This is a genomic window from Ottowia pentelensis (genome assembly GCF_964341695.1).
Genome location: NZ_OZ224513.1, coordinates 3,935,330 through 3,989,002, shown reverse-complemented (window position 1 = coordinate 3,989,002; position 53,673 = coordinate 3,935,330). Strand labels below are relative to the sequence as shown.

Sequence of the window (53,673 nt, the reverse complement as noted above, 5' to 3'; positions counted from 1 at the left end):
GTGCTGTGGACATTCCGCCCTCGAGCCTCTGGGCCGGCCCCGAGGTCGTGGTGCCGCCGCCGGCCACCGTGGCCCCCGTGCCGACCCTGGGCAACCTGGCGCTGCTGGGCCTGAGCTTGCTGCTGGGTCTGATGGTGTTTATGCGCCGCGGCCGCATGCACTGAGACGCGCCATTTTGAGCGCCGAGCCCGCCCGAACGTAGCGGGCTTTTTTGTGCTTGACTGGCCCGGCGGTGGTCGCATCCATCACCCCGCCAGCGCCGCCTCCAGCACCGGCTTGGCCCAGTCGGGCGTACGGGCCAGCCGGGCGGCGTCGTCGGCCGCCGGCCACGCCAGCCAGCCCTTTTGAATGACGGCCACCGGCCGCGGGTCGGGCACGGGCTGGCCGGGCGCCACGCTGGCGCTGTTGTCGAACAGACGCACCTCGGCCAGCTGCGGCAGCAGGGCGATCAGGTTGGCGATGGCGGCGTGCCAGCGCTCGCGCACCTTGGCTTCGGGGATGTCGTGGCCGCCGGCGGCCACGCGCTGGCGCACGCGCGCCAGGTGCAGCTCGGGCGACGCCAGGCCGCAAAACCACACCAGCACCTCGTGCGTGCGGCTGGCCGCCCGCAGCCGCGCCGGCACGCTGCGCCCGCCCAGGGTGGTTTCGAAGGCGAAGCTGCGCCGGTGCGCGACGGCTTCGTCCAGCCGGCGCATGCCCTCGGTCCAGGCGGCGGCGTTGGCGGCGGCCTGTGCGCAGCCGGTGGCGTCCACCAACTCACGGGCAAAGCTGTCGGGGTTGAACCAGGGCAGGCCGGCGCGCGTCAGCAGATGGCCGCCGACCGAGCTTTTGCCGGCGCCGTTGACGCCGGCCAGCACGTAGAGCACGGGGCGGGGCATTCAAGCCAAATCGGGGTGTATCGCTTGCTGGACAAGCGCGAGCAGCTATCAATAACGCAGCAAACCAGGGCCGGTCAATGCGTCTGGCCCGCCAACACCTGCCCGTCCAGCGTGGCCGGCTGGGCGAAGGCCGCGCGCAGGCGGGCGCCGGCGTCGTCGGCGGCCAGCGCGGTCAGGCGCTCGTCGAAGCGCTGGCGCAGCGCCTGCAGCGCGTCCTGCTGGCGCGCCTGGGCGCTTTCGGCGGCCTGCACCAGGCGCTGGTATTCGTCGGTGGACAGGATGACGGCCTCGGGCTGGTCGTGGTTGGTGACCAGCACGCGGCCCTCGCGCCCGACGGTGCGCATGACGCCGCGCCAGCCCAGCTTCTTGACGTCGGACGCGGGGGTGCGCGGCAGGCTTTGCACGGCGGGCGGGGATGCGGCCAGGGCGGCGGTCATGTCAAGCTCCAGAAGACCCAATGAGGGCAATATACCCTATTTACCCATTTTGGGTCACGTCGCTCGGCCCACGGGCCGGCGAGCGTGCGTACCGGTGCGCCGTCGCTGTCGCGCTCAGCAGGCGCCGCCGGGTGCGGCCGCCGCGTCGGGCGTGAAAGGCACGGTCGGCATGAAGTCGCGTCGGCCGCGCACTTCGTCGTCGGGCCGCAGGACGGGCCGGCGCGGTGCGGCGGGCAGCGGCCGGGGCGCTGCGGCGGCGGCGACGGCGGCCGGCGCGGCGCGCGGCGCGTTCACGGCCGGGGCAGGCACCACGGGTGCCACGGGCGCGGCGCCCTCGCGCGGCGGCGGCAGCGGGCGCAGCTGGCCGGGCTCCAGCAGCAGGATGGCGTTTTCGCGCGCCAGCGCGCGTGCCGCCGGGGTGAACACGTCGCGCGCGCACAGCACGATGCCGGCCGTGGCGCGCTGCTGGGCCACGGCGCGCAGGACGGCCTGCACGGTCGCCGCGTCCACGCGCGCCGCCTGCCAATGGGCGGCATGCACCAGGTAGCGGCGCGGGCCCTTGCGCAGCAGGCGGTTGCCCGCCTCGGCCCAGGGCTGGGCCGGGTCTTCGGGCGCCAGGCCGCGGACGTCGAAAAAGCGCGTGGCCAGCTGGGCCAGTTGCGTCCACTGCGCGCTGGCGCCGGCTGCGGCACCCGGCCGGGCCAGGCGGGCGCGCCGCGCGGGCAGCCAGGCCGCAAGGGCCGCGGCCACGCGGGCCAGCAGGCTGGGCGAGGGGGGCGCTGAGGCGGTGGTCATGGTGTTCTTTCAAGGGCTGGCGCGGACGAGCGCGCGGACAGGAGGCGATTGTGGTGAAGGCCGACCCGCCCGTCTGTGCCGTCCTTCACGCTTTTGCGGCGCGGCGGCGTGGCAAATCGCCCCAGTGCGCGCCAGCGTGACGGATTGCGCAGGCGCGGCGCTCTCAGAGCGCGCCGGATCGGGCGATGCTCAGGGCGCCGACTGGCACACCCGCAGCACCTGCTCGCCGTAGCGCTCCAGCTTGGTCGCGCCAATGCCGCTGACGCCTTCGAGATCGGCCATCGAGCCCGGTGCGCGCGCGGCGATGGCGGCCAGGGTGGCGTCGTGGAAGATCACGTAGGCGGGCAGCTTGTGCTCGCGCGCCACTTCGCCGCGCCAGGCCTTGAGGGCGGCAAAGCGCGCCTGGGCGGCCGCGTCCAGCTCGGCGGCAGCGGCGTCTTGTTTGCTGCGTTTTTGAGAGCGTCTGGCGCTTTTGGTGCGCCGGCTGGGGCCCGATTTGGCCGCGACGGCGCGCAGGCGCACCGGCTGCTCGCCGCGCAGGATGGGGCGCGCGCCGGGCAGCAGCTGCACGGTGTTGAAGCGCTCGGCGTCCACGCGCAGCGCGCCGACGGCGATCAGCTGGCGCAGCACGCCGCGCAAGTCGGCCTCGCTGAATTCGGCGCCCAGGCCGAAGGTGCTGATCTGGTCGTGGCCGAACTGGCGCACCTTGTCGCTGGACTTGCCGCGCAGGATGTCCATCAGGTGGCCGGCGCCGAAGCCGATGCCGCTCATCTCGTGCACGCGGTAGACGGTGGACAGCAGCTTGCGCGCGCAGTCGGTGGCGTCCCACACCGCGGGCGGGTGCAGGCAGTTGTCGCAGTGGCCACAAAAGCCGGGGCGATAGCGCGGGCGTGTGGATTTAGGGTCGAACAGGCCTTCGGCGCGCGCCAGATAAGCGCCATCAGCTATCGAATCAGAAGCGTCGGCCATGCGCTCGCCAAAATAGGCCAGCAGGCGCTCGCGCCGGCAGTCGGTGGCTTCGGCCAGCGCCAGCAGGGCGTCCAGCTTGCCGCGCATCACCTGCTTGAACTCGTCGCCGGCGGGGCTGTCATCGATCATGCGGCGCTGATTGACCACGTCCTGCAGGCCATAGGCCATCCAGGCATCGGCCGGCAGCCCGTCGCGCCCGGCGCGGCCCGTCTCCTGGTAATAGCCCTCGATGTTCTTGGGCAAGTCCACGTGGGCGACAAAGCGCACGTCGGGCTTGTCGATGCCCATGCCGAAGGCGATGGTGGCCACCATCACCACGCCGTCCTCGCGCAGAAAGCGGTCCTGGTTCTGGCGGCGCTCGTCGGCCGGCAGGCCGGCGTGGTAGGGCAGCGCGTCCAGCCCGTGGGTGCACAGCGTGGCGGCCAGCTCGTCCACGCGCTTGCGCGACTGGCAATACACGATGCCGGCCTCGCCCGGGTGCTCGTCCTCGATGAACTGCAGCAGCTGGCGCGTCGGGTCCTTCTTGTCGACGATGGTGTAGGCGATGTTGGGCCGGTCGAAGCTGCTGACGAAGGGCCGCGCGGCCTGCAGCTGCAGGCGCTCGACGATGTCGGCGCGCGTGACGGCGTCGGCCGTGGCCGTCAGCGCGATGCGCGGCACGTCGGGCCAGCGCTCGTGCAGCACCGTCAGCTGGCGGTATTCGGGCCGAAAGTCGTGCCCCCACTGGCTCACGCAATGCGCCTCGTCGATGGCGAACAGGCCGAGCTGGCCGTGTGCGTGCAGCGTGTCCAGCAGACCCAGGAAGCGCGGCGTGGCCACGCGCTCGGGCGCGGCGTACAGCAGCGTCAGCTGGCCGGCCAGCAGGCGCCGCTCGACGTCCTCGGCCTGCTCCCAGTCCAGCGTGGAGTTGAGAAAGGCCGCCGCCACGCCGGCCTCGTGCAGCGCGCCCACCTGGTCGTGCATCAGCGCGATCAGCGGCGAGATGACCAGCGTGACGCCGCACCCGGCCCGCTGGCGCGCGAGGGCCGGGATCTGATAGCACAGCGACTTGCCGCCGCCGGTGGGCATCAGCACCAGCGCGTCGCCGCCGGCCGTGACGTGATCGACGATAGCGGCCTGCTGGCCGCGAAAGTGCTCGTAGCCGAAGACCTCGCGCAAGATGGCGAGCGGGGCGGAGGCGGTGGAAGGCGGGGCAAGGCAAGACAAGCCCTCGATTGTCCCCAAAAACCGGGCCCGCACCCCGCGCCGCCTAAAATTTGGGCCATGAACGGCCAGCCCTACACCCGCGCCCAGCAACTGCCCCAGATCCTGCAACAGCGCCTGGTCATCCTCGACGGCGCCATGGGCACCATGATCCAGCAGCTCAAGCTGGGCGAGGCGCAGTACCGGGGCGAGCGCTTTGCGGACTTCCACAAGGACGTCAAGGGCAACAACGAACTGCTCAACCTGACGCAGCCGCGGCTGATCGCCGACATCCACGAAAAATACCTGGCCGCCGGCGCCGACCTGATCGAGACCAACACCTTCGGCGCCACCCGCGTGGCGCAGGCCGACTACGACATGGCGCCGCTGGCGCGCGAGATGAACGTCGCCGCCGCCCGGCTGGCGCGTGCCGCCTGCGACAAATATTCAACGCCCGACAAGCCGCGCTTTGTCGCCGGCGCCCTGGGCCCCACGCCCAAGACCGCCAGCATCAGCCCCGATGTCAACGACCCCGGCGCGCGCAACGTCGACTTCGAAACCCTGCGCGCGGCGTATTACGAGCAGGTCGAGGGCCTGGTCGAGGGCGGCGCCGACGTGCTGCTGGTCGAGACCATCTTCGACACGCTGAACGCCAAGGCCGCGCTGTTCGCCATCGACGAGTTCTTCGAGCAAAGCGGCCAGCGCCTGCCGCTCATCATCAGCGGCACGGTGACCGACGCCTCGGGCCGCGTGCTGTCGGGCCAGACCGTGACCGCCTTCTGGTACAGCGTGCGCCACGCCCAGCCGCTGGCCGTGGGCCTGAACTGCGCCCTGGGCGCGGCACTGATGCGTCCCTACATCCAGGAGCTGGCCAAGGCCGCGCCCGACACCTTCATCAGCTGCTACCCCAACGCCGGCCTGCCCAACCCGATGAGCGAGACCGGCTTCGACGAAACCCCCGAGGTCACCAGCCGCCTGCTGCACGAGTTTGCCGCCGAGGGCCTGGTCAACATCGTGGGCGGCTGCTGTGGCACCACGCCCGACCACATCGGCGCCATCGTGCGCGCCGTGGGGCCGCTGGCGCCGCGCGGCGTGCAGGCGGCGGGGTTCTACAAGGAGGCGGCTTGAAGATTCAAGCCAAATCGGCCTTTCGCCCGCACCAATCAAGCGCAAAACGCTATTGAATAAATAGTATTCGAGACGAGCTGCGGGCCCGTTTTCCGCTTGCCGCCTCAGCCCATCGCCTTCTGCGAAAACGCCGTCGGCGTCAGGATTTCGATGCCGTGAAACGGGTGCAGGGCCAGCAAGTCCCGGTCACCGGTCACGATCAACTGCGCCTGGCCTGTGAGGGCGACGTCGAGAAATTTGTCGTCCTTCTGGTCGCGGCATGCGCGCACGCACTGCGTGACGATGACCAAGCGAACCACGCCGCCGAGCTGGCGCAGAAACTGCTGGCGCTCGGCGCGCGATACCCAGCGGTCGAAGCGCGGGCGCGACAAAACGTCGGCCAACTCGGCCAGCGTGGCTTCGGACATCAGCGGCATGCCCCATGCCAGGCCGTGGTCGACCGCGCGGGCCGCCGCGCCACCGGGCAGCAGCAGGCGGCTGATCCACAGGTTGGTGTCGATGACCAGCCGGCGCTCAGTCGTCACCCAGCAATTCCTGCAAGACCTGCTCGTTCATGCCGGCGGCCTGCGCATCGTGGCCGACCTGGTCGCAAAAGCGTTGAAACTCCGACACGTTCAAATGCACCAGTCGCTGGTATTCGTCGGCCGACATGATGACCGCCACATCCCGTTTTTGCCGCTGGATCAGCACCGGCCCGCGTCGGGTCGATTCGATGACCTGCGCAAACTCGTTTCGCGCTTGACTGGTGGTGATGGTTTGCATGGCGGTTACGTACTATTTGTACAAATTGAACATATTGTACGTAAAACGCATCGCCGGGTCGATCGGGCTGCCAAGCACGCCCACCACGCACGGCGTTCAGAAATCCACCAGGCTCAAGCCGATCGAGAACACGGTGCGGCGGAAGTTGTAGTCCAGCAGGCTGTCGCCGTAGCCGTGGAAGACGGCGGTGTACAGGCGCAGGCCCGAGAAGCTGTTGCCCCAGCCGTCGCCCAGCGAGCGCGTCCATTCCAGCCGGCCCGAGCCGTAGCGGTTGAGCGAGCCGGTGTAGGTGGCGCGCAGGGTGTTCTTGCGGTCGACGTTCCAAGTCAGGCTGAGGTCGCCGCGGCCGACGTAGCGGCTGATGTCGGGGTTGTTGTCCTGGGCGCGGCTTTCGGGCAGGCGCTTCCACAGCCGGGCTTCGACGCTGAAGCGCTGGTCTTTCTCGAACCCGGCCATCAGGTAGGCGCGGTTCCAGCTGCGCGACAGCGGATCGCTCTGGCCGTTGGACTGGTGCGCCAGGCCGATGCCGGAGTAGCGCCACAGCCAGTCGCCCGGCAGCCTGAGCGTGGTGGGGTAGACGTAGATCAGCTCGGGCAGGTGGTCGGTGTTGCGAAACGGCCGCGACAGGCCGCTGTTGAACACCTGCCAGTACGACTGCTGGGTGTAGGCCGCCCACAGCGAGTCGCGCAGCGTGCCGCCGGCGGGCGTGAACAGGCCCGAGGCCAGCTTGGTGCGCACCGACAGCGACAGGCGCATCTCGTGCCGGCTGTAGTCGATCGGCGTGCTGGCGCTGTTGGCCGGGTTGGGCGAGGCGGGCAGGCGGTTGGCGCGATCGCCGGCGACCACCGACGCCGTGGTCGGGTGGAACGAGCGCAGGCCGAAGGTCGGGCAGCTCGACCCCGACTCCAGCTCCCAAAAGCGCGACAGCTCGGAAAACTGGCGGTCGCGGCAGCCCTGCTCCAGCCCCACGCCAACGATGCCGGCCGAGCCCGAGGCGCTGGTGCTGCCCTCGGCGGGCGCAGGCTGGGTCGTCGCCACGGCTTCGGCCACCTGGCCGCGCACGGCGGCCGCCGGCGCGCTGGGCGCCACGTTGGTCTGCGGCGAGGCCGCCACCGAGCGTGCCTTGTCCTCGATGGCCTGCACCAGTTGCTGCTGCGCGTGCGCCCAGTCGTCGAAGCAGGCCAGGCGCGTGGCGTCGGGTTGGTCCACGCAGGCCTGCCAGGCCAGGGCGGATGCGAGCGCGGCCGGCGTGGGCGCGGGCGGCGCGGCGGGGGCTTGTGCGCCGCACAGGGCGGGGCAAACCATGGGCAGCAGGACGGCGAGCTGCGAGGGGCGAGGACGGTGCATGCGGGGACGGGCGTTCGGGCGGGCGCTGGCCGGAGCGAGTCCGGCGAGCAAAAAAACGGTCGGGCCCGCCGCGCGCGGGCCAAGGGCGCATTGTGGGTGCTGCCGGCGCCGCACGTGCATCCGCATGTGACGGCGCCCGCAAGCCCGCCCTCTGCGTGCGCGGCGGCTTCGCTACAGTGATGCCCCATGTCGGCTTCTTCTCCCACACTGTTTTCCCTTCAGGGCCCTTGGCGGCGCGTGGTGTTCGTGACCTTGTACGAACTGATCGCGATCGCGGTCACCACCGTCGGCTTCATGCTGTTCACCGACTCGGGTGCGGCGCACGCGGGCGTCATCTCGGCCGCGTCCTCGGTCCTCGCGGTGGTCTGGAACGTGGCCTTCAACGCCCTGTTCGAGCGCTGGGAAAGCCGCCAGAGCGTGCGCGGGCGCAGCCTGGCGCGGCGCGTGGCGCACGCTCTCGGCTTCGAGGGCGGGCTGGCGCTGATGCTGGTGCCGCTGCTGGCCTGGTGGTTCGACGTCGGCCTGTGGCAGGCGCTGGTGATGGACCTGGGGCTGCTGCTGTTCTTCCTGGTCTACACCTTTGTCTTCAACTGGGGGTTCGATCGCGTGTTCGGGCTGCCGGCGGCAGCGGTTTGAAGTGTTCCGTTAACTCCTGAAAATATAGCTTGCCGCGCAGACCTGGAGACTGCTAGAAGCACATTTGGCTTGTTTCTTCAAAGCAGGCTGGCCTGAAGCTCCGCGCTGGCCAATGGCCGCAGCCGAGCAAACTCCAGCAGTTGCGCCAGGTGCGCGCCCTTGGCATGCCACTCGTTCACCACATCCTCGCCCAGCAGCACGTAATGCCACGGCAGGCCCTGCCGGTGCTCGGGCGCCAGCGCGTTGATGCGATCACACCAGGCGATGGCGGCGCGCAGCTTGCGCTGCACGTTGGGGTGCGCCGTCTGCTGCTGCGCCTTGGTTTCCACCAGGTAGATTGCATCCGCCGTGCGGACCAGAAAGTCCGGGCTGTAGAACGCGGGTAGGCCATCGTCCTTCACGTAGCGCAGCCGGGCAAAGGGGTGGCGCGTCTCGCTGATCTTGCAGAAGGCCAGCACGTGGCTGTCTGCCTGCGCCCAGTGGATGAAGGTCTTTTCCAGCCCACCATTGCGCGCGGGCCAGCCCAGGCGGGTGTAGATGCACTTGCCGACCTCCACCGAATGGGCTTCCCGCACCATCAGGCGCGGGGTTTCGCTCAAGAAACGCGCATGCACCTCGGTCTGGCCGGTGGTTTGCGTCTGCTCTGACTCCACCAGTGCCATGGCGAACACCTTGGTGATGTGGTCCACCACCGGCTGCAGCAGCAACAGGCGCCAGTTTTCGTTCTCCAGCGGGTTGAAGGTTTCGCCAAACAACTGCGTCCACACATAGTCGTCCAGCCAGCCCGTCAGGTCTGCCGTGTGCACCTGCAGATACGGTTTGGCCAGGTGCGAAGCGATCTTGTTGCCCTTGGGCAGCGGCTCGGAGAGCGCCTGGCTGATGCGCCTTGTGAGCCGCGCCAGATAGTCGTTGTAGCCCGCCACGTTCATCACCGCGCCCGCCACGCGGTAGTCGCCAAACAGCGTGGCGCTTTGCAGGTCTTGCGAGATGAAGGTGTCACCCTGGCCCAGCAGCGCCGCCAGTTGCGCCTGCGGCATGGCCGTGAAGGCGGGCAGCGCGGCCACATCCAGCGCCGTATGGCGGTGCTCTTCGTCCGCCTCGCGCAGGATGAAGGGAATGCCGAAGTCGAACGCCTCGAAGCCCGCGCGCAGCTCGGCGGCGATCACATCGCCCGTACTCGGCGTGTTGTCCATGCCCTCGCCCGTGGTGCCCGCCAGCCCCGCTTTCAGCAGGTCGTCATAGAACGACTGAAAAGCCGGGTGCTCCACGATACTCAGCACATCCAGCAGGCTGCCCGGCTCCTGCCCGGCGGCGATGCGCTCGCGGTTCTCGCGCTTCAGGTCGCCGTATTCCGCCTCGCGCCACATCAGCCGCAGGCCGCGGCCAATGGTCTGCTCCAGCAGAATCTGCGCCTGCGACGAGCGCAGCGGCACGATCACACAGATGTTGTTCACGTCGAAGCCCTCGCGCAGCATCAGCACGCTGACGATCACGCGCGGCGCGGCGTGCCTATCGACATTGAACAAGCGCTCGCGCACCGGCGCCCAGTCCTTCTCGCCCAGCTCGGCCTTCTTGCCCGAATCGATGGTCATCACCTCGTCGTCGTGCTGTCCCTCCTGCTCCTGCAGAAACTGCGCCACCAGCGGCGATACCGTCGTGTCCTCGCACACCACCAGCATCTTGGGGTGGCGCGTGGGGTCGATGCGGGCAAAGTCGGCTTCGAGCTTGCGCAGCTTGTGCAGGCCCGCGCGCAGCATCACGCGCTGGCCCTCGCTCAGGGCCGGGTTGCCGTTCTCGTCGCGCTCGGCCTTGAACTCCAGGGGCAGCGCGCCCACCTCCTTGCGCCGGTCCAGCACCAGCGACTTGACCAGCCCGGCGCGCATGGCGCTTTGCAGGTCGAAGTCCGTCACGATGTGCGGGAAGTACAGCTTCTTCTTGTTCTTGCCACTGCCCACGTCGTTGTACGGCGTGGCCGAGAAGTCCACCTGTACAAAGCGCCGCCCCTTGGCTGCAGCGATGCGGCTCAGGCTCTTTTGCCATTCCACCTCCGTCACCTCGCCCTCGCGCTTGAACTCGTGGATGTGGTGCGCCTCGTCGTTGAACACCATCAGCTCGGGCAGCTGGGCCAGAAACTCCAGCACATTGCCGCGTGCATAGCGCCGGTCCAGCACGTCCAGGCTGTTGCCCGTGGCGCGGCCCGGCGCCAGCGGCAGCACGGCGGCGGCCACCTCGTGCGCGGGCAGCGGCGCGCCGGGAGCTTCCACTGCCTCGGCGTCTTCCACCTCATCCACCGCGTCGCCTTCAGCCAGCAAATGCCAGTTGGTGATGGCGATCATTCCGTTGCCCGTGGCCTTCAGGCCGATCTCGTCCTTGGCGCACACGTTGCCGCGCACAAAGGCAAACACCGCCTCGCGGTGTGATTCGGGCACGAACAGGTCGGCAAACTTCGTCACGTCCGATTGAGAAAAATCCCGCGCCCCGCTTGCGCTGCCTGCTATCAATTTTCCGCAGAACGCATCCAGCAGCCGCTCATAAACGATCAGCCCCGGCGCTACCACCATGAACTGCCGCGTAAAGCGCGCATCGTCAATGCCTTCGGCCAGCGCCGCCGTCTTGTTCAGCAGCTGCCAGATCAGCAGCGCCTGCAGCACCCAAGTCTTGCCCGTCCCCGTGGCCATCTTGAAGCAGTACTTGGGGTGCGCATGTTTGCCCGCCGACACCTCGGCCAGCCGCGTGCCCGCCAGCAGCGCATCGGGCGCCACCTGCGCGTACAGGTCTTTCAGTGACGCCGCGCCCAGCACCTCGTGCGCCACGATGGCGTTCAAGATGGCCTGCCGCTGCCCGGCGTGAAAGTTCAGCCCGCCGCGCGCGTCCACCATGTCCTGGCCAAACCACCAGTGCAGCAGCTCCGCCGTGGTGGGGGTCACCAGCTCCAGCAGGTCGGCGGCCCCGTGTTCCAGGCTCAGGGCGAGTTGGTTGGCGCGGGTGGTCAGGGCGGCAGAAAGCGCCAGGGGATGGTGTATGTCAGACATTGGCATGAGCCTGCTTGCCGCAGAAAATAAACAAAACGTTTATAATGAAGCCATGATTGAAAGCTTTGCCAGCACTGAAACACAGCAGCTTTTCAGCACCGGCAAATCGCGCCGTCTGCCGCCCGACATCCTGCGGCGCGCCGTCATGCGGCTGACCCAACTGGACGCAGCCACGGCGCTGGAGGACTTGCGTCTGCCCCCCTCCAACCGCCTCGAAGCCCTGAGTGGCGATCGCGCCGGACAATGGAGCATTCGCATCAACGGCCAGTGGCGCGTGTGCTTTCGCTTCGAGCGCGGCCATGCGCAAGACGTTGAAATCGTGGACTACCACTGAGGAGAAATGACCATGACCACTCCGCACAACGGCCTGCCCGCCATCCACCCCGGCGAATTCCTGCGCGAAACGCTGAACGACCTGGGCCTGACGCAAGCCGCATTCGCCAGCGCGCTGGGCGTTTCGCCCATGCGCGTGTCGCACCTGCTCAAGGGCGACCGCCCCGTGACCGCCGAGTTGGCGCTGCGCCTGGGCCGCGCGCTGGGCCAGACGCCGCAATACTGGCTGAACCTGCAAACCAGCTACGACCTGAAAGTGGCGCAAGCCGAAATGAAGGACAGCCTGAACGCCGTGCGCGAATTGGCGACGGCTTGAAGCGCATCGGTGCCTCTGGCTCATGCCAGCCCCACCGTGGCCACCACCTCCGCTTCAAACCCAAACACGTCCACCACCCGCACGCACACCCTGCGCGGCCCGTCCTTGGGCGGAACGGTCAGCACCGCCTGCGTCACCACACGCAGCGCGTCGGCGTCATTGGCGGTATTGCCCCGGTAGTCCTGCCAGACGGAACGGAACACCTCGCCGTCATAGTCCGGGTCCACCGCCCAGTACTCGATCAGCGCCAGCGGCTCGGCATTGGCCACCTGCTGCAGCTTGGCGCGGTTGGCGTCGTCCAGGTTGATGGCCTCGGGCGACAGCAGCACGTAGTTCTTCAGGCGCACCGTCAGCCGTTCCTGGTTTTCCTCCCTCTCCCCCTGGGAGAGGGCCGGGGTGAGGGCCACGCGCTCGATCGGGTGCAGGGTCAGATATTGCAGGCTGGAAAAGCGCACCTGCCCGCGCAGCTTGTCCACGCTGCCTTTCTTGCGCAGGCGGTCCAGCAGGTCGGGCGGAATCACCAGCACTTCCAGCCGGTCGTCATTCAGCCCGGTAATCGTTTCACCAATCGAAGGCTCAAAGTTCCAGCCCAGCACCACCACGCGATCCCAGCCACCCAACAGGTTGTCGCGCTGGGCAATGGCCTTTTTCAGCGTGGCGGCGCCCGTCAGCTTGTTGGGCGAATCGGCCAGCACCAGCGTCTTGCTGCCGCGCCGCCCGCCGAAATCCACGCCCGCGATCTGGCCCAGGTTGCGCTGTGGGTTGGCCTCGGGCGGCAGGGGCAAGGCGCCGTAGAGCGAGAGCACGATCTGCGACAGATCGCCAATGCGGAAATCGCGCTTGCCAAAATGGGTCTTGGCGGCTTCGACCTGATAGTCGCCAATGGCCTGGTAGAGAAAGGGCTTGGATTCCTGGTCGATCAGGCGCTTGCGCATGACCATGCAGGCGGGCTTGCCGATGTCGGTGGTAATCCAGCGGCGGTTAAGTCGCTCTGCTACTTGTTGCATCCCGGACGATTGCATAGATGAAAACCGCTACCCGCTGTTCATGGCCCGAGCCGTATTGCGGGAGTTGATAGAGTCCTTGCAAGCCACCGGGAGTGCCACGCCATGCTGATAGCCCTGCACAAGAACGCCCGCACGACACCGGCCGTGCGCGCCGAGATCGCGGCCAGCCACGAGACCGCCAGTGTCCTGGCCCAGCGCTTTGGCATCACCGAGCAAACGGTCTACAAGTGGAAGAAGCGCCAGGTCTTTGGGGATCGCTCGCACACGGCCCATCGCCTGCAGACGGTGCTCACGCCGGCGCAAGAGAGCGTGGTGGTGCACCTGCGGCGCACCTTGCTGCTGCCCCTGGATGACCTGCTGGCTGTCACGCGGGAGTTCATTTGCCCCCATGTCTCGCGCTCAGGCCTGGATCGGTGCCTGCGCCGCCATGGCGCGGGCAACCTCAATGCCCTCAAGCCCCAGGAGCCTACCGTGGCCCACAAGGCCTTCAAGAGCTACGAGCCGGGCTATGTGCACATGGATGTGAAGTACCTGCCCCAGATGCAGGATGAGAGCAGTCGGCGCTACCTGTTCGTGGCCATCGACCGGGCCACGCGCTGGGTGTACGTGGCCCTCAAGGCCAACAAGACCGCCGCCAGTGCACAGTCCTTCCTGAAGGCACTGCACAAGGCCTGCCCGATCAAGATCCACAAGCTGCTGACCGACAACGGCAAGGAGTTCACCGATCGCCTGTTTGCCAGCCGCGAGCGCCAGCCCAGCGGCAACCACGAGTTCGATCAGTTGTGCGACGAGTTGGGGATCGAACACCGCCTGACCAAGCCCAGAACGCCCAGGACCAATGGCATGGTGGAGAGGTTCAACGGTCGCATTGCCGACGTGCTCAAGACGCACAGGTTCAACAGCCGCGAGGACATGGAGCAGACCTTGCTGCGTTATGTGGCCCTGTACAACCACCAACTGCCGCAGTCAGCGCTGGGCAGCAAGACGCCTATGCAGACCATGAAGCAGTGGTATCAGGAGAGCCCGCATCTGTTTCACAAGCGACCTTATGATCGTCCGGGATGCGACAGCTACTGAAGCTGATGTGCCCGAGCCTCCGAAGAAATCAAGGATGAGCCCATTGCTGGGGCAGGAGGCAGCTATCACCCGTTCTAACAGTCGTGAAGGTTTTTGCGTGCTGTATCCGACATATTCTCCGTACACCTCATTTTCACGAATGATTGGAATGTCATCCCAAACGTCCTTGAGCAAGCTACCTTGGCTGTAGTCGCGAGCAATGTCTTCGTCTTCAGGGTATTGGCCATATCTGCCGAGATACGCATCTGTGGCCTTCCGAAGTTCCAGCGCATCGTTGCTGGCTCGTAGGGCGCCAAACGTGATCTGGGAATTTTCATTCATGTAGCGCCCGAAACGTTTGATAACCGACTCAGAAACAACACCCGATCTCAGGTTCAGGAATGGTTCCGATCCTTTCGAATACATGAAAATCTGCGCGTAGTTACGGACGTAGTTGTTCTTGGCGTTGGTTAAGTGTCGCATCCCGGACGATCATAAGGTCGCTTGTGAAACAGATGCGGGCTCTCCTGATACCACTGCTTCATGGTCTGCATAGGCGTCTTGCTGCCCAGCGCTGACTGCGGCAGTTGGTGGTTGTACAGGGCCACATAACGCAGCAAGGTCTGCTCCATGTCCTCGCGGCTGTTGAACCTGTGCGTCTTGAGCACGTCGGCAATGCGACCGTTGAACCTCTCCACCATGCCATTGGTCCTGGGCGTTCTGGGCTTGGTCAGGCGGTGTTCGATCCCCAACTCGTCGCACAACTGATCGAACTCGTGGTTGCCGCTGGGCTGGCGCTCGCGGCTGGCAAACAGGCGATCGGTGAACTCCTTGCCGTTGTCGGTCAGCAGCTTGTGGATCTTGATCGGGCAGGCCTTGTGCAGTGCCTTCAGGAAGGACTGTGCACTGGCGGCGGTCTTGTTGGCCTTGAGGGCCACGTACACCCAGCGCGTGGCCCGGTCGATGGCCACGAACAGGTAGCGCCGACTGCTCTCATCCTGCATCTGGGGCAGGTACTTCACATCCATGTGCACATAGCCCGGCTCGTAGCTCTTGAAGGCCTTGTGGGCCACGGTAGGCTCCTGGGGCTTGAGGGCATTGAGGTTGCCCGCGCCATGGCGGCGCAGGCACCGATCCAGGCCTGAGCGCGAGACATGGGGGCAAATGAACTCCCGCGTGACAGCCAGCAGGTCATCCAGGGGCAGCAGCAAGGTGCGCCGCAGGTGCACCACCACGCTCTCTTGCGCCGGCGTGAGCACCGTCTGCAGGCGATGGGCCGTGTGCGAGCGATCCCCAAAGACCTGGCGCTTCTTCCACTTGTAGACCGTTTGCTCGGTGATGCCAAAGCGCTGGGCCAGGACACTGGCGGTCTCGTGGCTGGCCGCGATCTCGGCGCGCACGGCCGGTGTCGTGCGGGCGTTCTTGTGCAGGGCTATCAGCATGGCGTGGCACTCCCGGTGGCTTGCAAGGACTCTATCAACTCCCGCAATACGGCTCGGGCCATGAACAGCGGGTAGCGGTTTTCATCTATGCAATCGTCCGGGATGCGACAGTTAAGCCTTTGCCGCCATACGTCCAGATAATTTCGTTGCAAAACTGCTCTTTGCCAAACACCTCATCCATCACCAGCTTCACGTAATGCCCCACATGCCAATCCAGGTGCACATAGATGGAGCCGGTGTCAGCCAGCAGCTCGCGCATCAGAACCAGGCGCGGCGTGATCATCGCCAAGTAGGACGCCGTGCCGTCGCTCCAGGTATCCGAATACGCAAACTGTTCGATCACCGTCGGCTTCTGCTCCAGCTCCAACCCCGGCAGAGTGACCTTGGTGCGGTAGTCGGCCTTGCTGTCGAAGGGCGGGTCGATGTAGATCAAGTCCACCTTGCCGCGCAGGCTGGGCTGGTGCTCGTCGCCCGCCAGCAGCGCGGCCATGGCCAGTAGGTTGTCGCCGTAGATCAGGCGGTTCATCCAGCCGTCGCCACTGTCGTCCTGGGCGGTGGCCTGCCGCTCGGCGCGCTGCTGGCCCGTCACCCAGTCCTGCGCGGCGCTGTCGCGGGCGGGCAGCACCATCTCGCGGGTCTGCAGGCGCACGCGCTGGCGGCCCTCCAGGGCTTCGAGGATGCGTTCGGCTTGCTTGCGGCCTTCCTTGACGATCTCGGGCAGTTGTTCGAGCAGGGATTTGGGCATGCGGTGCGGTACGCGGCGCGCCGGATTGGGTTTCAGCGCAACCAATAATTGAATGAATAATTCAACCAATCGTACAACACGAAGTTCAATTGAAATTCAACCAGAATTTAGTTTTCCAGCATGGATCAGAAGCTGGAATTTGCCGAGCGCCTGCGGGCCGCGATGCAAGCAGCGGGGCTGGAACCGCGCCCGGCCGTATTGCTCGACCTGTTCAACACGCACTACTGGGGCCGATCGGTGACGTTCCAGGCGGTGTCGCGCTGGTTGCGCGGCGAGTCGATTCCCGAGCAGGACAAGCTGATCACATTGGCCGAGGTGCTCAAGGTGGAGCCCGAGGTGCTGCGCTTTGGTGACGCGGTGCGTCAGTCCGTACAGCGGCACCGCCAACGCTGGGACGAGGGCGTGGGCTACTTGGAGCGCGAGACTTTCGACGCCTTCCTGCAACTGCCCGCCCCGCAGCGCAAGCTGATCCGAGAGGTCATCCTGACCTTCGCCAAGGTGCATGGGCTGCGGCCTGCCAACCAATAGCGGCGCCGGCGCTGGGCGGCTGGCCGCTTGCGCGCACAATCGCGCCATGCTGACCCTGGCCGACATCCAACAAGCCGCCGCGCGGGTGCGCGGGCAGGTGCTCGAAACCCCTTGCGTCGAGTCGCGCACGCTGTCCGAGCTGACGGGCGCGCAGGTATTCCTCAAATTCGAGAACCTGCAGTTCACCGCCAGCTTCAAGGAGCGCGGGGCCTGCAACAAGCTGGTGCAGCTGACGCCCGACGAGCGCGCGCGCGGCGTGATCGCCATGAGCGCGGGCAACCACGCGCAGGGCGTGGCCTATCACGCGCAGCGGCTGGGCATTCCGGCCACCATCGTCATGCCCAGCTTCACGCCGGGCGTCAAGGTGGCGCGCACGCGCGGTTTCGGCGCGCAGGTGATCCTGCACGGCGCCACGCTGGAGGCGGCCTACACCCACGCCCGGCAGCTGGCCGACGAGAAAAACCTGGTGTTCGTGCACCCCTACAACGACGTCGCCATCATGGCCGGCCAGGGCACGGCGGCACTGGAGATGCTGGCGCAGCAGCCCGGGCTGGATGCGCTGGTGGTGCCGGTGGGCGGGGGCGGGCTGATTGCCGGCATGGCCACCGCGGCCAAGGCCATCCAGCCCGGCATCACGGTGGTGGGGGTGCAGACGCGGCGCTTTCCGGCCATGGTCAACCTGATGCAGGGCACGCAGCTGGAGCAGGGCGTGAGCACCATCGCCGAAGGCATCGCCGTCGGCGCGCCGGGCCCCGAATGCGTCGAGCTGATCCGCCGCAACGTGGACGACTTCTTGCTGGTGGACGAGGGCGACATCGAGCAGGCCATCGTGCTGCTGCTGGAGATAGAAAAGACCCTGGTCGAAGGCGCGGGCGCCGCGGCGCTGGCGGCGCTGCTGCGCCACCGCGAGCGCCTGGCCGGCAAAAAGGTGGGCATGGTGCTGTCGGGCGGCAACATCGACCCGATGCTGCTGGCCGCCATCATCGAGCGCGGCATGGTGCGCTCGGGCCGGCTGGTGCGCATCGTCGTCAGCACGCGCGACGTGCCAGGCTCGCTGGCGCGCATCACCGCCCTGGTGGCCGACTGCGGCGCCAACGTCGACGAGGTGCACCACCAGCGCGCCTTCACCCTGCTCGCAGCGCAAAACGTCGAGATCGAGATGGTGTTGCAGACGCGCGGGCACGAGCACGTGAACGAGCTGATCGAGCGCCTGCGCGGCGCCGGGCTGGAAGTGCGGCTGGTGCAGTGACCCTGCGCCGGCGTGCCGCACGGCGCGCGCCTTAAAATCATCGGCTGGCTGCCAAGGAGCGTTGCAGCGGGCGCGTGTCCCGTCAGGCTTGGCGCGTATTTCGACTTGCAACGACGCTCACCTGAACGCGCCCTGCCGCAGGTGAGACCATGACTGCCCCCACACCCGAAGTCCCCCCGATGAAGCTGTCCGGCCTGGAGCCGGTGAGCATCGGCGCGGGACACTTGTTCGTCAACATCGGCGAGCGCACCAACGTCACCGGCTCCAAGGCCTTTGCCCGCATGGTCCTGGCCGGCCAGTTCGAGGACGCGCTGGCGGTGGCGCGCCAGCAGGTCGAAAACGGCGCGCAGATCATCGACGTCAACATGGACGAGGCCATGCTGGACAGCCAGGCGGCCATGGTGCGCTTCTTGAACCTGATCGGCTCCGAGCCCGACATCGCCAAGGTGCCGGTGATGGTGGACTCGAGCAAATGGAGCGTGATCGAGGCCGGCCTGCGCTGCCTGCAGGGCAAGGGCATCGTCAACTCCATCAGCATGAAGGAGGGCGTGGACGAGTTCAAGCGCCAGGCGCGCCTGGTGCGCCGCTACGGCGCCGCCGCCGTGGTGATGGCCTTCGACGAGCAGGGCCAGGCCGACACGCTGGAGCGCAAGACCAGCATCTGCGCGCGCGCCTACCGCGTGTTGGTCGACGAAGTGGGCTTCGCGCCCGAGGACATCATCTTCGACCCCAACATCTTCGCCATCGCCACCGGCATCGAGGAGCACAACAACTACGCGGTCGATTTCATCGAGGCCACGCGCTGGATCAAGGCCAACCTGCCGGGCGCCAAGGTATCGGGCGGCGTCAGCAACGTCTCGTTCAGCTTTCGCGGCAACGACCCGGTGCGCGAGGCCATCCACACCGTGTTTCTCTACCACGCCATCCGCGCCGGCATGGACATGGGCATCGTCAACGCCGGCATGGTGGGCGTGTACGACGACTTGGAGCCCGGCCTGCGCGAGCGGGTGGAGGACGTGGTGCTCAACCGCCGCCCCGACGCCGCCGAGCGCCTGCTGGAGATTGCCGAGCAGGCCAAGGGCAACGCCAAGGACGACAGCCAGAAGCTGGCCTGGCGCGCCGCCGAGGTGGAAGCGCGCCTGAGCCACGCGCTGGTGCACGGCATCACCGACTTCGTGGTCGAAGACACCGAAGAATGTTGGCAGAAGATCCGCGCTGCCGGCGGGCGGCCGCTGCAGGTCATCGAAGGCCCGCTGATGGACGGCATGAACGTGGTGGGCGACTTGTTCGGCGCCGGCAAGATGTTTTTGCCGCAGGTGGTGAAAAGCGCGCGCGTGATGAAGCAGGCCGTGGCCCACCTGCTGCCCTACATCGAGGCCGAGAAGGCCCAGTTGCTGGCCGCCGGCGGTGACGTCAAGTCCAAGGGCAAGCTGGTGGTGGCCACCGTCAAGGGCGACGTGCACGACATCGGCAAGAACATCGTCACCGTGGTCCTGCAGTGCAACAACTTCGAGGTCACCAACATGGGCGTGATGGTGCCCTGCCACGAGCTGCTGGCCAAGGCCAAGGAGGTGGGCGCCGACATGGTGGGCGTGAGCGGCCTGATCACCCCCAGCCTGGAGGAGATGCAGCACGTGGCCGCCGAGATGCAAAAGGACGAGTACTTTCGCAGCCGCAACATCCCGCTGCTGATCGGCGGCGCGACGACGAGCCGCGTGCACACCGCGGTCAAGATCGCGCCCCACTACGACGGCCCGGTGGTCTACGTGCCCGACGCCTCGCGCAGCGTGGGTGTGGCGCAAAACCTGCTGGGCGACGGCGCCGAGAAGTTCATCGCCGACACCCGCGCCGACTACGCCCACGTGCGCGATCTGCACGCGCGCAAGAAGAAGCAGCCCATGTGGTCGCTGGCCAAGGCGCGCGCCAACAAGGCCGTCATCGACTGGGCGCACTACACGCCGCCGCAGCCCAAGTTCATCGGCCGGCGCGTGTTCATGAACATCGACTTGGCGGAGCTGGTGCGCTTTCTGGACTGGACGCCGTTTTTCCAGACCTGGGATCTGGCCGGCCACTTCCCGGCCATCCTGAGCGACGAGGTGGTGGGCGAGGAAGCCACGCGCGTCTACCACGACGCGCAGGCCATGCTGAAAAACATCATCGAGCACCGCTGGCTCACGGCCAACGCCGTGATCGGCTTCTGGCCCGCCAACAGCGTGCGCGACGACGACATCGAGCTGTACGCCGACGAGTCGCGCCAGGACGTGGTGCTGACCTGGTACGGCCTGCGCCAGCAGACCGAAAAGCAGGAAGACGCCGACGGCCATCTGCGCCCCAGCCGCTGCCTGGCCGATTTCATCGCCCCGCGTGACCTGCTCCCTCTCCCGCCTGCGGGAGAGGGTGGGGGTGAGGGCAAGAGCGCATCCATCGCCAGGGACTACATCGGCGCCTTCGCCTGCACCGCCGGCATCGGCGCGCGCGAGAAGATCGCCGAGTTCATCGCCGCGCACGACGACTACAGCGCCATCACCTTCGAGGCCCTGGCCGACCGCCTGGCCGAGGCCTGCGCCGAATGGCTGCACCACCGCGTGCGCACCGACCTGTGGGGCTTCGTGCCCGACGAGCACTTCTCCAAAGAGGAGATGATCGACGAGAAGTACCAGGGCATCCGCCCCGCCCCCGGCTACCCCGCCTGCCCCGACCACCGCATCAAGCAGCCGCTGTTCGGCCTGCTGGGCGCGGGCGACGTCGGCATGCACGTGACCGACAGCTTCGCCATGCAGCCCGGCGCCAGCGTCAGCGGCTTTTACTTCAGCCACCCGGCCAGCACCTACTTCAACGTCGGCCCGATCGACGAAAGCCAGGCCGCCGACCTGGCCGCGCGCAGCGACGCGGACCTGGGCAGCGTCAAGCGGGCGCTGGCGCCCAATCTGGGTTTGTAGGCCGGTCGCTCTTGCGCTCGGCCGGCATGGGTCTATATTGCTTGTTTTTGATTCAGGAGAGCCTTCATGTCCCTCGCCGACCTCTTGCAGCAAATCGTGGGTGCCGCCACCCAGCCCAGCGCCGGCCAGCTTGACCAGGTCACGCAAAACGCCAGCAAGGCCGACCTGCAGGGCGGCGTGAGCGCCGCCCTGCGCTCGGACCAGACGCCCGACCTGTCGCAGATCGTGTCGCAGATGTTCGGCCAGGCCAGCCCCGAGCAGCAGGCCGCCATCCTCAACACCATCACGGCCAAGCTGGGCCCGGGCGCGCTGGCGGGCGTGGCCGGCGGCGTGCTGGCCGGCCACGAGGGCGCTGACACGCCGCAGGTGTCGGTGGCCAAGGCCGGCACCGTCACCAGCGACCAGGTGCGCGACGTGGTGAACGCGGCGCAACAGCACGAACCCGGCCTGCTGGAGCGCATCAGCGGCATCTATGCCGAGCACCCCGATCTGATCAAGACCTTGGGCGCCGGCGCGCTGACCATTGCGCTGGCGCACATGAAGAACAACATCGGAAAAAACTGACGGCTCGCTTGCCTCGTCGGCTTATGCTCGGGGGCGCCGCAAGCGCACCCCATCCATGAGCAGCGACAGCACCTTCGACTTCATCATCGTCGGCGCCGGCACGGCCGGCAGCCTGCTGGCCAACCGCCTGTCGCGCGACGCGCGTCGGCGCGTGCTGCTGATCGAGGCCGGCGGCAAGGACGACTACCACTGGATTCACATCCCCGTCGGCTACCTGTACTGCATCGGCAACCCGCGCACCGACTGGCTGTACCAGACCGAGCCCGCCCCCGGCCTGAACGGGCGCACCTTGCGCTACCCACGCGGCAAGGTGCTGGGTGGCAGCAGCAGCATCAACGGCATGCTGTATCTGCGCGGCCAGTCGCGCGACTACGACCAGTGGGCGGCCCTGACGGGCGAGGACGAATGGCGCTGGGAGCGCTGCCTGCCCGACTTCATGGCGCACGAGGACAACTATCGATTCGATAGCTACTCGCGCTTGTCCAGCGGGCGCCAGAGTCCGATTCCGCTTGAGTATGCACGGCTGCACGGCCACGGCGGCGAGTGGCGCGTCGACCGCCAGCGCCTGCGCTGGGACGTACTCGACGCCTTCGCCCAGGCCGCGGTGCAGGCCGGCATTCCGGCCACCGACGACTTCAACGGGGGCGACAACGAGGGCGTCGGCTACTTCCAGGTCAACCAGAAGAACGGTTGGCGCTGGAACGCCGCCAAGGCCTTTCTGCGTCCGGCCTATGCCCGCCCCAACTTCGAGCTGTGGACCGGCGCGCAGGTGATGCGCCTGCTGATCGAGTCGGACGCGGGCGGTCTGCGCTGCACCGGCACCCAGGTGTGGACGGGCCACGAGCAGACCGCCGCCCAACTGGCGCCCGGCGGCCAGCTCATCCTGAGCGCGGGCAGCATCGGTTCGCCGCAGATCCTGCAGCTGTCGGGCATCGGCCCGGCCGAGCTGCTGCGCCAGCACGGCATCGCGGTGCACGCCGACCGCCCCGGCGTGGGCGCCAATCTGCAGGACCATTTGCAGATTCGCAGCGTCTACAAGGTGCGCGGCACCAAAACGCTCAACACCCTGGCCGCCACGCCCTGGGGCAAGGCCGCCATCGGGCTCGAATATTTGCTGCGTCGCACCGGGCCGATGAGCATGGCGCCCAGCCAGCTGGGCGCCTTCACGCGCTCGTCGCCCGAGCTGGCCTGGCCCAACCTCGAATACCACGTGCAGCCGCTCAGCCTGGATGCGTTCGGCGAGCCGCTGCACCGCTTCGGCGCCATCACCGCCAGCGTGTGCAACCTCAATCCCACCAGCCGCGGCAGCGTGCGCATCCAGAGCGCGCGCTTCGAGGACGCGCCCGCCATCGCCCCCAACTACCTCGCCACCGAGGCAGACCGGCAAGTGGCCGCCGACAGCCTGCGCGTCACGCGCCGCATCATGGCCCAGCCGGCCCTGGCGCGCTTTGCGCCCGAGGAGTTCAAGCCCGGCGCGCAATACCAGAGCGACGACGAACTGGCACGCCTGGCCGGCGATATTGCATCGACCATCTTCCACCCCGTCGGCACCACCAAGATGGGCCGCGCCGACGACCCGATGGCGGTGCTGGATGCGCGCTTTCACGTGCACGACGGCGCCGGCGGGCGCATCGCCGGCCTGCGCGTGGTCGACGCCGGTGCCATGCCCACCATCACCAGCGGCAACACCAACAGCCCCACGCTGATGATGGCCGAGAAGGCGGCGCGCTGGATCGCGGCCGGCGACGCCGGCGCGGTCAGCCGGTGATGATCGGCCGCAGCGCTGCCATTTCCTCCACCATGAAGTCGAAGAGCGCCGCCACGCGCGGCGTGCGGCGCAGCTCGGGCGTGGTCAGCACGCGCCAGATGCGCGTGAGCTCGGGGATCGGGCCCAGCACGCGCACCAGTTCCGGCTCGCCGTCGCCCAGCGGCGTGGGCAGCGGCGCCAGGCCCAGGCCCGCCTTGGCCGAACAGGCCAGGCCCAGCACGCTGTTGTTGCGCGCGACGATGCGCCCGGCGGGCGCCACCTGCTTCAGCCACAGGGCGGCGCGGTGTTGGTCCAGGCTGGCGTCCAGTCCCACCCAGTCGTGATGGCCCAGGTCTTCCATGCGCTCGGGCCGGCCCCGGCGCGCCAGATAGGCGGCGCTGGCGTACACCGCCCACAGCGAATCGCCGATCTTGCGGCCCACCAGCGCCGCGTCCTCGGTGTCGCCCGAGCGCAGCGCCACGTCGACTTCGCCCTGGTTCAGGTCGAGGTAGCGGTCGCTCATGACGAACTCGATCTTCAGATTGGGGTAGCGCGCGTGAAAGCGCTCCAGCAGACTGGACGCCGCAAGCTTGTGGACGATGGGCTCGGGGCAGGTCACGCGCACCACGCCACTGAGCTCGCGCGCCTGCCGCCCCAGCTCGTGCGCCAGCGCCTGCGCCGCCTGCTCCACCCGCTCGGCCAGCGGCAACAACTGCTCGCCCAGGGCGGTCAGGCGGTAGCCGGTGGTATGGCGCTGCACCAGCGGGCGCTTGAAGCAGCGCTCCAGCGCAAGCAGCCGGCGCTGCACGGTGGACTGGTTGACGCCCAGCGCCTTGCCCGCTGCCGTGGTGCTGCCGTGGCGCGCCACGGCCAGCAGCACTTTCAGGTCGTTCCAGTCGTACATGCTGGGCTCGCTTTCTGACGATCGAGGAAACCATCCGGATGGCGCGCCGGGCCCGCATTCCTGCGACCCCGTTATGCGAAATCCCGGCTTGTGGCCAGGGTGCACGCTTCCTAGACTGGGGGCGTGTCTGCAGCCTGGCAGCATGCATCAGGAGTTCGTCATGGCCACGATTCTCACCTCCGATCCGCAGGCCTTCAAGGCCGCCCAGCGCACGCAGTGGGACCAGTCGGCCGCCGGCTGGAACGCGCACACGCCGCAAATCCGTGCCTGGCTGCGCCCGGTCACCGACGCCATGATGGAGATGGCGCGCATCGCGCCGGGCATGGCGGTACTCGATCTCGCCGCCGGCGCCGGCGACCAGACGCTGGACCTCGCGCGGCGCGTGGGCCCGGCGGGCCGCGTGCTGGCCACCGACCTGTCGCCCGCCATCCTGGCGCTGGCGCGGCACAACGCCCGCCACGCCGGTCTGGACAACGTCGAGACGCAGGTGGCCGACGGCGAGAGCCTGCCGCTCGATGCATCGAGCTTCGATGCCGCGGTGTGCCGGCTGGGCCTGATGTTCTTCCCCGACCCGCTGGCCGGACTGCGCGAGCTGCACCGCGTGCTGCGGCCGGGCGCGGGCGTCTGCAGCGTGGTTTTTTCGCGGCCCGAGAGCAATCCCTGCCTGGGCATCCTGATGTCCACCGCGCTTGCGCACGCCGGGCTGCCGGCGCGCGACCCGTTCCAGCCGGGCGCGTTGATGAGCCTGGGCGCACCGGGACGGCTGGACGAGCTGTTTCGCCAGGCCGGCTTTCGCGACGTGGCGAGCATGGTCGTCGCCGCGCCGTTTCGCCTGCCCTCCGTCGCGCATTACCTGGACTTCGTCCGCTCCTCGGCCAGCCCGATCCAGCAGATCCTCGGCCGGCTCGACGCGCCGGCCGCGCAGGCGGCGTGGGATGAGATGGCCGCCAAGCTGGAACGCTTCAACACCGCCGAGGGCTGGGTCGGACCCAACGAGCTGTTGCTGACGGCGGCGCGCCGTTGAAGGGCCTGCGCGTGCCGGGGCGCGGGCAGGACCGCGCGGGCCAGCAGGGCGGGCCAGAAAACGTCGGACAATAAGCGGTTCACCGATCTCAAGCCCTTGCCGCTCCGGCGCCCGGCCGGCTTTACCGACATGTCCAACACCATCCTCCAATCCCTCCCCACCGGCCAAAAGGTCGGCATCGCCTTTTCCGGCGGCCTGGACACCAGCGCCGCCCTGCTGTGGATGCGCCAGAAAGGCGCCGTGCCCTACGCCTACACCGCCAACCTGGGCCAGCCCGACGAGGACGACTATGACGCCATTCCGCGCAAGGCCCTGGCCTACGGCGCCGAAAAGGCGCGCCTGGTCGACTGCCGCGCGCAACTGGCGCACGAAGGCATCGCCGCCCTGCAGTGCGGGGCTTTTCACGTGCAGACCGCCGGCGCCACCTACTTCAACACCACGCCGCTGGGCCGGGCCGTGACGGGCACCATGCTGGTCAACGCGATGAAGGAAGATGACGTCAACATCTGGGGCGATGGCAGCACGTTCAAGGGCAATGACATCGAGCGCTTCTATCGCTACGGCCTGCTGGCCAACCCCAGCCTGAAGATCTACAAGCCCTGGCTGGACCAGCGCTTCATCGACGAGCTGGGTGGCCGCAAGGAAATGTCAGAATTCATGGTGAAGTCGGGTTTTGACTACAAGATGTCGGCAGAAAAGGCCTATTCGACCGATTCGAACATGCTGGGCGCCACCCACGAGGCCAAGGACTTGGAGTTTCTGAACAGCGGCATCCGCATCGTCAAGCCCATCATGGGCGTGGCCTTCTGGAAGCCCGAGGTCGAGGTCAAGGCCGAGGAAGTGCGCGTGCGCTTCAACGAGGGCCAGCCGGTGGCACTGAACGGCCGCGAGATCGCCGACCCGGTGGAGCTGTTCCTGGAGGCCAACCGCATCGGCGGGCGCCACGGCCTGGGCATGTGCGACCAGATCGAGAACCGCATCATCGAGGCCAAGAGCCGCGGCATCTACGAAGCGCCCGGCATGGCCCTGCTGCACATCGCCTACGAGCGCCTGGTCAGCGGCATCCACAACGAGGACACCATCGAGCAGTACCGCATCAACGGCCTCAAGCTGGGCCGCCTGCTGTACCAGGGCCGCTGGTTCGACCCGCAGGCCATCATGCTGCGCGAATCGGCCCAGCGCTGGGTGGCGCGCGCCGTGACGGGCGAGGTCACGCTGGAGCTGCGCCGCGGCAACGACTACAGCCTGCTCAACACCGAGTCGCCCAACCTCACCTATGCGCCCGAGCGCCTGTCGATGGAAAAGGTGGAGGACGCGCCGTTTTCCCCGCTCGACCGCATCGGCCAGTTGACCATGCGCAACCTGGACATCACCGACACCCGCGCCAAGCTGGCCAGCTACGCCAAGAGTGGCCTGCTGGAGCTGGGCGCCGGCTCCATGCTGCCGCAAATCGGCCATGAAAAGCGCTGATTTGAATGCTTAACGTTTCATTTGCGGCCTGATCGTCTCGCCATCAGAAATTTCGTGGGATCCGGGGTTCGGGCAAGTCCCGATGGTCAGGACCTCGCGGCGCCGATACAGTCATGGGTTATCGGTGCTGCCGCCCTTCGGGCCTGGCGCCACGAGGGGCCGAGGAGACAAACCGACCTCCAACAACAGCAACAAGATCAGCCGACAGACCGAGCGACAGTTCAAACCGGTCTGCGTTCATTCAAGGGCACCTTCGGGTGCCCTTTGTTTTTGGGCCGGCGGCTGCCGGCCCGCGGCCGATCGCGGACAATCGAGCCCCTGGCCCCGCGCCGCCGGCGCGCCGTTTTGCCTGCGCGGGCCCGATTTCTTTTCTGACTCCCTTTCCCCCATGGACTTGCTGATCGTCACGGCCGCGTCGTTGCTGGCCGGGCTGGTGGATTCGATCGTCGGCGGCGGCGGCCTGATCCTGATCCCCGCCCTGTTCGCCACCTACCCCGGCGCCGCGCCCGCCACGCTGTTCGGCACCAACAAGAGCGCCTCGGTCTGGGGCACCAGCATCGCCACCGTGCAATACGCGCGGCGGGTGCGGCTGCGCTGGCCGGTGCTGGGGCCGGCGGCGCTGGCCGCCTTCGTCGGCTCGTTCTTCGGCGCCTGGGTGGTCACGGTGATCGACCCGGCCTTCCTGCGCAAGCTGCTGCCGGTGATCTTGCTGGCGGTGCTGCTCTACACCCTGACCAAGAAGGACCTGGGCCGCGTGCACGCGCCACGCCACGACGGGCGCCGCGAAACCCTGCTGGCCTGCGGCATCGGCCTGGTCCTGGGCTGGTACGACGGCTTCTTCGGCCCCGGCACCGGCAGCTTCTTCATCTTCCTGTTCGTGCGCGTGCTGGGCTACGACTTTCTCAACGCCTCGGCCAGTGCCAAGGTGCTCAACGTCGCCACCAACATCTCGGCCATCGCCCTGTTTGCCGCCAAGGGCCACATCTGGTGGCAGGTGGGTGCCGTGCTGGCCGTGGCCAACATCGCGGGCAGCCTGATCGGCACGCGCCTGGCGCTCAAGCATGGCGCGGGCTTCGTGCGCTGGGTGTTCATCGTGGTGGTGGGGGCGCTGATCCTCAAGACCGGCTACGACGCGTTCTTGAAGTAGCCCGCTCAGGGCGCGCCGAGCTCGCGCGCCGCCGCGGCCAGCCGGTGGACGTAGGGGTCGCGAATGCCCTGCTCGATCAGGCTTTCGTCCAGCCGCAGCAGATACTCGAGGTTGCTGCCCAGCGGCCCATGGGCTGCGGCAATCAGCCGCGCCGTGGGCTCCACGCCGGCGTCGACCGCGTACTGGGCCTGCGTCGGGTCGGCGACAAACACCAGGGCCTGCACGTCCTGCCCGTCGTCCAGGCGCACCGGCTCCCACACGGGGCGATAGCTGCCATAGACCATTTCGCGAATCCAGACCAGGCGCAGCTCGTCGAGCAGCGTGGACTCGGCCAGTCGAAATACCACGCCGGCGCAGGCGTCCCCCGCATCCAGCGCCAGCATGCGCCCCGGCGTTTGCGGGCTGGCGCGACCGGCCAGCAACTGCAGGCAGAAGTGGCGCTGCCAGCCGCGCAGCAGCGCGCCCTGGCGCGCCTCGTAGTGAAACAGCGGGTTCCAGATCAGCGAGCCATAGGCATACAGCCACAGGGGGCCGGCCGGACGCCGGGCCAGGGTGGCGCGCAAGGACGCATCGATGCGCTGCAGCGACCAGCGCGCCTGGCCCGGGAGATCGCCGAACGCCTCCAGGAAGGCGCCGGACTGGAGCATTTCACGTGTCAGCACCATGGCGGCCGCCCGTCGCTCACCGGTGAGGCCGGTGTTGTCACAGCACCTGCACCGGTACCCGCAAGGCCAGCGCGCACATCAGCTCATAGCCGATGGTGCCGGCCGCCTGCGCCACCTCGTCGATGGGCAGCACGGCGCCTTGGCTGGAGCGACCCCACAGCGTGACCTGGCTGCCGACCTGCGCCTGCGGCACCGGCTCCAGGTCGACCGCCAGCATGTCCATGCTGACGCGCCCCAGGGTGCGGGTGCGCACGCCATCGACCAGCACCGGCGTGCCGGTGCCGGCGTGGCGCGGGTAGCCGTCGGCGTAGCCGCAGGCCACGACGCCGATGCGCATGGGCTGCGGGGCGCTGAAGGTAGAGCCGTAGCCCACGGTGTCGCCGGCGGCCAGCTGCTGCACGGCGATCAGGCCGGCGTTCAGGCTCATGGCCGGCTGCAGGCCCCAGTGCGCGGCGCCGTGTCGCGGGTGGTCGGGCGAGCCGCCGTAGACCGCGATGCCGGGGCGCACCCAGTCGGCGCGCACGGCGGCTTCGTGGCCGTGGCGCAGGGTGGCGGCGCTGTTGCACACGCTGCGCTCGCCAGGCAGGCCGTCGCACGCGTGCTCGAACACCGCCCATTGCGCGGTGATGTCCTTGGCGTCATCGGCGTCGGCAAAATGGGTCATCAGCGCGATCTCGTCGACCTGCGGCAGCGCCGACAGGCGCGCATGGGCGGCGCGAAAGCGCCCGGGCGCGAAACCCAGGCGGTTCATGCCCGAGTTGAGCTTGAGAAACACGCGGTGCGGCGCGTGCGTCTTGTGCATGGCCAGCCAGTCGATCTGCGCCTCGCAGTGCACGGCGTGCCACAGGTTCAGGCGCGAGCAGGTTTCGAGATCGCGCGGCTCGAACGCGCCCTCCAGCAGCAGGATGGGGCCGCGCCAGCCCAGCGCCCGCACGCGCTCGGCCTCGGCCAGGTCCAGCAGCGCAAAGCCGTCGGCGCCGCGCAGGCCTTCGTACGCGCGCTCGATGCCATGGCCATAGGCGTTGGCCTTGACGATGGCCCACAGGCGCGCGCCCGGCGCCGCCGCGCGCAGGCGCGCCAGGTTGTGGCGCAGCGCGGCGGTGTGGATGGTGGCCTGGATGGGACGGGGCATGGCGGCGGGTGGACAATGGCGGTTGGCTGCCGATTTTGGCACCCGCGAAGCGTGCGTTTGTTCACATCATGCGCGCGGCGGCGCATGCTATAACGCGCCACGATTTCAGGTTACGAATTGTTGTCGCCTCGTCTCACTCACGTTTTTCTGCCCCCGTCCCGATGAAGCGCGGCTTCTACACCATCATGGCCGCGCAGTTCTTCAGCTCGCTGGCCGACAACGCGCTGTTCGTCGCGGCGGTGGAGATGTTGCGCCGCAACGGCGCCACCGACTGGCAGCAGGCCGCGCTGGTGCCCATGTTCGCGCTGTTCTACGTGCTGCTGGCGCCCTGGGTGGGGGCGTTCGCCGATTCGCGGCCCAAGGGCTGGGTGATGTTTCTCAGCAATGCCATCAAGATCGTCGGCTGCGTGCTGATGCTGTTCGGTGGCCACCCGCTGCTGGCCTACGCCGTCGTCGGCCTGGGCGCGGCCGCCTATTCGCCGGCCAAGTACGGCATCCTGACCGAGTTGCTGCCGCCCACGCAGCTGGTCAAGGCCAACGGCTGGATCGAGGGGCTGACCATCGCCTCCATCATCCTGGGCGTGGTGCTGGGCGGCCAGCTGGTCAGCCCACAGCTGTCGAGCTGGCTGCTGAGCTTCGACGTGCCCTTCATCGACACCGGCATCGACCAGCCGGCGCAGGCCGCCATTGCCGGGCTGGTGTTCGTCTACGCCATCGCCGCCGCCATCAACCTGTGGATTCCGCGCACCGGCGTCAAGATGCGGCGCCTGCCGCGGCGCGCCATGTGGCTGCTGCTGCCCGACTTCTGGCGCTGCAACCGGCGCCTGTGGCACGACCGCCTGGGCCAGATCGCGCTGGCCACCACCACCCTGTTCTGGGGCGTGTCGGGCAACATGCGCTACATCGTGCTGGCCTGGGCCGCCGTGGCGCTGGGCTATGGCACCACCCAGGCGTCCAACCTGGTGGGCGTGGTGGCGCTGGGCACGGCGGTGGGGGCCGTGGCGGCGTCGATGCGGGTGCGGCTGGACCGCGCCACCGGCGTGCTGCCGCTGGGCCTGCTGATGGGCGTGCTGGTGGCGGCCATGGTGCTGGTGCGCCACTTGGGCGTGGCCGTGCCCTTCCTGGTTTTGCTGGGCGCGCTGGGCGGCTTCATCGTGGTGCCCATGAACGCGCTGCTGCAGCACCGTGGCCACAACCTGATGGGCGCCGGGCGCTCGATCGCGGTGCAGAACTTCAACGAGCAGGCGGCCATCTTGGTGCTGGGCGCCTTCTACAGCGCGGCCACCGGCCTGGGCCTGCCGGCCTTTGGCGCCATTGCGCTGTTCGGCGCCGTGGTGGTGGTCATGATGGCCCTGATCCTGCGCTGGAACCGCAACAACCGACGCCACCACACGGCCGAGCTGGAGCGCTTGCTCGAATTGGCGCGCAGCGATCGGCTGCACCATTGATGGCCGTGCGAACCGGCGCCTCGGGCCCGGCGCTGGCCCTGCTGCTGAACGCCACGGTGTGGGGCCTGGCCTGGCTGCCGTTCAAGGCGCTGCAGACGCGCGGCCTGCACCCGGTGTGGGCCACGGCCTTCGTCTACGTGCTGGCGCTGGCGGTGCTGCTGGCGTGGCGTCCGCAGGGCGCGCGGGCGCTGGCGCGCCACCCGCGCCTGTGGGGCCTGGCGGCGGCGGCGGGGCTGACCAACGTGTGCTTCAACTGGGCCATCACGGCGGGCGACGTGGTGCGCGTCACGCTGCTGTTCTACCTGATGCCGGTGTGGTCCATCGGCCTGGCCTGGCTGTTGGTGGGCGAGCGGCCCACGCGCGCCGCGCTGGGGCGACTGGGCTTGGCGCTGGCGGGCGTGGTGCTGGTGCTGTGGCGCCCCGGCTCGGCCTGGCCGCTGCCGCAGGGCGCGGCGGACTGGCTGGCGCTGGCCGGCGGCTTCTGCTTTGCGCTGACCAACGCGCTGGTGCGCCGCTGGCGCGACACGCCCGAGGACGGGCGCGCGCTGGCCATGTTCTGCGGCGGCCTGGCCATGGCCGGTGCGCTGGCGCTGGCCGGCACGGCCGGGCCGCTGCCGGCGCTGTCGGTCGGCTGGCTGCCCTGGGTGGCGGTGCTGGCGGCCGGCTTTCTGGGCGGCAACCTGGCGCTGCAGTACGGCGCCGCGCGCCTGAAGGCGCAGGTGACGGCGCTGCTGATGCTGTCCGAGGTGGTGATCGCCACCGGCTCGTCCTTTGCGCTGGGCGCTGCGCACCCGGCGCCCGTTGTCTGGCTGGGCGGCGCGCTGATCATGCTGACCGCCGTGCTGGCGGTGCGCCACTGACGCCCGCTTGACCTCATGGACGGCGCGCCGCAAGATGCCCCGATCCTCCACGACCGGAGTGCCCCATGGCCGTTGCCGAACCCGTTGACCTGAAGCTGCAGACGCTGGAGGGAAAGTCCGTGCCCTGGACGCGCTTTCGCGGCACGGTGCGCCTCATCGTCAACACCGCCAGCGCCTGCGGCTTCACGCCGCAGCTGGGCGGGCTGCAAGAGCTGCACGAGCGCTACGGCCCGCGGGGGCTGGTGGTGCTGGCCTTTCCGTGCAACCAGTTCGGCATGCAGGAGCGCGGCAGCGCCGAGGAGATCGGCGCGTTTTGCCAGCGCAACTACGGCGTGAGCTTTCCGGTGATGGCCAAGACCGAGGTCAACGGCCCGCACGCGCACCCGCTGTTTGCCTGGCTCAAGGCCGAGGCGCCGGGGCTGCTGGGCTCATCCATCAAGTGGAACTTCACCAAGTTCCTGATCGGTCGCGACGACCGGGTGATCCGCCGCTACGCGCCGCAGGTCACGCCAGCGTCCATCGCGTCCGATATCGAATCGGCCATCGGCGCTTGATGGCTGTGCGCGAACAGCTATTATTTTGATAGAGTTTCGTCCAGCACCTCGATCCAGTGCCGCACCGGCACCTCGGTGCCGGCCTGCAGGTGCGTGATGCAGCCGATGTTGGCCGACAGGATGGCGGCCGGGCGCTCGGCCGCGCTTTCGCCCAGCAGGTGGCCCAGCTTGCGCTCGCGCAGCTGCAGCGACAGCTCGGGCTGCAGCACCGAATAGGTGCCGGCCGAGCCGCAGCACAGGTGCGCCTCCTGCGCCGCCGGGCGCAGCGTGAAGCCCAGCTGCGCCAGATGTTCCTCGACCCCGCCGCGCAGGCGCTGGCCGTGCTGCAGCGTGCAGGGCGCGTGCCAGGCCAGCACGCCGGCGTGGGGCCGCACGCGGTCGGCCAGCGCGGCCACGATGTCGGGCAGCAGCTCGCTCACGTCGCGCGTCAGCTCGGACACGCGCGCCGCCTTGGCCGCGTAGTGCTTGTCGCCGCGCAGCAGGTGGCCGTAGTCCTTGACCAGCACGCCGCAGCCCGAGGCGTTGACGACGATGGCCTCGATGGCGCCGCGCTCGATGTGCGGCCACCAGGCGTCGATGTTGGCGCGCATCTGCGCGCGCCCGCCGGCGTCATCGGCCAGGTGAAACTTGACCGCGCCGCAGCAGCCTTGGCCGCGCGGGCGCAGGCACTGGATGCCGGCGGCATCCAGCACGCGGGCGGTGGCGGTGTTGATGTTGGGTGCCATCGAGGGCTGCACGCAGCCTTCCAGCAGCAGCACCTTGCGCGCGTGGCTGGTGCGCGGCCAGCGGCCGGGCTCGCGCCGCTCGGGCACCTTGGCCTTCAGGGATTCGGGCAGCAGCCCGCGCACCGCCTGGCCCATCCGCATGGCGGGGCCGAACAGCGGCGAGGGCAGGGCGGTGCGCAGCAGCGCGCGCTGGCGCGCCTGCGCCGGCGCGCGCTCGACCTTGCGCTCGACCACCTGGCGGCCGATGTCCACCAGGTGCCCGTACTCCACGCCGCTGGGGCAGGTGGTTTCGCAGTTCAGGCAGGTCAGGCAGCGGTCCAGGTGCAGTTGTGTTTCGCGCGTGGGCGCGTGGCCCTCCAGCACCTGCTTGATCTGGTAGATGCGCCCGCGCGGGCTGTCCAGCTCGTCGCCCAGCAGCTGGTAGGTGGGGCAGGTGGCCAGGCAAAAGCCGCAATGCACGCACTTGCGCAGGATGGCCTCGGCCTCCTCGCCTTCGAGCGTGTTCTGGAATTCGGGCGCGAGATGAGTTTGCATCAGCCGTTCAAAAATCGAAAGACAGGCGGCCGGGGTTGAGGATGCCCGCCGGGTCGAACGCCTGCTTGAGTTGCGCGTGGATGCGCGCCAGCGGTGCCGGCAGCGGCGTGAACACGGGCACCCGCCCGTCGCCGCCGCGAAACAGGGTGGCGTGCCCGCCGGCGCGCGCAGCGGCGGCGCGTACCTGGGGCGCGGCCTGCGGCGGCAGGCGCAGCCAGCGCAGCGCGCCATGCCATTCGACCAGGGTCGGCCCCAGGTTGAGCGGCGTGGCGGTGTCGGGCACGCTCACGCGCCACAGCGCCTGGCCGGCGTCGAGGTGAAAAAACGGCAGGCGCTGGTCGCGCAGCGCGCACCACTGCTGGGTGGCGCGCGCTGGTTCCAAGGGCTCGCCGCCCATGTGCCGGCGCGCCGCCGCGATCGCCGCGTGCGCGCCGCGCAGGCGCACGGCCAGGTGGCCGGCGTGCCAGCAACTGGCGTTGATGGGCAGCGGCTGGCTGCCCCAGCGGTTGAGCTGCTGGCGCGCGCTGGTCTCGGACAGCTCGAACACCAACGTGCATTCGGCCGGCGGCAGCGGCAGCACCTTCAGGCTGACCTGGGTGATGACGCCCAGGGTGCCCAGCGCGCCGGCCATCAGGCGGCTGACGTCGTAGCCGGCCACGTTCTTCATCACCTGGCCGCCGAAGTTCAGCAACTCGCCCTTGCCGCTGAGGATCTGCACGCCCAGCACGTGCTCGCGCACGCCGCCCACGCTGGCGCGCGCGGGGCCGGCCAGGCCGGCGGCCACCATGCCGCCCACCGTGCCGGCGCTGCCGAACTGCGGCGGCTCGAAGGGCAAGGCCTGCTGCTGCGCGGCCAGCGCGGCGTGCAGCTCGGTCAGGCGGGTGCCGGCGCCGACGGTGACCACCAGCTCGCTGGGTTCGTAGGCCAGGATGCCGGCCAGCGGCCGCGTGTCCAGCAGCTCGCCGTGCAGGATCTGGCCGTAAAAGTCCTTGGTGCCGCCGCCGCGGATGCGCAGCGGCCGGCCCTTCTCGACGGCCGTGCGCAACTTGTCGGTCAGGGCGTCGAGTGCGGCTTGCATGGCTGCCAATGGTAAACCCGCAGGGCCTTCGTTTTGGCGCGGCCGGCGTTGCAACCCCAAGGGTGGAAGGCCCTCAGGCGCCGCCGCCCGCCGGCCAGTCGCCCGCCGGCCAGTCGCCCGCGTGCAGCGCCACGCCCAGCGGCGCCAGCGCGCGGGTCTGCTCGATCAGGGCGCGGTCCTTGCTGAACAGGGCGGCGCGCCAGGCCACGGCCAGGTCGATGAAGCCCTGGTCGTCGGCGTCGCGGCAACGCACGCCGGCCACGGGCGCGGGCGGCACGGGCTGCGTCCAGCGGTCGAAGGCCGCCATCACCTGCCCGGCGCTGCGCGCGCGCCGCTCCAGCTGCATCACGACGGTCGCGTAGCCCAGCACGCGCGCCAGTTCGGCGCGCATGGCGTCGGTGGCCAGCCAGTGCAGCGAGCGGGTCTCGACGGCGTGCCGCAGCCGCGCCACCTGCGGCTCGTCGAACAGCCACAGATCGAGCACGCGGTTGGTGTCGATGACGGCGACCGGCGCGGGCACGCGGGTCATGTCGGGCGGCCCGCTTCAGCCGGCGGCCTTCAGCTGCTCCACCGCCGCGGTGATCATGGGCGTCAGCATGTTCTGCGCGCCGCCGTCGCAGGCGATCACGGCGCCCGACACGTAGGCAGCGGCGTCCGAGCCGAGAAACTGCGCCAGGTTGGCGATGTCGCCGGGCGTGCCCATGCGGCCCAGCGGCACCATGGCGCGCACCAGCGCGTCGCCCGCGTCGCCCTGCGGCGCCAGGCGCTTCATGCCCTCGGTGCCTGCGATCGGCCCGGGCGAGATGGCGTTGACGCGCACGCCCGCCGGCCCCCACTCCAGCGCCAGCACGCGCGCCAGCTGATCGACGCCGGCCTTGGCCGCGCCCACGTGGGCCTGCCAGGGCATCGGCACCACGGCCTGCGGCGCCGAGATGAAGATCACGCTGGCGCCGGGTTTGCGCAGATGCGGATACGCTTGGCGCACGACGTGAAAGCTGCCCAGCAGGTCGATGTCCAGCACCACCTTGAAGGCGTTGGACGACATGCCGTTGACCTCGGCCAGAAAGTTGCCGGCCGCGCCCGACACCAGCACGTCGATCGGGCCATGACGGGCCTCGGCGTCCGCCAGGGCCCGGGCCACGCTGGCCTCGTCGCGCACGTCGGCCACCGTGCCAAAGCCGCGCTCGCCCAGCGTGGGCACGGCGACATCCACGTTGGCCTGCTTGCGGCTGGCCACGCTGACCTTGGCGCCGGCGGCGGCAAAGGCCTGGGCGATGCCCAGGTTGATGCCGGTGGTGCCGCCAAACACCATGACGTGGCGGCCGGAAAAGTCGAATTGAACGTTCATGCTTGCACTCCCCAGTTGGCCGGCACGCGCACCGGCAGTGCGAGCAGTATCTGCCCCATGCCCTTGCCCAGCGAATCATTGCGCAGCGAGGCCATGCCACCGCCGCCCAGCGCCTGCTCGCACACGAAGTTGAAGGCGTGAATGCCCGGCAACTCGTAGCGCGTGACCTTGTGGCCGCTCATCAGGTGCGCCAGATGCTGGGCCACGCGCGCTTCGGTCAGCTGCTGGCGCAGCAGCGGCAGCCACTCGGGCTTGCGCGCGATGACGCCGATGTTGGAGGTGTCGCCCTTGTCGCCCGAGCGCGCCCAGGCCAGACGGATCAGCGGCACCTCGACCATCTCGCCGCTGATCGGCGCGCTGGCTTCGGTGGTCGCAAATACTTCTGTTTTAATAGCTGCTTGCGCTTTATTGTCGGGCGCTGGAGGGCTATTTGGCACAGAAATCGCCCGACCGTCCAGCGTCACGCTGGGCGAGAGGCGGGCCTTGTCGAGCAGGAAGGCGTATTGCCGGATCAGCGGCGACACGCCGGGGCGCCCGCCGAAGCCGGTGGAGCCGGGCGCCCACGAGGTGCCGGCGGGCGCCACCTCGCTGGCCAGCAGCTGCAGCGCCGCCTTGTCGGGGTGGCGCGCGGTGAGGCGCAGGATGGCCTCGCGCGTCTGCAGCACCGCCGGGTTGGCCAGCGGGCCGTAGCTGGACTCGGCGCCCAGCACTTCGAGGTTCGTCGCGCTGAACGGCGCCAGGCCCTGCGCCTTCAGCAGATCGCCCACGCGCGTGAGGATCGCCTCGCCGGTGCGCCGGGCCTTGGCGGCGGCGTCGAAGCCGACGATGGTGAGCTGCGCCGAGGTCTTGAAGCCGTCCAGATAGGTGGCGCTGACCTTGTAGCTGCCGGTGGGGGCGCGGCCGCGCGCGCCACTCACGTGCACGTGCTCGGGGTCGGTCTGGGTGAGCTGTACCTGGGTGAAGTCGCACACCACGTCGGGCAGCAGGTAGGCGGCCGGGTCGTGGATCTCGTACAGCAGCTGCTCGGCCACGCATTGCGGCGCGATCAGGCCGCCCGTGCCCTTGGGCTTGGTGACGCTGAAGCTGCCGTCCGCCGCGCATTCGACGATCGGGTAGCCGATGTGGGCCCAGTCGGGCACGTCCTGCCAGTCCGTGTGCAGCCCGCCCGTGCCCTGGCAGCCGCATTCGATGATGTGGCCGGCCAGGCTGGCGCCGGCCAACTGATCCAGGTCCTGCGGCGTCCAGCCGAACTCGTGCATCAGCACGCCCAGGGTCACGGCCGAGTCGACGCAGCGGCCGGTGATGACGATCTGCGCGCCGGCATCCAGCGCGGCCTTGATCGGCGCCGCACCCAGGTAGGCGTTGGCGGTGACCACCTTGGCCGGCAGCGGCGCGCCGCTTTGCAGCTCGGCAACGGGCGGCTGGGCCTGGCGCAGCTCGGGCAGCAGCGGCATCACGTCGTCGCCGGTGACGACGGCGATCTTGACCTCGACGCCCAGCTCTTTGGCCAGCGCGCGCAGCGCCTCGGCGCAGCCTTCGGGGTTGACGCCGCCGGCGTTGCTGACCACGCGGATGCCGCGCGCCACCACGTCCTTCAGCACGCTCTTCATCGCCACCGTGACGAAGTCGGTGGCGTAGCCCAGCTCGGGCTTTTTCATGCGCGCGGCGGCCAGGATGGACATGGTCAGCTCGGCCAGGTAGTCGAACACCAGGTAATCGATCTGGCCGCTGGCCACCAGCTGCGGCGCGGCCACGCTGGAGTCGCCCCAGAAGCCGCTGGCGCCGCCGATGCGAACGATCTTGTTTTCTTTCTGCCGCCGGGCCGCTCCCAAGGCAGAAAGGGCCCCCTCTGGGGGCAGCGCACCTTGCGCAGCAGGGGAGCGTGGGGGTTGGTCAATATTCATCGGCCGCTCCAGTTGGGTTTGCGTTTTTCACGGAAGGCGGCCTGCCCCTCGGCCGCGTCCTCGGTCAGCGCGAACAGTGCGATCTGGCTTTCGGTGAAGGCCATGGATTCCTCGAAGGACATGGCACCGATGCGCTTCATCAGGTACAGGCCGCGGCGGATGGCGGCGGGCGATTTGTCCAGAAAGCGATCCAAGAGCGCCTGCACGCCGGCGTCCAGGTCTTCGGCGACGTGGTTGATCAGGCCGATCGACAGCGCCTCGTGCGCGTTGATCGGCTCGCCGGTGATGCACAGCTCGGTCAGCGCGCGCGGGCCGATCAGGCCGTTCAGCAGCGACAGCACCTGGGCCGGGAACACGCCGACCTTGACCTCGGGCAGGCCGAAGATGGCGTGCGGCGCGGCCACGGCCATGTCGCACATGGCCATCAGACCCATGCCGCCGGCCATGCAAGCGCCGTTGACGCGCGCGATCAGCGGCACGTTGAGCTGGCGCGTGAGGCGAAACAGATTGGCGATGCCCTGCGTGGGCTCGGAATAGTCGAATTGGAAAGATTGGCCGGTCTGCAAATCGGCGCCGGCGCAAAAGGCCTTCTCGCCCGCGCCGGTCAGCACGATGGCGCGCACGCTGCGATCCTGGTTGGCGGCCGTGAGCGCCTCGCTCAGGCCACGGATCACGGCGGGACTGATGGCGTTGCGACGTGCCTCGCGCTGGATGGTCAGGCGCAGCACGCCGTCCTGCTGGCGCACGTCGAGCTCGGGTGGGGTATTGGTCATGCTTGGGGCTCCTTGGGGTTGGCGGTGCGTACGGCGCCTTGGGCGAGCAAAACGTCGATCTCGGCATCACCAAGGCCCACCTCATGCAGAACCTCGGCCGTGTGCTCGCCCAAAGTGGGCACCGGTTTGCGCTGCGTTGGCTTGGTGCCAGACCATTCGCTGGGCACTGCGGTCTCCAGAATCTTGCCAACTACTGGGTGCTCGGTTTGCTTGAAAAAGCCCGTCGCGGACAGATGCTCGTCCTGCAGCAGGCTGTCAAACGTGTGCATCGGGAAGATCGGAATCTCTGACTCGGGTAGCACCTCGCGCCACTCGGCCGTGGTGCGATGCACCAGCTCGCCGGCCACCATCTGATAGAGCTCGTCGATGGCCTGCGTGCGCGTGCGGATGTTGGCAAAGCGCGGGTCGGTCTGAAGTAATTCGCTCTTGCCCACGGCGTTCAGGAAGATGTGCCAATGGAGGTCCGTGTAGATCAAGCAGCACACGTAGCCGTCCTTGGTCTTGTAGGGGCGGCGGTTGGGTGACATGAGGCGCGGGTAACCAAAGCCGGCTTTTGGAGGGTGGAACGTGTGGCCGTATAGGTGGTCGCCCAGCACGTAGGGAATCATGGTCTCGAACATCGGAATCTCGATGCTCTGGCCGACGCCCGTGCGCTCGCGCGCATACAACGCGGCACTGATGACGCCGAAGGCGTACAGCCCGACCGAGCGGTCAGCGATGGTGATAGGCAGATAGCGCGGCACGCCGTCCGAGCCTTCGCCCACAGCCGCCGCCAAGCCTGTGGCGGCTTGAATCATGTCGTCGAATGCGGCCTTAGGGGCGTAGGGGCCGCGCTGCGAAAAGCCCACCATGCTGGCATAGATGAGGCGCGGGTTGACGGACGACAACTGCTCAAATCCCAGTCCCAGGCGCCGCATGCCGGCCGGGCGCACGTTGGTGGCCAGGACGTCGGCATCTTGGGCCAGACGCAGCAGCGCGGCCCGGCCCTCGGGTTTTTTTAGGTCGAGCACGACGCTGCGCTTGTTGCGGTTCAGACCGAGGAACAGCGGCCCCAGACCTTGCTCACCGCAAGGACCGATGTGGCGCGTAGAGTCGCCCCCGGGAGCCTCAATCTTGATCACGTCGGCACCGAGATCGCCCAGCAGTTGCGTGCAGGACGGACCCATAAACACGGTGGTTAGGTCGAGCACGCGAACGTCGTGCAGGGGGCCGGTGGAGTCGGCTGAACGAATCGTCGAACTGGCTGTCATGCTGCTGGACGCCATGGTCATTGCGGCTCGATGCCGGCGCGCTGAAAGGTACTCTGGGCGCGGGCGATTTCCGAGCGAATGAAGTCCATCATTTGAGCAGGGCTGAGATCTTCGTAGAAGCCCGCGTTCGCATCGAGGAATTGCTTGTACTCCGCGCTCTGAAAGTAGGCGTTGAACACCTCGCGAATTTTGCCTAGCACCGGTTCAGGTGTTCCGGTCTTGGCGAACAAACCGGCCCATCCGTTGAGCTGAATGTCAGGCAGGCCTGCCTCGGCCATCGTCGGCGTGGAAGGAAAGGCTGCCACGCGACGCTTTGAAGTTACGGCGAGCGCCTTGAGCTTGCCGCCATGCACCTGCGGCATTGCTGCAGCACCGTCGACCATAGTGAAATCAACATGGCCGCCCAGCAAGTCAGTCATCGACTGACCACTGCCCTTGTATTGCACATCCTGGAAGTCGAGTTTGCCTTGTTGACGAAGAAGGTTGACGGCTAACTGCTGAAACGGACTGCCCGTCGCAGCCGAATACTTGCCCGGATTTTTTCGAATGAGATCCACCAGTTCTGCGGCCGTTTTCACGTTCAGGGAAGGGCTGGCCAATAGCACCATGGGAGAAAACAAGGCGGGCGCCACAGGGACGAAGTCTCGCAGCGGGTCGTAGGGTAGCTTCTTGAACAAAGCCGAGTTGACGCCGTGTGTGCTGCCGCCGGTGTAGAGCAACGTGTAGCCATCAGCGGGTGAGCGCAAGACATCGTTGATACCAATGAACGCATTGCCCCCTGGCTTGTTATCAACGATCACCGTCCATCCGGTGGCCATGGCAACCCGTTGGCTGAAATGGCGCGCCGTGTTGTCGGTGCCGCTACCAGACGCATAAGGAACGACGATGCGAATGGGTCTATCGGGAAAGCTGGACTGCGCGTAGGCAACCGGGCTCAAGGCGATGCCTGCGGCAGCGCCAAGCACAAAAAGGTCACGTCGGTTCAGCATGATGGGTCTCCTTTGGATAACGGGCAGGGGGATGGGGCCACTGGAACATCGGTGGCTGCTTGGCTAAAAATCGCTTGATCGCCTCTCGGTGATAAGCCGAGGAGAACGCCACACCCTGGGCATTGGCCTCAAGCTCGATGATCGAGCGCAAGTCGGAGGACAGGGTGTTGTTTAGGGCCGTCTTGGTCATGGCTACTGCCGCCTGTGAGGCGCTGGCCAAGGCCTGCGCCAATTCCACGGCTCGCGGCAGTGCCTTACCCCTGGGCACCACCTCCATCGCAATGCCCCACTCCTGCGCCTGTCGCGCATCGAGTTCCTGGGCGCTGAACATGAGTTGCTTGGCACGCTGTACACCAATCATGCGCGGCAGGGTATAGAGCGCGCCGCTGTCGGGCACAAGTCCGACGCGCGCAAAGGACATGCAAAAGCGCGCGCCTTCTGCCGCGATGATGATGTCCGCCAGCAGAGCTAGACCAAAGCCACCTCCGAATGCGCAGCCCTCGACCGCAGATATCACCGGTTTGTCGCAGGTGTACAGCGCGGCCACGTTGTCCAGCATGCGTCGCATGCGTTGTCGTCCAGCTTCTGCCGTCATGCCGTCGCCCGATTGCATCGATCCAATGTCTCCTCCCGCGCAGAAGTGCCCTCCGTTGCCGGTCAGCACGATCGCGCGGACGTCGTCGTCGCCAATGGCGTGGGCGACGGCGCGCGCGAATTCGCCTCGCATCTCCATGTCCATCGCGTTGCGGCGCTCCGGACGGTCAAAGGTGATCACCGCAACGCGCTCATGCAATGCGCAGGAAACTCCGTGTTGGTTCGAGGTGGAAAACTGAGACATAGCGGTACCTGTTCTGTTGAGTGATTTCGTTTCATTGCCGTTCAACGTCAATGGCGTACGTGGATCGTTCTGTCCTTACGTGTGGGTATGCACGACGATGGCGTGCACGGGGTTGATCCCAGAAGCGGCGTAGCCGAACGAACGGCCTTCCGGAGCGACGACCGAATCGCCCGCCTTGGCGCTGACCGGCTCGTCGGCGATTTGGCCGGCCAGCACCTGGCCCAACTCCAGCACACGAACCCCGTCAAGCACGCCCGTCATCGTCTTGTCTCCTGAAATTGGCGTTCAGTCTAGGCACCGGGGCCTGATATGGGAAGCGCTATATTTCTATATCTGTGATGACGAAACAGGATCAATCCCATGCGCATCGACCTGAGCCTGCGGCAACTCGAAGCCTTCGCGCAGGTGGCGTCCAGCGGCAGCTTTCGGCGCGCCGCCGCCGAGCTGGGACAGGCCCAGCCCGTCGTCAGCCGCCTGATCGGCCAGGCCGAGCAGACGCTGGGCGTGCGCCTGTTCGACCGCGACACGCGCCGGGTCGAGATCACCGCCGCCGGGCGCGAACTGCTGCCCATCGCGCGGCGCATCCTGCGCGACTTCGACGGTGCGTTGAGCGAGCTGGGCGACTTCATGCAGGGGCGCAGCGGCCACGTCACGGTGGCGGCGCTGCCGTCCACCGGCGCGGCGCTGGTGCCGCAGGCCATGGTGGCCTTGCGGCGCACGCATCTTGCGGTGGAGTTCAGTCTGATCGAGGCCACCGCCGACGCCCTGTGGGTGGCGGTAGAAGAGGGCCGCGCCGACCTGGGCCTGAGCGTGCGCCCGGCACCGCAGCAGCGCCTGCGCTATCAGCCGCTGCTGGACGACCCGATGGTGCTGCTGTGCCGCGCCGACGACCCGCTGGCCGCGCGCGCCTCGGTGCCTTGGTCGGTGTTCGCGCAGCGGCCCTACATCGCCAGCGCGCTGCACACCAGCATCCGGCCCATCACCGACGCGGTGTTCATGCAAAGGCGCATCACGCTGCGGCCGGTGCTCGACTGCCCCAGCGTGACGGCCTGCGGCGCGCTGGTGGCGGCTGGCCTGGGCATCAGTGCGCTGCCGCGCCTGACGCTGGGCCTGATGAGCATGGAAGGCCTGGCCGCCGTGCCGCTGGTGCGCCCGCAGGCCAGCCGGGCGATCGGCATCGTCACGCGCATCGGGCGCACGCTGCCGCCGGTGGCCCACGCCTTCATGGCCACGCTGCTGGCGCAGCATGGGTCGGCGCGGGCTTGATGGGCTAAGCGCCGGGCTGCGGCGGGCGCGGCGTGCGCGCCGTCAAATCGAACCTGAACAGCCGGCACTCGATCGGCCCGTTCCACAGCGGCACGCGGCGCGACTCCTTCAGGCGCAGGCGGCCGGGCAGCTTGAGGTCGGGCGTCAGCAGCCAGGCGCTCCAGCCGGCGTAGTGGCTCTTCCAGTGCGCGGCCAGGCGGGCGAAGAATTCGTCGCCGGCGTTGACTTCATCCGCAGCGGCCGCGCCGGCACGCTGGCGCGCGAGCGTGCCGCTCTGGAAGGCCTCGCGGCCGCGCCCGGCGCCCGCCACGCCGGCGGCGGCGATGCGCTCGCCGTAGGGTGGATTCATCAGGATCACGCCGGCCTGATCGCTGGGCGGCAGGCGCTGCAGCGCGTCGCCGCCGCGCAGCTGCACGGCCTGCGCCACACCGGCGCGCGCGGCGTTGCGCTGGGCAAAATCGACCATGCGGTGCGCGACGTCGCTGCCGAACACGCGCATCGCCGCGGATTTCAAGCCATTTTGGCCTTCAGCGCCCGCTGAACAAGCGCGAGCAGCTTCTGATTTGATAGCATGCCACTGCGCGGCGTCGAAGCCCTTCAGGCGCTCGAAGGCGAAGCGACGCTGCCCGCCGGCGGGCAGGCCCAGCGCCAGCTGCGCGGCCTCGATGACGATGGTGCCCGAGCCGCAGCAGGGGTCGTACAGCGGCAGCGGCGAGACGCTGCGCGTGGCCGGCTGCCACCAGCCGCTGGCGGCCAGCATGGCGGCGGCCAGCGTCTCCTTCAGCGGCGCCTCGCCCTTGTCCTGGCGCCAGCCGCGCTTGAACAGGGGCTCGCCGCTGGTGTCGATGTAAAGCTGGGCCTGGTCGGCCGTCAGGTGCGCCTGCACGCGCACGTCGGGCCGCTGGGTGTCGATGCTGGGACGCACGCCGCCGGCCTGCTGGCGAAAGCGGTCGGCCACCGCGTCCTTGATGCGCAGGGTGGCGAAGTTCAGGCTTTTGAGCGGGCTGGCCTGCGCCGTCAGGTCGACGCGAAAGCTCTGGCGTGGCGTGAACCAGTCTTCCCAGGCCACGCCGGCGGCCAGCGCGTACAGATCCTGCTCGCCCTGATACGGCGCGTGCGCCAGCTCCACCAGCACGCGTTGCGCCAGGCGGCTCATCAGGTTCAGGCGCAGCACGCAGGCCCAGTCGCCGCGCACGCGCACGCCGCCGCGCAGCGTCAACAGCTCGTCGCCGACCAGGCCGGTGAGGCCGTGCACCTCGTCGGCCAGATAGTCCTCCACGCCGCCGGCGCAGGGCAGGAACAGGGTCAGCGTGGTCATGCGGTTGCATCGGCCATTGAGGCGCAGCGCTGCAGCTGGTGCAGAGCGGCCATGGGAATCGGGGTGACGCGGCGCGTGGCCGGGTCGATGAAGACGATGCCGGTCTTGCCGCGCGCCACCTCGCGGCGTTGCGCCGTCTCGGTCATGCAGAACACCAGATCGAAGCCGTAGCGGTTGAAGTCGGCCGGCTGCATCTGCACGCGCAGGGTTTCGCCATGAAAGGCCTCGGACTTGTACTGCGCCAGCATGTCGCCGACCACGATGGCGGTGCCGTCGACGTGGCCCTCGCGGTAGCCCAGCGACTGGAAAAAGCGCAGCCGCGCCTCGGACACCAGGCTCAGCAGCTGGGCGTTGTCCAGGTGCCCGCCCTGGTTGACGTGGCTGATGTAGACCTGCAGCTCGGTGGCAAAGCCGAAGCGCGCCGGGAGGTCGAAAACGATGCGGGCCATGGGGGAAACAGCGGTCTAAAGCTGCTTGCGCAGCGGGGTGGGGGCGATCTTCATCGCCTCGCGGTACTTGGCCACGGTGCGGCGCGCGCAGTCGATGCCCTGCTCCTTCAGCATCTCGGCCAGCCGCTGGTCGGACAGCGGGCGGCGCGGGTCTTCGGCGGCGATGAACTGCTTGATGAGCGCGCGCACCGCGGTGCTGCTGGCGTTGCCGCCGGCCTCGGTGCCCAGGGCCGAGCCGAAGAAATACTTCAGCTCGAAGGTGCCGCGCGGCGTGGCCATGTACTTGGCGGTGGTCACGCGCGAGATGGTCGACTCATGCACGCCCAGCGCCTCGGCCAGCTCGCGCTGCACCAGCGGGCGCATGGCCAGCTCGCCGTGGGTGAAGAAGCTGCGCTGGCGCTGCACGATGGCCTCGCTCACGCGCAGGATGGTGTCGAAGCGCTGCTGGATGTTGCGGATGAACCAGCGCGCCTCCTGCAGCTGCTGGCTCAGCGCCGCATGGCCGCCGCCCTCCTTGCCGCCGCGCAGCGCGCGCGCGTACAGGTCGTGCACGCGCAGGCGCGGCAGCACCTCGGGGTTGAGCTGCACGCGCAGGCGCTGGCTCGCGCCGCTGGCCGAGACGATGACGTCGGGCACGATGACGTTGTGCTCGACATCGGCAAAGCGCCGGCCGGGCTTGGGCTCCAGCGTGGCGATCAGGGCCATGGCGGCGCGCACCGCGGCCTCGTCCTGGCCGCTGGCCTGCGCCAGGCGGCGCAGGTCGCGGCGGGCCAGCGCGTCCAGCGCCTGGGGCTGGGCCAGCAGGGCCAGCGCGGCGCGAGCGCTGGCCTGGGTGGCGGGCGGCAGCGCGGTGTCGGCCACAAGCGCCTTGAGCTGCAGCGCCAGGCACTCGGGCAAGTCGCGCGCACCCACGCCGGCCGGCTCCATCGACTGCAGCAGCTTGAGCGCGAAGCTGAAGCGGTGCACCAGGGTGTCGAGCGCGTCCAGCTCGTCGCTGTCGTCCACCAGGGTGGCGGCCAGTTGCGCCAGCGAGTCCTCCAGGTAGCCGTCCTCGTTCAGCGACTCGATCAGAAAGCGCAGTACCGCCGCGTCCTCGGGCGCCAGCCGCAGCGCCAGCATCTGGGTGTGCAGGTGGGCGGCCAGCGACTCGTGCGGCGCGTCGCGCTCGCCCGGCTCGCGCTCGTCGCCGCTCGCGCCGGGGCCGGCGGCGTCGCCCCATTCGCGGTCGCTGGGCGCGTCGGCGCCATCGCCCTCCCAGTCGTCCGGCCAGTCCTGTTTGGACTCGAATTCGGCTTCAGCGCCCGTCGAATCAGCGCCAGCAGCTTCCGAATCGATAGCGTCGCGGGAGTCGGCGGCCTCGCGCTCGCGCGGCTCGCGCGCGGGCTCGGGGGGCTCGGCGTCGGCGTGTTCGTCCTCGCGCTCCAGGAAGGGGTTGTCCAGCAGCATCTGCTCGACCTCGCTGGCCAGCTCCAGCGTGGACAGCTGCAGCAGGCGGATCGACTGCTGCAGCTGCGGCGTCAGCGCCAGTTGCTGCGAAACGCGAAGGGAAAGCCCGGGTTTCACCGCGTACTGCCCGCCCGGACTCAGAGCCGGAAATGCTCGCCGAGATAGACCCGGCGCACGTCCGGGTTCGCCACGATGTCGGTGGGCGTGCCGGTGGCCAGCACGCGCCCCTCGGTGATGATGACCGCGTGGTCGCAGATGCCCAGCGTTTCGCGCACGTTGTGGTCGGTGATCAGCACGCCGATGCCGCGCGACTTGAGGAAGGCGATGATGCGCTGGATCTCGATCACGGCGATCGGGTCGATGCCGGCAAAGGGCTCGTCCAGCAGGATGAAGCGCGGCTGCGTGGCCAGCGCGCGGGCGATTTCGACGCGCCGGCGCTCGCCGCCCGACAGCGAGGGCGCGGGCGAGTCGCGCAGGTCCTGCACGTGCAGCTGCTCCAGCAGCTCGGTCAGGCGCCGCTCGATCTCGGTGCGGCCCAGCGGGTGGCCGTCCTCGCCGTGCTGCAGCTCCAGCACGGCGCGCACGTTCTCGGCCACCGTCAGCTTGCGAAAGATCGAGGCTTCCTGCGGCAGGTAGGACAGGCCCAGGCGCGAGCGCCGGTGGATCGGCATGTGCTCGACCGCCTGCTCGTCGATGCGGATGCTGCCGGCGTCGGCGCGCACCAAGCCAACGATCATGTAGAAGGAGGTCGTCTTGCCGGCGCCGTTGGGGCCCAACAGGCCCACCACCTCGCCGCTGGTCACGTCCAGCGACACGTCGTGCACCACGCGGCGCGCGCCGTAGTTCTTGCGCAGCCCGCGCACCTGCATGCGGCTGCGGGCGCCGTCGGCCGGGGCGCTGCGGGTGGTCAGGTTCACTGCGCGGGTCCGGTGGGCGGCAGGCCCTGCGCCGGCTGCAGCGGCAGCGCGGCCGGCGCCGGCTGGCTGGCCGCGTTGCGCGGTGCCAGCACCGCGCGCACGCGGCCGCTGCCGGCGGCGGGCGTGCCGGCCTGGTGGGGCGCGCCCTCGACGGTGTAGACCTCGGTGCGGTTGTTGTAGACGATGACGTCGCCCGTCACCTGGTCCTGCAGCGTGGTGCCGACCAGGCGGCGCATCTCGGCGTGCCGCACGAAGCGCACGATGTCGCTCTTGCCGTCGTAGGTGATGGAGTCGGCCTCGCCCTCGATGAACTCGTTGACACCCTCGCGCTTCTGGCGAAAGAAGGCGCGCTTGCCCGGCGCGCCGAACATCACGCCGCTCTGGTTGCCGGCGCTGTCCTGGCGCACCTCCAGGCGCGCGCCGCGCATCACGATGGTGCCCTTGGTCACCACCACGTTGCCGGTGAAGGTGGACAGCTGCTGCTTGTCCTCGTAGCGCAGCGCGTCGGCCTCGATGTTCATCGGCTGGTCGCGGTCGGCGCGCTCGGCCAGCGCCGGCACGGCCGCCAGCGCCAGCAGGGCGCCCAGGGCCCAGCGGCGCCAGGCGGGCACGACGAACGGGTGGCGGTCATCCATGTGAGGCACGGTTTTTGCTTGGGTGAATGGGCCATTGTAAGGGCCGGTATCGACCGCGCGCGGACGGGCGCCGGCGCGAAAAAGCCCGCCGAAGCGGGCTGGCGTGGCCGCGCGTCCGGGGCCCGGTCAGGCGCCCTTGCGCACCTGCTCGATCAGCTGGTTGGCAAGCTTGATCATGGGCTCGAAGCCATTGGCCATCGAGCCGTCGGTGTAGTAGCGCCCGGCAATGCCCAGCGCCGGCGTGCCCTCGACCTTGTAGGCGTCCTGCAGCTGCACCGCCTTGCGCAGTTGCGTGGCCACGCCGAAGGAGTTGTAGGTGCTTTCGAACTTGGCCTGATCCAGCCCCTGCTTGGCCGCCCAGGGGAACAGCACCTCGGGTTTGGTCAGGTTGATGCGATCGGTCTGCAGGGCCTTGAACACCTTGTCCTGCATGGCGGCGTCGACCTTGCCCATGGCCTCCAGCGTGTAGAAGATTTTTTGCAGCGGCGCGAAGTTGCTTTGAAAGCCCACGTGCACGCGGCGGAAGGCCACGTCCTTGGGCAGGGTCTTGACCCAGGCGTCCATGATGGGCTCGAAGTGCATGCAGTGCGGGCAGCCGTACGAGAAGAACTCGACCACCTCGATCTGCCCCGCCGGGGCGTCGACCGGCGCGCGCGGCGACAGCTCGATGTAGCCCTTGCCCGACTGGGCGTGCGCCGGCAGGCTCATAAGCCCCGGAAGGGCCGCAGCGGCGGCGGCCAGGGTGAATTCGCGTCGTTTCATGAAATGTTTTCTCCAGTCCTTGTCGGCCCTATTGAGCCCGCTGCCCGTCGGCAAGTTCCCGCCCGGCCTGCACTTGTCGGGGGTTCACTTCTGCACCCGCACCAGCGCCGCTTCGAGCCCATTGTCGTCCAGCCGCGCCTTCACGCGGTCGGCGGCATCGCGGTTCTGGAACGGGCCCACGCGCACCCGGTAGACGGTGCGGCCGGCCTGCTCGCGCTCGCTCACGCGCGCCTCCACGCCCATCAGCGACAGGCGCGCGCGCTGGGCGTCGGCGTCGACCTGCGCGCGGAAGGCGCCGGCCTGCACGAAATAGGTGAAGGGGTCGGCGCTGGCGGCCGCGCCCGCATTGCTGCCGATGCCGGAGCGGGCCGCGGCCAGGTCGCCCAGCGGGTCGGTCGAAGGCGCCGTGCGGGTGGCGGTGGCCGGCGGCTTGGCGGCGATGGCCGGGGGCTCGGCGGGCGCCGTGCGCGCCACCGGGCCGCCCACCACGGCCGGCGCCGGAATGGGCATGGACTCGGGCGCGGGGGCCACGCTGCCGCCGGCGGTGGTGCCCGCGGCCGGGGCGGCGGGGGCTGCCGGCGCGTTGTCGTCGCGGTTGCGCAGCGCGGCGTTGGGGTCCCAGTCGCGGTTCTTGTTGGCCTCGGCCGCGTCCTGGCTGCTGGTGCGCGCGGCGCCCTTGTTGGCAAAGGGCACCGGCACCTTGGCCACGTAGATGGCCACGCCCAGCGCCACCGCCAGGCCGACCACCGCGCCCAGGATCAGGCCCAGAAAGGTGCCGCCGTGTTGTCTGGATGTCTTCATGCTTGCAGGAGTGGAATCACATGCGTGCCGGTGCGCTCACGCCCAGCAGCGACAGGCCATTGTGCAGGACTTGGGCCGTGGCGGCGACCAGGGCCAGGCGCGCGGTCTTGACCGCTTCGTCGTCCACCAGGATGCGCTCGGCGTCGTAGTAGCTGTGGTAGCTGGCGGCCAGCTCGCGCAGGTAGAACACCACGTCGTGCGGCGCCAGGTCCTGCGCGGCGCCGGCCAGCACGTCGGGAAAGCGCGCCAGCTGCAGCATCAGCGCCTGCGCGGCGGGGGTGTCGAGCTTGGAGAGGTCCGCAGTCGGCAGTTCCCGCTTCACTGCACGATCTGCGGCGGCTTGCAAATACGCATCGGACTCTCCGTCAGAGCACGCTCGATTTAGAAGCTCCTTAATACGACCAGGCGTTCCTGCCGACGGCAAATCGCGCGCGAGCCTCCCGAGGTGTTCTCTTACGTAACCATCGTCCAGTGGAAGACAGCGCAGGAGATTGGCGGCTCCGCTGCTAATGAATTTCGAATCAACCGCAGCCAACACAATAGATTCCGCACGTCTTAATCTGGCCCTGAAATCAGTGCACTCCGTCAGAAGCAGGCTATCGGAGTTTGCTAGAAGAACGCTTAGGCGGCGTGCCACCTTCTGTTTCAGAAAATCGTCTTGCGGTTGCAGCGTAAGCAGGAGCAGTTCGATGAGGGTAACAACATCATCCTCCCGACCAGGGAGAATTGAGGGCCACCCCAACTCCCTTTGCATCCATTGCCTCAGCACGGATTGAATGCGCGCGTGGGCGTACTGCACGTAGTACACCGGGTTGTCGTTGTTCTGCTGCACGGCCAGGTCGACGTCGAAGGTGTATTCGGTGTCGGGCTTGCGCGACAGCAGGAAAAAGCGCACCGCGTCGGCGCTGGTCCATTCGATCAGGTCGCGCAGCGTGACGTAGCTGCCCGCGCGCTTGCTGATCTTGACCTCCTCGCCGCCGCGCACCACACGCACCATGGTGTGCAGCACGTAGTCCGGATAGCCCTCGGGAATGCCCAGGCCCAGCGCCTGCAGGCCGGCGCGCACGCGCGCGATGGTGCCGTGGTGGTCGGTGCCCTGGATGTTGATGGCCTTGCGATAGCCGCGCTCCCACTTGGTGGTGTGATAGGCCACGTCGGGCACGAAATAGGTGTAGCCGCCTTCCGACTTCCTCATCACCCGGTCCTTGTCGTCGCCGTAGTCGGTGGTGCGCAGCCACAGCGCGCCGTCCTTCTCGTAGGTCTTGCCGGCGGCGATCAGGCGCTGCACGGTGGCCTCGACGCGGCCGCTGGCGTACAGGCTGGATTCGAGAAAGTACTCGTCGAACTTGAGGTGGAAGGCCTGCAGGTCCTTGTCCTGCTCGTGGCGCAGGTAGGCGACGGCGAACTGGCGCATGCCGTCCCAGTCGTTCAGGTCGCCGCTGGCGGTGAAGCGGCGGTCGTCGGCCTGCACCGTCTTGCCGGCCAGAAAGTCGCTTGCGATGTCCTGGATGTAGTCGCCGTTGTAGGCCGCCTCGGGCCAGCCGGCGTCGCCTGGCCTCCGGCCCTGGGCGCGCAGCTGCACCGAGCGCGTCAGCGTCTCGATCTGCACACCGGCGTCGTTGTAATAGAACTCGCGGTGCACCCGCCAGCCCTGGGTGGCAAACAGGTTGCACAGCGCGTCGCCCAGCGCCGCCTGGCGCCCGTGACCCACGTGCAGCGGGCCGGTGGGATTGGCGCTGACGAACTCGACGATCATGGCCTCGCCGCGTGCCGGCAGCCAGCCGTAGCGCTCGCGCTGCGCCATCACCTCGCGCACGACCTGCTGCTTGGCGGCGGGCTTGAGGCGGATGTTCAGAAAACCCGGTCCGGCGATGTCGATGGCGTCTACCCACTGGCCGAAGGCGGGCGTGGCCAGCAGGGCCGCCTTGAGGCGCTCGGCCAGCTGGCGCGGGTTGGCCTTCAGCGGCTTGGCCAGCTGCATCGCGGCCGTGCAGGCCCAGTCGCCGTGCGCGGCCTGGCGCGGCGATTCGAAGGCCGCCGCGACGGGCGTGTCCGGCGCCAGTGTGGCGAGCTCGGCAGCCAGGGCTGCGAGCAGTTGTTGTTTGACCGAAGGCATCGTCCAATTTTACGGGGCGTCGAAGGGCTGCCCGCGCCCGATCGGACGACGCGTCATCCGATCGGCGCGGCCAGGCGTTGTAGGCGACAGGCTGGCGTGTCAAGATGCCGGCCGGTTGTTCCCATTGCCACCCAACCCGAAGCAAGAGGAGTTCGTTCATGAGCAAACTGCTGTCCCTGATCGCCGCCGCCGGCCTGGCCCTGTCCCTGGGCGCGGCGCCCACCCTGGCCAGCGCCAAGACGGCGCAACAGGAAAAAATGAGCACCTGCAACGCGCAGGCCGCCGGCAAGAAGGGCGACGAGCGCAAGGCCTTCATGAAGAGCTGCCTGAGCGCCCAGCCCGCCACCACCGCCGCGGCCGCCCCGGCCACCCAGCAGGAAAAAATGAAGGTCTGCAACAAGGAAGCCGCCGGCAAGAAGGGCGACGAGCGCAAGGCCTTCATGAGCGAGTGCCTGAAGAAGTAAGGCATTGCCGCCGCACCCACAACCTCGCCGCGTGATCGCGGCGAGGTTTTCTTTTGGCATGATTCGTCCATGAGCGAGCGCGCCGCCCGAATCCCCTCCATCTCCTGCGTCATGCCGGCCTACAACGAGGCCGCCGCCTTGCCCGAGGTGCTGACGCAGGTGCTGGCCGCGCTGCGGGCGCTGTCGCCCCGGGTCGAGGTGGTGGTGGTGGACGACGGCAGCCGCGACGACACGGTGGCCGTGCTGCGCGCCCTGTGCCAGCGCGAGCCGGCGCTGCGCCTGCTGCAGCTGTCGCGCAACTTCGGCAAGGAAGCGGCGCTCACCGCCGGCCTGGCCGCCGCGCGCGGCGAGGTGGTGGTGCTGATGGACGCCGACGGCCAGCACCCCACGGCCCTGCTGGCCGACATGCTGCGCCACTGGCAGGCGGGCGCCGACGTGGTGTATGCCGTGCGCCGCACACGCACCGACCAGTCGGCCATTTACCGGCGCCTGGTGGGCGCCTTCTACGGTCTCGTCAACTGGCACAGCCGGGTGCGCATCCCGCGCGACGCGGGCGACTTTCGCTGGCTCGACCGGCGCGTGGTCGACGCCCTGCTGGCCCTGCCCGAGCGCCACCGCTTCATGAAGGGCCTGTACGCCTGGGTCGGCTTTCCCAGCGTGGCGCTGGACTACGAGCCGCTGCCGCGGCGTGCCGGCGAAAGCCATTTCGGCCTGAGCGGCGCGCTGGGCCTGGGCACCACGGGTCTCCTGGCCTTCACCGCCGCGCCGCTGCGCGTGCTGGCCCTGCTGGGCCTGACGCTGTCGCTGGCGGCGCTGGGCTACGGCGTGTGGGTGGTGATCGAGTACTTCTGGCTGGGCAACCCGGTGCGCGGCTATCCCACGCTGGCGGCGGGCATGATGTTTTTGAGCGGGGTGCAGCTGCTGTCGGTGGGCCTGCTGGCCGAGTACGTGGCGCGCATCTACGACGAGGTCAAGCAGCGCCCCCTGTATCTGGTGGCCGACGAAACGGGCCAGGGCCTGCCCGCGCGTGAGCAGCCGTGAGCCTGGCGCGCACCGGGTTCTGGTTCGGCGCCGTGGGCGCGGCGGCTGCCGCCACGCACGCGGCGGTGTTCGGCCTGGCCAAGCCCTGGATGCTGCCCGAGCTGGCCAATGCGCTGGGTTTCGTCGTCGCCTTCGGCGTCAGTTTCGTCGGTCACCGCTGGCTGAGCTTTCGCGGCGCCAGCACCGGCGTGGGCCAGAGCCTGCTGCGCTTTGCCGCCACCGCCGTGGCCGGCTTCGCGGTGAACGAGGCGGTGTTCAGCCTGCTGCTGCGCGGCGCCGGCTGGCCCTCATGGCTGGCGCTGTTTGCCGCCATGGGCGTGGCAGCCGGGCAAACCTTCGTGCTGGGGCGCTTCTGGGCCTTCCGCCGCTGAGGCGGCCGAGCGGTACAGGGCCCAGGTCTGGCCCGCGAACACCGGCTGCCAGCCGGCGATGAGGGCCTGGGTGTCGGGGCCGGCCTTGCGCGGCGCCAGCAGCCAGGCGTGGGCCTGCGTGCGCGCCTGCGCCAGCGCCGCCGGCTCCAGCAGGATGCGCGCCGCGGCGGTGGGCTCGAAGGCGCCGGCCTCGTACAGCTCGCGCTTCCAGTCGTCGGCGGCCTTGGCGCGCACCTGGGGCCAGTCCTGCACCACGCGCAGCGGCTTTTGCGTTTGCGCGACGAAGGGCAGGTCCATCGGGTAGCCGCCCACCACGTAGATCTCGTCGGTGGGCGCGGCGCGGCAGGCCAGC

General features: G+C 68.7%; 55 protein-coding genes and 1 riboswitch (2 of these 56 only partly in view). Of the genes, 21 read left to right on the top strand and 34 right to left on the bottom strand.

What is annotated here, in order from left to right; all coding sequences use genetic code 11:
• Positions 1 to 164, top strand: partial view of an IPTL-CTERM sorting domain-containing protein gene (locus tag ACWHMB_RS19440; RefSeq protein WP_377483468.1) — the final stretch only. It extends 775 nt beyond the left edge of the window; only the last 164 of its 939 coding nucleotides appear in the window; its start codon lies beyond the left edge, outside the window; it ends in the stop codon at positions 162 to 164.
• An 81-nt stretch (positions 165 to 245) separates the two neighbouring features.
• Here ACWHMB_RS19440 and ACWHMB_RS19435 read toward each other — a convergent pair whose 3' ends face one another.
• The 4 genes from ACWHMB_RS19435 to ACWHMB_RS19420 all read right to left on the bottom strand — a co-directional run bounded on the left by ACWHMB_RS19435 (position 246) and on the right by ACWHMB_RS19420 (position 4,285).
• The gene (locus ACWHMB_RS19435; protein WP_377483466.1) at positions 246 to 878 is read right to left on the bottom strand and encodes an AAA family ATPase; all 633 of its coding nucleotides are present in this window, start codon (positions 876 to 878) and stop codon (positions 246 to 248) included.
• Between the two features lie 74 nt (positions 879 to 952).
• Positions 953 to 1,315, bottom strand: a complete 363-nt coding sequence (locus tag ACWHMB_RS19430) for a type II toxin-antitoxin system prevent-host-death family antitoxin (RefSeq protein ID WP_293221443.1) — start codon at positions 1,313 to 1,315, stop codon at positions 953 to 955.
• Between the two features lie 114 nt (positions 1,316 to 1,429).
• A complete protein-coding gene (locus tag ACWHMB_RS19425; RefSeq protein WP_377483463.1) occupies positions 1,430 to 2,110 on the bottom strand; it encodes a restriction endonuclease in 681 nt (226 codons plus the stop codon).
• A gap of 189 nt (positions 2,111 to 2,299) precedes the next feature.
• Positions 2,300 to 4,285, bottom strand: a complete 1,986-nt coding sequence (locus ACWHMB_RS19420) for a RecQ family ATP-dependent DNA helicase (RefSeq protein ID WP_377483460.1) — start codon at positions 4,283 to 4,285, stop codon at positions 2,300 to 2,302.
• A gap of 57 nt (positions 4,286 to 4,342) precedes the next feature.
• Between ACWHMB_RS19420 and ACWHMB_RS19415 the strand changes: the two genes are divergently transcribed.
• Positions 4,343 to 5,389 carry a homocysteine S-methyltransferase family protein gene (locus tag ACWHMB_RS19415; RefSeq protein WP_377483458.1) on the top strand — a complete coding sequence of 349 codons (1,047 nt, stop codon included), beginning with the start codon at positions 4,343 to 4,345 and terminating at the stop codon, positions 5,387 to 5,389.
• 104 nt (positions 5,390 to 5,493) lie between these two features.
• Here ACWHMB_RS19415 and ACWHMB_RS19410 read toward each other — a convergent pair whose 3' ends face one another.
• The 3 genes from ACWHMB_RS19410 to ACWHMB_RS19400 all read right to left on the bottom strand — a co-directional run bounded on the left by ACWHMB_RS19410 (position 5,494) and on the right by ACWHMB_RS19400 (position 7,498).
• On the bottom strand, positions 5,494 to 5,913 hold the full coding sequence (locus ACWHMB_RS19410) for a putative toxin-antitoxin system toxin component, PIN family (protein ID WP_377483456.1): 420 nt from the start codon (positions 5,911 to 5,913) through the stop codon (positions 5,494 to 5,496).
• A complete protein-coding gene (locus tag ACWHMB_RS19405; RefSeq protein WP_377483454.1) occupies positions 5,903 to 6,151 on the bottom strand; it encodes a type II toxin-antitoxin system Phd/YefM family antitoxin in 249 nt (82 codons plus the stop codon). The genes ACWHMB_RS19410 and ACWHMB_RS19405 overlap by 11 nt, the downstream gene beginning before the upstream one ends.
• A 96-nt stretch (positions 6,152 to 6,247) precedes the next feature.
• On the bottom strand, positions 6,248 to 7,498 hold the full coding sequence (locus ACWHMB_RS19400; protein WP_377483452.1) for a phospholipase A: 1,251 nt from the start codon (positions 7,496 to 7,498) through the stop codon (positions 6,248 to 6,250).
• Positions 7,499 to 7,684: 186 nt separating this feature from the next.
• Here ACWHMB_RS19400 and ACWHMB_RS19395 point away from each other — a divergent pair, with 186 nt between their 5' ends.
• A complete protein-coding gene (locus ACWHMB_RS19395; RefSeq protein ID WP_377483450.1) occupies positions 7,685 to 8,134 on the top strand; it encodes a PACE efflux transporter in 450 nt (149 codons plus the stop codon).
• Positions 8,135 to 8,211: 77 nt separating this feature from the next.
• Here ACWHMB_RS19395 and ACWHMB_RS19390 read toward each other — a convergent pair whose 3' ends face one another.
• Complete coding sequence (locus ACWHMB_RS19390) at positions 8,212 to 11,166, bottom strand: DEAD/DEAH box helicase family protein (protein WP_447648685.1); 2,955 nt, start codon at positions 11,164 to 11,166, stop codon at positions 8,212 to 8,214.
• Between the two features lie 52 nt (positions 11,167 to 11,218).
• On the opposite strand from ACWHMB_RS19390, the gene ACWHMB_RS19385 reads away from it, so the two are divergent.
• Both ACWHMB_RS19385 and ACWHMB_RS19380 read left to right on the top strand, forming a co-directional pair.
• Positions 11,219 to 11,500, top strand: a complete 282-nt coding sequence (locus ACWHMB_RS19385) for a type II toxin-antitoxin system RelE/ParE family toxin (RefSeq protein WP_377483491.1) — start codon at positions 11,219 to 11,221, stop codon at positions 11,498 to 11,500.
• A gap of 12 nt (positions 11,501 to 11,512) precedes the next feature.
• Entirely contained in the window at positions 11,513 to 11,815 is a 303-nt protein-coding gene (locus tag ACWHMB_RS19380; RefSeq protein ID WP_377483446.1) for a HigA family addiction module antitoxin, read from the top strand.
• A gap of 20 nt (positions 11,816 to 11,835) precedes the next feature.
• On the opposite strand, the gene ACWHMB_RS19375 is transcribed toward ACWHMB_RS19380, so the two are convergent.
• Positions 11,836 to 12,822 carry a hypothetical protein gene (locus tag ACWHMB_RS19375; protein WP_377483444.1) on the bottom strand — a complete coding sequence of 329 codons (987 nt, stop codon included), beginning with the start codon at positions 12,820 to 12,822 and terminating at the stop codon, positions 11,836 to 11,838.
• 102 nt (positions 12,823 to 12,924) lie between these two features.
• Here ACWHMB_RS19375 and ACWHMB_RS19370 point away from each other — a divergent pair, with 102 nt between their 5' ends.
• Complete coding sequence (locus tag ACWHMB_RS19370) at positions 12,925 to 13,899, top strand: IS481 family transposase (protein ID WP_377542716.1); 975 nt, start codon at positions 12,925 to 12,927, stop codon at positions 13,897 to 13,899.
• On the opposite strand, the gene ACWHMB_RS19365 is transcribed toward ACWHMB_RS19370, so the two are convergent.
• The 3 genes from ACWHMB_RS19365 to ACWHMB_RS19355 form a co-directional block, all read right to left on the bottom strand.
• Positions 13,789 to 14,304, bottom strand: coding sequence for a DNA methyltransferase (locus ACWHMB_RS19365; protein WP_377542781.1), 516 nt, complete (start codon positions 14,302 to 14,304; stop codon positions 13,789 to 13,791). The two genes, ACWHMB_RS19370 and ACWHMB_RS19365, sit on opposite strands and share 111 nt — an antisense overlap.
• A gap of 44 nt (positions 14,305 to 14,348) precedes the next feature.
• Positions 14,349 to 15,320, bottom strand: a complete 972-nt coding sequence (locus ACWHMB_RS19360; RefSeq protein WP_377542714.1) for an IS481 family transposase — start codon at positions 15,318 to 15,320, stop codon at positions 14,349 to 14,351.
• 85 nt (positions 15,321 to 15,405) lie between these two features.
• Positions 15,406 to 16,065: a DNA methyltransferase gene (locus ACWHMB_RS19355; protein WP_377482339.1), complete on the bottom strand. Its 660-nt coding sequence runs from the start codon at positions 16,063 to 16,065 to the stop codon at positions 15,406 to 15,408.
• A 120-nt stretch (positions 16,066 to 16,185) separates the two neighbouring features.
• Between ACWHMB_RS19355 and ACWHMB_RS19350 the strand changes: the two genes are divergently transcribed.
• From ACWHMB_RS19350 to ACWHMB_RS19330, 5 genes are all read left to right on the top strand, one after another.
• Positions 16,186 to 16,593, top strand: coding sequence for a helix-turn-helix domain-containing protein (locus ACWHMB_RS19350; RefSeq protein WP_377482337.1), 408 nt, complete (start codon positions 16,186 to 16,188; stop codon positions 16,591 to 16,593).
• Between the two features lie 46 nt (positions 16,594 to 16,639).
• Positions 16,640 to 17,842 carry a threonine ammonia-lyase gene (locus tag ACWHMB_RS19345; RefSeq protein ID WP_377482335.1) on the top strand — a complete coding sequence of 401 codons (1,203 nt, stop codon included), beginning with the start codon at positions 16,640 to 16,642 and terminating at the stop codon, positions 17,840 to 17,842.
• A 47-nt stretch (positions 17,843 to 17,889) separates the two neighbouring features.
• Positions 17,890 to 17,968, top strand: a riboswitch (S-adenosyl-L-homocysteine riboswitch).
• Positions 17,969 to 18,021: 53 nt separating this feature from the next.
• Positions 18,022 to 20,781, top strand: a complete 2,760-nt coding sequence (gene metH / locus ACWHMB_RS19340; RefSeq protein ID WP_377482345.1) for a methionine synthase — start codon at positions 18,022 to 18,024, stop codon at positions 20,779 to 20,781.
• Between the two features lie 66 nt (positions 20,782 to 20,847).
• Positions 20,848 to 21,345: a hypothetical protein gene (locus ACWHMB_RS19335; RefSeq protein WP_377482333.1), complete on the top strand. Its 498-nt coding sequence runs from the start codon at positions 20,848 to 20,850 to the stop codon at positions 21,343 to 21,345.
• A 55-nt stretch (positions 21,346 to 21,400) separates the two neighbouring features.
• Entirely contained in the window at positions 21,401 to 23,113 is a 1,713-nt protein-coding gene (locus ACWHMB_RS19330; protein WP_377482331.1) for a GMC family oxidoreductase, read from the top strand.
• Here ACWHMB_RS19330 and ACWHMB_RS19325 read toward each other — a convergent pair.
• A complete protein-coding gene (locus ACWHMB_RS19325; protein WP_377482329.1) occupies positions 23,103 to 23,996 on the bottom strand; it encodes a LysR family transcriptional regulator in 894 nt (297 codons plus the stop codon). The genes ACWHMB_RS19330 and ACWHMB_RS19325 overlap by 11 nt on opposite strands.
• A gap of 160 nt (positions 23,997 to 24,156) precedes the next feature.
• Between ACWHMB_RS19325 and ACWHMB_RS19320 the strand changes: the two genes are divergently transcribed.
• The 3 genes from ACWHMB_RS19320 to ACWHMB_RS19310 all read left to right on the top strand — a co-directional run bounded on the left by ACWHMB_RS19320 (position 24,157) and on the right by ACWHMB_RS19310 (position 27,637).
• Positions 24,157 to 25,020: a class I SAM-dependent methyltransferase gene (locus ACWHMB_RS19320; RefSeq protein WP_377482327.1), complete on the top strand. Its 864-nt coding sequence runs from the start codon at positions 24,157 to 24,159 to the stop codon at positions 25,018 to 25,020.
• 129 nt (positions 25,021 to 25,149) lie between these two features.
• Positions 25,150 to 26,490 (top strand): argininosuccinate synthase, encoded by a 1,341-nt coding sequence (argG, locus tag ACWHMB_RS19315; RefSeq protein ID WP_377482325.1) that lies wholly within the window; start codon positions 25,150 to 25,152, stop codon positions 26,488 to 26,490.
• 388 nt (positions 26,491 to 26,878) lie between these two features.
• A complete protein-coding gene (locus tag ACWHMB_RS19310) occupies positions 26,879 to 27,637 on the top strand; it encodes a sulfite exporter TauE/SafE family protein (RefSeq protein ID WP_377482323.1) in 759 nt (252 codons plus the stop codon).
• Between the two features lie 5 nt (positions 27,638 to 27,642).
• Here ACWHMB_RS19310 and ACWHMB_RS19305 read toward each other — a convergent pair whose 3' ends face one another.
• Positions 27,643 to 28,302, bottom strand: a complete 660-nt coding sequence (locus tag ACWHMB_RS19305; protein ID WP_377482321.1) for a gamma-glutamylcyclotransferase — start codon at positions 28,300 to 28,302, stop codon at positions 27,643 to 27,645.
• 37 nt (positions 28,303 to 28,339) lie between these two features.
• A complete protein-coding gene (gene alr / locus ACWHMB_RS19300) occupies positions 28,340 to 29,434 on the bottom strand; it encodes an alanine racemase (RefSeq protein ID WP_377482319.1) in 1,095 nt (364 codons plus the stop codon).
• Between the two features lie 161 nt (positions 29,435 to 29,595).
• Here alr and lplT point away from each other — a divergent pair, with 161 nt between their 5' ends.
• The 3 genes from lplT to ACWHMB_RS19285 all read left to right on the top strand — a co-directional run bounded on the left by lplT (position 29,596) and on the right by ACWHMB_RS19285 (position 32,296).
• Complete coding sequence (gene lplT, locus ACWHMB_RS19295; protein ID WP_377482317.1) at positions 29,596 to 30,882, top strand: lysophospholipid transporter LplT; 1,287 nt, start codon at positions 29,596 to 29,598, stop codon at positions 30,880 to 30,882.
• Positions 30,882 to 31,742 (top strand): DMT family transporter, encoded by an 861-nt coding sequence (locus tag ACWHMB_RS19290; protein WP_377482315.1) that lies wholly within the window; start codon positions 30,882 to 30,884, stop codon positions 31,740 to 31,742. The genes lplT and ACWHMB_RS19290 overlap by 1 nt, the downstream gene beginning before the upstream one ends.
• A 65-nt stretch (positions 31,743 to 31,807) precedes the next feature.
• The gene (locus tag ACWHMB_RS19285; RefSeq protein WP_377482313.1) at positions 31,808 to 32,296 is read left to right on the top strand and encodes a glutathione peroxidase; all 489 of its coding nucleotides are present in this window, start codon (positions 31,808 to 31,810) and stop codon (positions 32,294 to 32,296) included.
• Positions 32,297 to 32,316: 20 nt separating this feature from the next.
• Here the strand turns inward: ACWHMB_RS19285 and glcF are convergent, their stop codons facing one another.
• From glcF to ACWHMB_RS19235, 10 genes are all read right to left on the bottom strand, one after another.
• Positions 32,317 to 33,555 (bottom strand): glycolate oxidase subunit GlcF, encoded by a 1,239-nt coding sequence (gene glcF / locus ACWHMB_RS19280; RefSeq protein ID WP_377482311.1) that lies wholly within the window; start codon positions 33,553 to 33,555, stop codon positions 32,317 to 32,319.
• 7 nt (positions 33,556 to 33,562) lie between these two features.
• Positions 33,563 to 34,633 carry a glycolate oxidase subunit GlcE gene (gene glcE, locus ACWHMB_RS19275; protein ID WP_377482309.1) on the bottom strand — a complete coding sequence of 357 codons (1,071 nt, stop codon included), beginning with the start codon at positions 34,631 to 34,633 and terminating at the stop codon, positions 33,563 to 33,565.
• A 73-nt stretch (positions 34,634 to 34,706) separates the two neighbouring features.
• Positions 34,707 to 35,162, bottom strand: a complete 456-nt coding sequence (locus ACWHMB_RS19270) for a PIN domain-containing protein (protein WP_377482307.1) — start codon at positions 35,160 to 35,162, stop codon at positions 34,707 to 34,709.
• 15 nt (positions 35,163 to 35,177) lie between these two features.
• A complete protein-coding gene (locus ACWHMB_RS19265; protein WP_377482305.1) occupies positions 35,178 to 35,981 on the bottom strand; it encodes an SDR family oxidoreductase in 804 nt (267 codons plus the stop codon).
• Positions 35,978 to 37,813: an acyclic terpene utilization AtuA family protein gene (locus tag ACWHMB_RS19260; protein WP_377482303.1), complete on the bottom strand. Its 1,836-nt coding sequence runs from the start codon at positions 37,811 to 37,813 to the stop codon at positions 35,978 to 35,980. The genes ACWHMB_RS19265 and ACWHMB_RS19260 overlap by 4 nt, the downstream gene beginning before the upstream one ends.
• Positions 37,814 to 37,881: 68 nt before the next feature.
• A complete protein-coding gene (locus tag ACWHMB_RS19255; RefSeq protein ID WP_377482301.1) occupies positions 37,882 to 38,658 on the bottom strand; it encodes an enoyl-CoA hydratase/isomerase family protein in 777 nt (258 codons plus the stop codon).
• Positions 38,655 to 39,923, bottom strand: a complete 1,269-nt coding sequence (locus ACWHMB_RS19250) for a CaiB/BaiF CoA transferase family protein (protein ID WP_377482343.1) — start codon at positions 39,921 to 39,923, stop codon at positions 38,655 to 38,657. The genes ACWHMB_RS19255 and ACWHMB_RS19250 overlap by 4 nt, the downstream gene beginning before the upstream one ends.
• 2 nt (positions 39,924 to 39,925) lie before the next feature.
• A complete protein-coding gene (locus tag ACWHMB_RS19245) occupies positions 39,926 to 40,897 on the bottom strand; it encodes a Bug family tripartite tricarboxylate transporter substrate binding protein (RefSeq protein WP_377482299.1) in 972 nt (323 codons plus the stop codon).
• Positions 40,881 to 41,735 carry an enoyl-CoA hydratase/isomerase family protein gene (locus ACWHMB_RS19240; protein WP_377482297.1) on the bottom strand — a complete coding sequence of 285 codons (855 nt, stop codon included), beginning with the start codon at positions 41,733 to 41,735 and terminating at the stop codon, positions 40,881 to 40,883. The genes ACWHMB_RS19245 and ACWHMB_RS19240 overlap by 17 nt, the downstream gene beginning before the upstream one ends.
• Before the next feature lie 75 nt (positions 41,736 to 41,810).
• Positions 41,811 to 41,996 (bottom strand): hypothetical protein, encoded by a 186-nt coding sequence (locus tag ACWHMB_RS19235; protein WP_377482295.1) that lies wholly within the window; start codon positions 41,994 to 41,996, stop codon positions 41,811 to 41,813.
• Between the two features lie 99 nt (positions 41,997 to 42,095).
• On the opposite strand from ACWHMB_RS19235, the gene ACWHMB_RS19230 reads away from it, so the two are divergent.
• On the top strand, positions 42,096 to 43,001 hold the full coding sequence (locus ACWHMB_RS19230; RefSeq protein WP_377482293.1) for a LysR family transcriptional regulator: 906 nt from the start codon (positions 42,096 to 42,098) through the stop codon (positions 42,999 to 43,001).
• A 4-nt stretch (positions 43,002 to 43,005) separates the two neighbouring features.
• Here the strand turns inward: ACWHMB_RS19230 and ACWHMB_RS19225 are convergent, their stop codons facing one another.
• From ACWHMB_RS19225 to argS, 8 genes are all read right to left on the bottom strand, one after another.
• A complete protein-coding gene (locus ACWHMB_RS19225; RefSeq protein ID WP_377482291.1) occupies positions 43,006 to 44,319 on the bottom strand; it encodes a THUMP domain-containing class I SAM-dependent RNA methyltransferase in 1,314 nt (437 codons plus the stop codon).
• Positions 44,316 to 44,768 carry an acyl-CoA thioesterase gene (locus tag ACWHMB_RS19220; protein WP_377482289.1) on the bottom strand — a complete coding sequence of 151 codons (453 nt, stop codon included), beginning with the start codon at positions 44,766 to 44,768 and terminating at the stop codon, positions 44,316 to 44,318. Before ACWHMB_RS19220 ends, ACWHMB_RS19225 begins: the two co-directional genes overlap by 4 nt.
• A 15-nt stretch (positions 44,769 to 44,783) precedes the next feature.
• Positions 44,784 to 46,331 carry an RNA polymerase factor sigma-54 gene (gene rpoN, locus ACWHMB_RS19215; protein ID WP_377482287.1) on the bottom strand — a complete coding sequence of 516 codons (1,548 nt, stop codon included), beginning with the start codon at positions 46,329 to 46,331 and terminating at the stop codon, positions 44,784 to 44,786.
• A gap of 20 nt (positions 46,332 to 46,351) precedes the next feature.
• Positions 46,352 to 47,083: an LPS export ABC transporter ATP-binding protein gene (gene lptB, locus ACWHMB_RS19210; protein ID WP_377482341.1), complete on the bottom strand. Its 732-nt coding sequence runs from the start codon at positions 47,081 to 47,083 to the stop codon at positions 46,352 to 46,354.
• A gap of 44 nt (positions 47,084 to 47,127) precedes the next feature.
• Positions 47,128 to 47,766, bottom strand: coding sequence for a lipopolysaccharide transport periplasmic protein LptA (gene lptA / locus ACWHMB_RS19205; protein ID WP_377482285.1), 639 nt, complete (start codon positions 47,764 to 47,766; stop codon positions 47,128 to 47,130).
• A 126-nt stretch (positions 47,767 to 47,892) separates the two neighbouring features.
• On the bottom strand, positions 47,893 to 48,528 hold the full coding sequence (locus ACWHMB_RS19200) for a thiol:disulfide interchange protein DsbA/DsbL (RefSeq protein ID WP_377482283.1): 636 nt from the start codon (positions 48,526 to 48,528) through the stop codon (positions 47,893 to 47,895).
• A gap of 84 nt (positions 48,529 to 48,612) precedes the next feature.
• Positions 48,613 to 49,329: an SPOR domain-containing protein gene (locus ACWHMB_RS19195; protein WP_377482281.1), complete on the bottom strand. Its 717-nt coding sequence runs from the start codon at positions 49,327 to 49,329 to the stop codon at positions 48,613 to 48,615.
• A gap of 16 nt (positions 49,330 to 49,345) precedes the next feature.
• Positions 49,346 to 51,445: an arginine--tRNA ligase gene (gene argS, locus ACWHMB_RS19190; protein ID WP_377482279.1), complete on the bottom strand. Its 2,100-nt coding sequence runs from the start codon at positions 51,443 to 51,445 to the stop codon at positions 49,346 to 49,348.
• Between the two features lie 158 nt (positions 51,446 to 51,603).
• On the opposite strand from argS, the gene ACWHMB_RS19185 reads away from it, so the two are divergent.
• From ACWHMB_RS19185 to ACWHMB_RS19175, 3 genes are all read left to right on the top strand, one after another.
• Positions 51,604 to 51,909, top strand: coding sequence for a PsiF family protein (locus ACWHMB_RS19185; RefSeq protein ID WP_377482277.1), 306 nt, complete (start codon positions 51,604 to 51,606; stop codon positions 51,907 to 51,909).
• A gap of 69 nt (positions 51,910 to 51,978) precedes the next feature.
• Positions 51,979 to 52,950 carry a glycosyltransferase family 2 protein gene (locus tag ACWHMB_RS19180; RefSeq protein ID WP_377482275.1) on the top strand — a complete coding sequence of 324 codons (972 nt, stop codon included), beginning with the start codon at positions 51,979 to 51,981 and terminating at the stop codon, positions 52,948 to 52,950.
• Positions 52,947 to 53,321 carry a GtrA family protein gene (locus tag ACWHMB_RS19175; protein WP_377482273.1) on the top strand — a complete coding sequence of 125 codons (375 nt, stop codon included), beginning with the start codon at positions 52,947 to 52,949 and terminating at the stop codon, positions 53,319 to 53,321. The genes ACWHMB_RS19180 and ACWHMB_RS19175 overlap by 4 nt, the downstream gene beginning before the upstream one ends.
• Here the strand turns inward: ACWHMB_RS19175 and ACWHMB_RS19170 are convergent.
• Positions 53,238 to 53,673, bottom strand: the 3' end of a protein-coding gene (locus ACWHMB_RS19170; RefSeq protein ID WP_377482272.1) for an ArnT family glycosyltransferase. Its footprint extends 1,196 nt past the window's final position; only the last 436 of its 1,632 coding nucleotides appear in the window; the start codon falls outside the window, past its right edge — the gene reads right to left on this strand; its stop codon occupies positions 53,238 to 53,240. The genes ACWHMB_RS19175 and ACWHMB_RS19170 overlap by 84 nt on opposite strands.

What these genes read in the sequence shown, in the direction of transcription:
- ACWHMB_RS19435 (WP_377483466.1), bottom strand. Translation starts at nt 878, where the DNA reads ATGCCCCGCCCCGTGCTCTACGTGCTGGCCGGCGTCAACGGCGCCGGC.
- ACWHMB_RS19430 (WP_293221443.1), bottom strand. Translation starts at nt 1,315, where the DNA reads ATGACCGCCGCCCTGGCCGCATCCCCGCCCGCCGTGCAAAGCCTGCCG.
- ACWHMB_RS19425 (WP_377483463.1), bottom strand. Translation starts at nt 2,110, where the DNA reads ATGACCACCGCCTCAGCGCCCCCCTCGCCCAGCCTGCTGGCCCGCGTG.
- ACWHMB_RS19415 (WP_377483458.1), top strand. Translation starts at nt 4,343, where the DNA reads ATGAACGGCCAGCCCTACACCCGCGCCCAGCAACTGCCCCAGATCCTG.
- ACWHMB_RS19405 (WP_377483454.1), bottom strand. Translation starts at nt 6,151, where the DNA reads ATGCAAACCATCACCACCAGTCAAGCGCGAAACGAGTTTGCGCAGGTC.
- ACWHMB_RS19400 (WP_377483452.1), bottom strand. Translation starts at nt 7,498, where the DNA reads ATGCACCGTCCTCGCCCCTCGCAGCTCGCCGTCCTGCTGCCCATGGTT.
- ACWHMB_RS19395 (WP_377483450.1), top strand. Translation starts at nt 7,685, where the DNA reads ATGTCGGCTTCTTCTCCCACACTGTTTTCCCTTCAGGGCCCTTGGCGG.
- ACWHMB_RS19390 (WP_447648685.1), bottom strand. Translation starts at nt 11,166, where the DNA reads ATGTCTGACATACACCATCCCCTGGCGCTTTCTGCCGCCCTGACCACC.
- ACWHMB_RS19385 (WP_377483491.1), top strand. Translation starts at nt 11,219, where the DNA reads ATGATTGAAAGCTTTGCCAGCACTGAAACACAGCAGCTTTTCAGCACC.
- ACWHMB_RS19380 (WP_377483446.1), top strand. Translation starts at nt 11,513, where the DNA reads ATGACCACTCCGCACAACGGCCTGCCCGCCATCCACCCCGGCGAATTC.
- ACWHMB_RS19375 (WP_377483444.1), bottom strand. Translation starts at nt 12,822, where the DNA reads ATGCAACAAGTAGCAGAGCGACTTAACCGCCGCTGGATTACCACCGAC.
- ACWHMB_RS19370 (WP_377542716.1), top strand. Translation starts at nt 12,925, where the DNA reads ATGCTGATAGCCCTGCACAAGAACGCCCGCACGACACCGGCCGTGCGC.
- ACWHMB_RS19365 (WP_377542781.1), bottom strand. Translation starts at nt 14,304, where the DNA reads ATGTATTCGAAAGGATCGGAACCATTCCTGAACCTGAGATCGGGTGTT.
- ACWHMB_RS19360 (WP_377542714.1), bottom strand. Translation starts at nt 15,320, where the DNA reads ATGCTGATAGCCCTGCACAAGAACGCCCGCACGACACCGGCCGTGCGC.
- ACWHMB_RS19355 (WP_377482339.1), bottom strand. Translation starts at nt 16,065, where the DNA reads ATGCCCAAATCCCTGCTCGAACAACTGCCCGAGATCGTCAAGGAAGGC.
- ACWHMB_RS19350 (WP_377482337.1), top strand. Translation starts at nt 16,186, where the DNA reads ATGGATCAGAAGCTGGAATTTGCCGAGCGCCTGCGGGCCGCGATGCAA.
- ACWHMB_RS19345 (WP_377482335.1), top strand. Translation starts at nt 16,640, where the DNA reads ATGCTGACCCTGGCCGACATCCAACAAGCCGCCGCGCGGGTGCGCGGG.
- metH (WP_377482345.1), top strand. Translation starts at nt 18,022, where the DNA reads ATGAAGCTGTCCGGCCTGGAGCCGGTGAGCATCGGCGCGGGACACTTG.
- ACWHMB_RS19335 (WP_377482333.1), top strand. Translation starts at nt 20,848, where the DNA reads ATGTCCCTCGCCGACCTCTTGCAGCAAATCGTGGGTGCCGCCACCCAG.
- ACWHMB_RS19330 (WP_377482331.1), top strand. Translation starts at nt 21,401, where the DNA reads ATGAGCAGCGACAGCACCTTCGACTTCATCATCGTCGGCGCCGGCACG.
- ACWHMB_RS19325 (WP_377482329.1), bottom strand. Translation starts at nt 23,996, where the DNA reads ATGTACGACTGGAACGACCTGAAAGTGCTGCTGGCCGTGGCGCGCCAC.
- ACWHMB_RS19320 (WP_377482327.1), top strand. Translation starts at nt 24,157, where the DNA reads ATGGCCACGATTCTCACCTCCGATCCGCAGGCCTTCAAGGCCGCCCAG.
- argG (WP_377482325.1), top strand. Translation starts at nt 25,150, where the DNA reads ATGTCCAACACCATCCTCCAATCCCTCCCCACCGGCCAAAAGGTCGGC.
- ACWHMB_RS19310 (WP_377482323.1), top strand. Translation starts at nt 26,879, where the DNA reads ATGGACTTGCTGATCGTCACGGCCGCGTCGTTGCTGGCCGGGCTGGTG.
- ACWHMB_RS19305 (WP_377482321.1), bottom strand. Translation starts at nt 28,302, where the DNA reads ATGGTGCTGACACGTGAAATGCTCCAGTCCGGCGCCTTCCTGGAGGCG.
- alr (WP_377482319.1), bottom strand. Translation starts at nt 29,434, where the DNA reads ATGCCCCGTCCCATCCAGGCCACCATCCACACCGCCGCGCTGCGCCAC.
- lplT (WP_377482317.1), top strand. Translation starts at nt 29,596, where the DNA reads ATGAAGCGCGGCTTCTACACCATCATGGCCGCGCAGTTCTTCAGCTCG.
- ACWHMB_RS19290 (WP_377482315.1), top strand. Translation starts at nt 30,882, where the DNA reads ATGGCCGTGCGAACCGGCGCCTCGGGCCCGGCGCTGGCCCTGCTGCTG.
- ACWHMB_RS19285 (WP_377482313.1), top strand. Translation starts at nt 31,808, where the DNA reads ATGGCCGTTGCCGAACCCGTTGACCTGAAGCTGCAGACGCTGGAGGGA.
- glcF (WP_377482311.1), bottom strand. Translation starts at nt 33,555, where the DNA reads ATGCAAACTCATCTCGCGCCCGAATTCCAGAACACGCTCGAAGGCGAG.
- glcE (WP_377482309.1), bottom strand. Translation starts at nt 34,633, where the DNA reads ATGCAAGCCGCACTCGACGCCCTGACCGACAAGTTGCGCACGGCCGTC.
- ACWHMB_RS19270 (WP_377482307.1), bottom strand. Translation starts at nt 35,162, where the DNA reads ATGACCCGCGTGCCCGCGCCGGTCGCCGTCATCGACACCAACCGCGTG.
- ACWHMB_RS19265 (WP_377482305.1), bottom strand. Translation starts at nt 35,981, where the DNA reads ATGAACGTTCAATTCGACTTTTCCGGCCGCCACGTCATGGTGTTTGGC.
- ACWHMB_RS19255 (WP_377482301.1), bottom strand. Translation starts at nt 38,658, where the DNA reads ATGACCAATACCCCACCCGAGCTCGACGTGCGCCAGCAGGACGGCGTG.
- ACWHMB_RS19250 (WP_377482343.1), bottom strand. Translation starts at nt 39,923, where the DNA reads ATGGCGTCCAGCAGCATGACAGCCAGTTCGACGATTCGTTCAGCCGAC.
- ACWHMB_RS19245 (WP_377482299.1), bottom strand. Translation starts at nt 40,897, where the DNA reads ATGCTGAACCGACGTGACCTTTTTGTGCTTGGCGCTGCCGCAGGCATC.
- ACWHMB_RS19240 (WP_377482297.1), bottom strand. Translation starts at nt 41,735, where the DNA reads ATGTCTCAGTTTTCCACCTCGAACCAACACGGAGTTTCCTGCGCATTG.
- ACWHMB_RS19235 (WP_377482295.1), bottom strand. Translation starts at nt 41,996, where the DNA reads ATGACGGGCGTGCTTGACGGGGTTCGTGTGCTGGAGTTGGGCCAGGTG.
- ACWHMB_RS19230 (WP_377482293.1), top strand. Translation starts at nt 42,096, where the DNA reads ATGCGCATCGACCTGAGCCTGCGGCAACTCGAAGCCTTCGCGCAGGTG.
- ACWHMB_RS19225 (WP_377482291.1), bottom strand. Translation starts at nt 44,319, where the DNA reads ATGACCACGCTGACCCTGTTCCTGCCCTGCGCCGGCGGCGTGGAGGAC.
- ACWHMB_RS19220 (WP_377482289.1), bottom strand. Translation starts at nt 44,768, where the DNA reads ATGGCCCGCATCGTTTTCGACCTCCCGGCGCGCTTCGGCTTTGCCACC.
- lptB (WP_377482341.1), bottom strand. Translation starts at nt 47,083, where the DNA reads ATGCAGGTGCGCGGGCTGCGCAAGAACTACGGCGCGCGCCGCGTGGTG.
- lptA (WP_377482285.1), bottom strand. Translation starts at nt 47,766, where the DNA reads ATGGATGACCGCCACCCGTTCGTCGTGCCCGCCTGGCGCCGCTGGGCC.
- ACWHMB_RS19200 (WP_377482283.1), bottom strand. Translation starts at nt 48,528, where the DNA reads ATGAAACGACGCGAATTCACCCTGGCCGCCGCCGCTGCGGCCCTTCCG.
- ACWHMB_RS19195 (WP_377482281.1), bottom strand. Translation starts at nt 49,329, where the DNA reads ATGAAGACATCCAGACAACACGGCGGCACCTTTCTGGGCCTGATCCTG.
- argS (WP_377482279.1), bottom strand. Translation starts at nt 51,445, where the DNA reads ATGCCTTCGGTCAAACAACAACTGCTCGCAGCCCTGGCTGCCGAGCTC.
- ACWHMB_RS19185 (WP_377482277.1), top strand. Translation starts at nt 51,604, where the DNA reads ATGAGCAAACTGCTGTCCCTGATCGCCGCCGCCGGCCTGGCCCTGTCC.
- ACWHMB_RS19180 (WP_377482275.1), top strand. Translation starts at nt 51,979, where the DNA reads ATGAGCGAGCGCGCCGCCCGAATCCCCTCCATCTCCTGCGTCATGCCG.